Origin of the sequence: Frigidibacter oleivorans (assembly GCF_003993775.1) — a bacterium.
In the GTDB taxonomy this organism is placed as follows: Bacteria; Pseudomonadota; Alphaproteobacteria; order Rhodobacterales; family Rhodobacteraceae; genus Frigidibacter; species Frigidibacter oleivorans.
Map to the genome: position 1 here is coordinate 1 of NZ_RJRZ01000017.1, position 55342 is coordinate 55342.

The following is a 55342-nucleotide window of genomic DNA, read 5'->3' on the forward strand; positions in this document are numbered from 1 at the left end:
ATGAAGATCCTCGTACCCGTGAAGCGGGTGATCGACTACAACGTGAAGGTCCGGGTGAAGTCGGACGGTTCGGGCGTCGATCTTGCGAATGTGAAGATGTCGATGAACCCCTTCGACGAGATCGCGGTGGAAGAGGCGATCCGGCTGAAGGAGAAGGGCGCGGCGGAAGAGGTCGTGGTGGTGTCGGTCGGCGTGAGGCAGGCGTCCGAGACGCTGCGCACGGCGCTGGCGATGGGCGCGGACCGGGCGATCCTGGTCGAGGCGGCCTCGGACGTGCATCAGGACATCGAGCCGCTGGCGGTGGCGAAGATCCTCGCCCGGGTGATCGAGGCGGAACAGCCCGGGCTGGTCATCGCCGGCAAGCAGGCGATCGACAACGACATGAACGCGACCGGGCAGATGCTGTCGGCGCTCCTGGGCTGGAGCCTCGCCACCTTCGCCTCGAAGGTCGAGATCGCGGGCGACAGCGCCACGGTCACGCGCGAGGTGGATGGCGGGCTGCAGACGATCAGGGTGACGCTGCCCGCGATCGTGACCGCCGACCTGCGCCTGAACGAGCCGCGCTATGCCTCGCTGCCGAACATCATGAAGGCCAAGAAGAAACCGCTGGAGGAGAAGACCGCCGCCGATCTGGGCGTCGACGTGACCCCGCGGCTGAGCGTGGTGACGACGGCCGAGCCGGCGGGCCGCAAGGCCGGGGTCAAGGTCGGCTCGGTGGACGAGCTGCTGGGCAAGCTGAAAGAGGCGGGGGTGATCTGATGACGGTTCTGCTGCTGGGAGAGACGGTCGAGGGCAAGCTGGCCACCGACGCGGTGGCCAAGGCGCTGACCGCGGTCGCGCCGCTGGGCGAGGTGCATCTGCTGATCGCGGGCGCGGGCGGCGAGGCGGCGGCGGCCGAGGCCGCGACGCTGCAGGGCGTGACCAGGGTGCTGTTCGCGGACGACCATGCCTATTGCCACGGGCTGGCCGAGCCGAACGCGGCGCTGGTCGCGGAACTGGCGCAGGGCCACAGCCATGTCGCCGCCGCCTCCACCGCCTTCGCCAAGGCGGTGCTGCCGCGGGTGGCGGCGCTGCTGGACGTGATGGTGATCCCCGAGGTGACGGCGGTGGTCGATGCCGAGACCTTCGAACGGCCGGTCTATGCCGGCAACGCGATCCAGACGGTGAAATCCTCGGATCCGGTGAAGGTCATCACCCTGCGCACCGCGGGCTTCGCCGCGGCGGGCACCGGCAATTCCGCCCCGGTGGAGCCGGTCTCGGGCGCGACCGGCGCGGGCCAGTCGGAATGGGTGGAGGACAGGGTGGCGGCCTCCGACCGTCCGGACCTGACCTCGGCGAAGATCGTCGTCTCCGGCGGGCGCGGCGTCGGGTCGGAGGAGAACTTCGCCATCGTCACCGCGCTCGCCGACAAGCTGGGCGGGGCGGTCGGCGCCTCGCGCGCGGCGGTCGATTCGGGCTATGCGCCGAACGACTGGCAGGTGGGCCAGACCGGCAAGGTGGTGGCGCCCGACCTCTATGTCGCGGTCGGCATCTCCGGCGCGATCCAGCACCTCGCCGGCATGAAGGACTCGAAGGTCATCGTCGCGATCAACAAGGACGAGGAGGCGCCGATCTTCCAGGTCGCCGATTACGGCCTCGTCGGCGACCTCTTCACCCTGGTCCCCGAACTGACCGAAAAACTCTGACGGCGGGGCCGGCCGGGCGAACCCCGGCCGGGCACCCTTCTGTCGTGAAAAATTCGCAGGCGCTTCACAGGCTGTCGGCTTGTCGCGTGACATGCCATTTGCCATGGTCGCGGGCAGTCAGCGAGGGATCTGCGATGGACATCAAGACGGTGAGCGACATCAGGTCGGTGGGCGTCGTCGGGGCGGGGCAGATGGGCAACGGCATCGCCCATGTCTTCGCGCTGGCGGGATACGAGGTCGTGCTGAACGACATCTCTGCCGACGCGCTCGACAAGGCGGTCGCGTTGATCGAGAAGAACCTCGACCGGCAGGTGAGCCGCGAGAAGATCACCGCCGATGCCCGGTCCGAGGCGCTGGCCCGCATCCGCACCACCACCACCCTGACCGATCTGGGAACCACCGATCTGGTGATCGAGGCCGCGACCGAGCGCGAGACGGTCAAGCAGGCGATCTTCCAAGAGCTTCAGCCGCACCTGAAGCCGACCACGATCCTGACCTCCAACACCTCCTCGATCTCGATCACCCGTCTGGCCAGCCGCACCGACCGCCCGGAACGGTTCATGGGCTTCCATTTCATGAATCCGGTTCCGGTGATGCAGCTGGTGGAACTGATCCGCGGCATCGCCACCGATCAGGCCACCTACGAGACGCTGCTGGCCGTGGTGCGGTCGCTGGGCAAGACCGCGGCCAGCGCCGAGGACTTCCCCGCCTTCATCGTCAACCGCATCCTGATGCCGATGATCAACGAGGCGGTCTACACCCTGTTCGAGGGCGTGGGCGACGTGACCTCGATCGACGAATCGATGAAGCTGGGCGCCAACCATCCGATGGGGCCGCTGGAACTGGCGGATTTCATCGGTCTGGACACCTGCCTTGCGATCATGAACGTGCTGCATGACGGGCTGGCCGATACCAAGTACCGCCCCTGCCCGCTGCTGACGAAGTATGTCGAGGCCGGCTGGCTGGGTCGCAAGACCGGCCGTGGCTTCTACGACTATCGCGGCGAGGTGCCGAAGCCCACCCGCTAGGGGTTTCGTCCCGGGGTTCGATGGAAGTCGGCCCCGGGGCAACGGCAGGTCCGGCTGGCAGAGCGGCAGGCGCATCGCTTCGCGCTCATGTCGGAGCGTCCCGGCAGGCCGGCCGCGCGCCGTCCGGCGGACCATGCGGATGGCCGCCGCCCCCGTCCGACGCATCCTCTTTCGGAGACAGACCGAAGGCACGCCGGAACGCCTGGCTGAAGGCGCTCTGCGACTGGTAGCCGACGGCGTTCGCTATGTCGGCCACGGTCGCGATGTCCTGTCTGAGAGCCGTCCGCGCCTTGGTCAGACGCCAGGCGCGAAGGTAGGACAGGGGCGGCTGACCGACGCGGCGGGCGAACTCGGCAGAAAAGGCAGCGCGCGACATGCCGGCGACGCCCGCCAGTTCGGCCACGGTCCAGGGATGAGCGACATTCCCGTGCAGGGCGGCGAGGGCCCGGCCGATGCGTGCGTCAAGAAGGGCGCCGAGCCAACCCATATCGCCGGTTTCGACATCTGCGGCATGAGTCCGGATCGCCTCGACCAGAAGGACATCGGCAAGGCGGGCGCTGACGATCGCGCGTCCGGGCATGTCTCGCCCCACCTCTTCCGACAAGAGGGTGAGAAGGACGGTGATCGTCCCCGACGCCGATGAGCCCCGGGGGACGAAGATGAAATCCGGCATCATGTCGAGAAGAAAGTCCGCGTTCGCCCCGTCGAAGGTGACCGTTCCGCCGATGGCGATCGTGTCGTCGCCGTTGAGGCGCGCCACATCGCGCTGCGGGCCGTCATAGAGGTCGCGACCATCCACCGGCCTCAGCGCGGGGTCGCTGGCAATGGCATAGTCGGTGCGACCGATCAGGCAGACGTCCCCCGCCTGCAGGAACTGCGGAGACCCACCCGGAACCAGCATCCACGACTGCCCCCTCAGGAGCGCCACGAACTTGAGCCGGTCGAGGCCGGGGAAGGCCAGCGCCCAGTTCCCCGCCGCTTCGATCCGCGTACAGCGCGTCACCCTTGCGCCGAGCACATCGAGTACGTCCGAGAGAGGATCGAGTGCGGAATTGGACGCCTGCGACAACTTCATGGACCTTCTGGCATCGTTCATCTTGCCATCCTCTCATAGATCCCTTCCGACAGGAACCAATCCGCCGAGAAGGAGCCCCCCATGAGTATCGAAGGCAAGGTCGTCGCCATCACCGGCGCGAGCAGCGGAATAGGTCGCGCCACGGCGAAACTGCTGGCCGGGCGCGGCGCCCGCGTCGTGCTGGGCGCCCGCAGGGAAAGCATGCTTCAGGCCCTTGAGGACGAAATCACCGCAGCCGGCGGCGCTGCTGCCGTCCGGACAATCGATGTCCGCAATCGCGGCGACCTCGAGGCGCTCGTCGCGACGGCGACCGATGTGTTCGGGCGGCTCGATGTCATCGTCAATTGTGCGGGGATCGGCCCGATCTCGCGCTTCGATGCCCTCAAGGTCGAGGACTGGGACGCGATGATCGACGTGAACCTGCGCGGCACGCTCTACGGGATCGCGGCCGCATTGCCGGTCTTCCAGCGCCAGAACTCGGGCCATGTGGTGAACGTCATCTCGACGGCCGGCATCGCGATCACCCCGACGATGGGCGTCTATGCGGCAACGAAGAACGCGGTGCGAACCGCGACCGAGGCGCTGCGGCAGGAAGCGGGGCCGAACCTGCGGGTGACCGAGGTTTCGCCCGGCATGATCTCGACCGATTTCATCGAGGGGATCACAGACGCCTCGGCGAAACAGAGGATCGCGACGCTTGTAAACGAGATCGCGATCCCGCCCGAGGCGATCGCGCGCGGGATTGCCTATGCCCTTGAACAGCCGTCCGACGTGGACGTGGGCAGTGTCGTGATCCGTCCCACCGCCCAGGCATGACCGCGCAAGGCGCGCATGGCCGGGCGGCTCGGCGGCGAGCGAAGGCCTAGGCCCCCCGCTCCAGCGCCAGCACATGCGCGCGGAGCCATGCCATGAATCCCCGCGGGTCCGCCCGCCACGACGCCAGCTCGGCCGCGGGGATCGGCTTGCCGATCACCGGGGCCTGCGGACGGTGCAGCGCGGCCTTGATCTCGTGCAGCAGCAGGCCCTGCCGCAGCGTGGCCGACAGCCGGTTCGCGATTTGGTAGGCCCGGCTGTTCTGTCCGGTGAAGCGGACGGGCAGGACCGCCGCCCCCGACCGCAGGATCATCTTGGCGGTGAAGACGTTCCATTCGGCCTCCACCGCCGGGCCGAACAGGCTGTCCGACGCCGCCACCCGGCCCGAGGGGAACAGCGCCACCGCCCCGCCCTGGGCCAGCTGCGTCATCGCCCGCGCCCGCATGTCGAGGTTGCGTTCATGGGCCTCGGCCTCGTGCGGGAAGGGCACAGGGATCATGAAGCGATCCACCTCGGGCACGCCGGTCAGCAGCGAGCGGGTCAGGATGCGATAGTCGGTGCGCACCCGGCCCAGCAGATCGGCCAGCACCATCCCGTCCACCAGCCCGTGCGGATGGTTCGCCACCACCACCAGCGGCCCCGTGGGGGGAATATGCGCGACCTCGGCCAGCGGGGTCCGGACCTCGATACCCATCTGTGCCAGCGCCTTGGGCCAAAAGGCCTGGCCATCGGGCACGCCCGAGGCCTCGAAGGCGCGGATATGGCGCAGCAGCGTCAGCTTGCCCGTCATCCATTCGACGGCGCGGATTGTGCCGGCCTGCCAGGGGTCGGGGAAGGTGCCGGCATAGGACAGGCGGCGCCGGTCATAGGGCCCGGAATCGTCGGGGGCGACTGCGGGCGGCGTCTCTGCAGGCGCGGCCGCTACGACCGGGGACACCGCCGTTGACACCGCCCCCGGCACCGCGCCGCTCAGAACGGCTCGCCGAAGCGGTCGGCCACCAGCGTTTCCAGCGCGGTGGCCAGAGGGGCCGACTCCGCGCCCGACGTCTCGATCTCGATGGTCGAGCCCTTCGATGCACCCAGCATCAACAGGCCCATGATGGAATCGCCCGACACCGTCATCCCGTCGCGGCTGACCTGCACCCGCGCGTCGAACCGTTCGACCACTTCCACGAACTTCGCCGACGCGCGGGCATGCAGGCCCTTCTCGTTGACGATCTTCAGCGTCTTCTGCACCCGTTCCGCCCGATCACCGCCCAGCCCGGCCCAGATCGCCGGTCTGGTAACAGTTGATGTATTTCCGCCCGGCGTCCAGTGCCGAGGCCACCGCCTCGCCCACCGTCAGTTGCCGGGACTTGGCCAACTTGATCAGCATCGGAAGATTGGCGCCGTAGAGGATCTGGCGGTCCTGCGGCGCGCAGGCCAGCAGCGACAGGTTGGAGGGCGAGCCGCCGAACATGTCGGTCACCACCACAACCCCCGCCCCTTCGTCGACGGCATCGGCGGCGGCCGAAATCTCGGATTGCTTCTGTGCGCGGTCGTGATCTTCCTCGATCGCGATGGCACGGATGCCGCTTTGCTTGCCCACCACATGTTCGACCGCTGCGAGATACTCGCGCGCCAGTCCGCCATGTGCGACGATCACGATCCCGATCACGCCTTGCCTACCCCTACGGTCGGTTGCGGTGCTGCACCAGCCCCACGACGTTCCAGTTCCCTGTGTCTCTTAGACACCTGCCACCCGTCCCGTGCAAGCGCAGCAGAAAGTTTTTCTGCAACTGCCACGGATCTGTGTTGCCCCCCGGTACAGCCCAGCCCGATCGTCAGATGGGCCTTGCCTTCGTCCACATGGGCCGGAAGAACCAGAGTCAGATAGTCAACAAGCGCGCGAAAGAAAGGGGCGAAGCGCGGATCGCCCTCGACATGGGCCGCGACCTCGGGCGCACGACCGTCCAAGGGGCGCAGCGCCTCGACCCAGTGCGGGTTGCTGAGAAAGCGGCAGTCGAACATCATGTCGAGCCCGCGGGGCACGCCGCGCTTGTAGCTGAAGCTGTGGATCGCCACCGCCAGCCCGCCGCCCTGCCCCGTCTGGAACCAGCGCAGCAATTCCGCCTTCAGGTCGTGCGGCGACAGGTCCGAGGTGTCGATCAGCACGTCGGCCCGCGCCCGGACCGGCGCCAGCAGGTCGATCTCGCGCGCGATCCCGAGGTCCGGCTCGGCATCGGGGGTCAGCGGGTGGCGGCGCCGCGTCTCGCCATAGCGGCGCAGCAGTTCCTCGGGCCGGCAATCGAGGTAGAGCAGTTCCAGATGCACGTCGGGCATCCGGGTCAGCCGGTCGATCCCCTCGATCAGCGCGGCGGCCGAGAATTCGCGGTTGCGGATGTCGATGCCAAGGGCGATGGGCCGCCCATAGGCCGGCCCGTCCAGCAGCCGCGGCACCAGGCTCAGGGGCAGGTTGTCGATCGCCTCATAGCCCAGATCCTCCAGCACCCGAATCGCCGTGGTCCGCCCGGCGCCCGAGGGTCCGGTGACCAGCACCAGCCGCTGGCCCTCTTGCGGAGCCGGATCGGCCGCTTCTGCGCCCCGTCCTTGCCATTGATCCCCGACGGCCATGCCCTTCCCGTTCCGCGCCCATCCGGCGGGCCACCGGCCGGGACCGCCGCCTTGGCCGGCTGGCGCGCCCGAACTCAGTCGACCCGGCAACCCCTCAGATATTGCAGGATCGCGCCGGGAAAATGCGCGCTCTCCACCTTATGAACAAGCGCGATCGGCAGGCCGAGCAGCATGAGCTGACGTCGGGGCGGCAAGCGTTCCGTTTCTGCAACGCCCAGATCCACCGCCAGCACAACCGGGGCGGGTCCGTACGCCTCTGCGGCGAGCAGGCCCACGCCCCGCGCCTCGATCCGGCCACGCAGCGGTTCGGGGCAACTGGCGATCAGCCTGTCGCCCTCCCGGTGCAGATCGACTCGGTCATCCGCGACCAGCCGCGCCCCCGCCGCCATCAGCGTCAGCGCCAGCCCCGACTTGCCCGCGCCGGAAGGTCCGAGGATCAGCAGCCCCCGCCCGCCCTCGGCCACGCAGGTCGCATGCAGGTTCAGCGCGGGCGTGCTGCCGCCCGTCTCCGTCACACCGGCAGGCCCACGACGAAGCGCGCGCCGAGCGGTGGCAGCATCGGGTCGGGATCGGCGGGGCGGATGTTTTCCGCCCAGATCACCCCGCCATGCGCCTCGACGATCTGTTTCGAGATGGCGAGACCCAGCCCCGAATGTTCGCCGAACTGGCCGGCGGGGCGTTCCGAATAGAAGCGCTTGAAGATCTTGGTCAGCGCGGTTTCCGGGATGCCCGGCCCGGTATCCTCGACCACCACCAGCACCCGGTTCTCGCGCTGGCGGGCCCAGACCCGCACCGCGTCGCCCGCCTCGCAGAAGGAAATGGCATTGGTGATCAGGTTGACGAAGACCTGTGCCAGCCGCTCTTCCAGCCCCAGCAGGACGATCGGTTCCGACGGCAGGTCGGTGATGTAGTCGATGCCCTTCTCGGCGGCCTGCTGGCCCAGATACTGGTTGATGTTGCCCAGCGTCTTCAGCAGGTCGAAGGATTCCTCCTCCTCCTTCACCAGCTCGCTGTCCAGCCGGCTGGCGTTGGAGATGTCGCTGACCAGCCGGTCGAGCCGGCGCACGTCATGTTCGATCACGTCCAGCAGCGTCGCGCGCTGATCGTCGCGCTTGGCGACCCGCAGAGTGCCCACCGCCGACCGCAGGCTGGCGAGCGGATTCTTGATCTCGTGCGCGACGTCGGCGGCGAACTGTTCGTTCGCGTCGATCCGGTCATAAAGCGCCGCGACCATGCCCCGCATCGCCCCGGACAGCCGCCCGATCTCGTCCGGGCGCGCGGTCAGGTCGGGGATGCGCACGCGTGCGGGGCTCATCTTCCGCGCATTGCGGTCGCGGCCCAGTTCGGCGGCCACGGCAAGGTCGGACAACGGGTTGGCGATGGTCGAGGCCAGGACCAGCGACAGCCCGATCGACACCAGGATGGCGATGATGAACATCTGCAGCACCTGTTCGCGCTCGGCCCGCACCAGATCGCCGATCTCGCCCGCGACCGAGCTGAGCGCCACCACCCCCACCACCTGTCCGTCATGGCGGATCGGCGTCGTCACGGCGAAGACGGCATCGCCCGGCCGCGCATGATCGGTCGCCACGCCGGTGCCGCCCTCTGCGGCGCGCGGCAGCAGCCCGCGCAGCATCGCCTCGGGGTCGGCGGCCGCCGCGGGTTCCACCTCGGGCCCGATGACCGAGGACAGGCCGCGCCAGACCGCGTTCAGGAAGTCGGTGATCGTGGTCGACCGCGGCGCGCGTTCCAGTTCCGGCACCGGATCCGGCGCGGTGCGGGGCAGGCCGCGCGTGGTGGCCAGCAATTGGCCCGCCGGATCATAGACGAACAACTCTACCTCGGGGGCGAGCGCGATACGCGACAGAAGCTGGTTCGCGCGGCCCAGATCCGCCGGCGCGCCGGGGACCATCCCCGCCTCGAACACATCGGCGACCAGCCGCGCCTCGGCCACCAGCCCGCGTTCGCGCTGCTGGACAAGGCTTTCGCGGAACGGGTTCAGGAACAGCACGCCCGCGACCATGATCAGCATGGCCAGCAGGTTGAAGGTGATGATCTTGCGCGCCAGCGGCGAACGGTTGACGGACAGGAACCCGCGCTTGGCGCGGCCCTCGCTGAGTTCGCTGTCGCCCATCGCCTCGGGCGAGACCCAGTCTTCGCCGAGGACGACGCCGGCGGTGCGGCTGGGTCTGGCCATGCGCAGATCCGGTTCCGAAACGAGGGTCATTCTTCGTTGTAGCGATAACCGATACCGTACAGGGTTTCGATCGCGGTAAAATCGTCATCGACGCTGCGCATCTTCTTGCGCAGCCGCTTGATGTGGCTGTCGATGGTGCGGTCGTCGACATAGACCTGGTCGTCATAGGCCACGTCCATCAGCTGGTCGCGGCTCTTGACGAAGCCCGGGCGCTGCGCCAGCGCCTGCAGCAGCAGGAATTCCGTCACCGTCAGCGCCACGTCGCGACCCTTCCACGACACCGAATGGCGCAGCGGGTCCATCGTCAGATGGCCCCGCACCATCACCTTGTTCTCTTCGGTGGTCGCGACCTCGCCGGAATTCACCGCCTCCTGGCGCCGCAGCAGGGCGCGGATGCGCTCGACCAGCAGCCGCTGCGAGAAGGGCTTCTTGACGTAGTCGTCCGCCCCCATGCGCAGGCCCAAAACCTCGTCGATCTCGTCATCCTTCGAGGTCAGGAAGATCACCGGCATCGAGGTGCGCTGCCGCAGCCGCTGCAGCAGGTCCATTCCGTCCATGCGCGGCATCTTGATGTCCAGCACCGCCATGTCCGGCAGACGTTTGGTAAAGGCCTCCAGCGCGGATTGCCCGTCGTTGTAGGTTTCGACCTCGAACCCCTCGGCCTCCAGCGTCATCGACACCGAGGTCAGGATGTTCCTGTCGTCATCGACCAGTGCAATCCTCGACATCGTCCAGCCCCATCCAGTTTATTTGCCTGATTTTTGACAGATAGTCCCTTGCCACGCGCGCAGAATCAATCGGTATCTGCGAATCGGCTGGTCTTGATCGCCGGAAGGGTGCAGTAAAATGCGCATGCTGGCTTTCTTGCCGCACCCTCGCGGGCCTTCCGCGGGCGGGCGGCGCCGCCCCGACGGACTGGTTGCGCTAAACCGACCTTGGTTGCGCTAACTCCGTCAATTCCCCCGTTTCTTCATGCTATCGTCATGTTATAGCGGCTGCGACGGCACGTTCCATCGTGGCTGTCCGGTGTTCTTCTGGCCCGGAATGCCGATCCTCAATGGAAGCCGACCTATCGGCTATGGGAGCTTGCACATGACCATCGGACGCGTGAATCCGGCGCATCGCCTGGAAGATCAGGGTATCAACGGTCTCGGGAACGTCTATTACAACCTGATCGAACCGGCCCTGGTCGAGGCGGCGGTGCAGCGCGAGGAAGGCCGTCTCGGGCTGGGCGGCACCTTCCTCGTCTCGACCGGCGTCTATACGGGCCGCTCGCCCAAGGACAAGTTCGTGGTCCGCAGCCCGGCGACCGAAGGCACGATCTGGTGGGAAAACAACGGCCCGATGGCACCCGAGGCCTTCGACCGGCTGTACGAGGACATGCTGGCCCACATGAAGGGCCGCGACTATTTCGTGCAGGACCTGTTCGCCGGCGCCGATCCGGAACACCGGCTGGACGTGCGGGTGGTGACGGAACTGGCCTGGCACGGGCTGTTCATCCGCCACCTGCTGCGCCGCCCCGACCGCGCGGAACTGGACGCCTTCGTCCCCGAGTTCACGATCATCAACTGCCCCAGCTTCAAGGCCGATCCGGCCCGCCACGGCTGCCGGACGGAAACCGTGATCGCGCTGAACTTCGACCGCAAGCTGATCCTGATCGGCAATACCGAATATGCGGGCGAGAACAAGAAGTCGGTCTTCACCCTGCTGAACTACATCCTGCCCGGCAAGGGCGTGATGCCGATGCACTGTTCGGCCAACCATGCCATCGGCGACACCGGCGAGACGGCGGTGTTCTTCGGCCTGTCGGGCACCGGCAAGACCACCCTGTCGGCCGATGCCTCGCGCACGCTGATCGGCGATGACGAACATGGCTGGTCGGAGAAGGGCACCTTCAACTTCGAGGGCGGCTGCTACGCCAAGACCATCAACCTGTCGCCCGAGGCCGAGCCGGAAATCTACGCCACGACCCGCCGCTTCGGCACCGTGATCGAGAACATGGTCTACGATCCCGAGACGCTGGAACTGGACTTCGCCGATGCGAGCCTGACCGAGAACACCCGCTGCGCCTATCCGCTCGACTACATCTCGAACGCGTCGGAGAGCGGCCTTGGCGGGCATCCGAAGAACGTGATCATGCTGACCTGCGATGCCTATGGCGTGCTGCCGCCGATCGCGCGGCTGACCCCGGCGCAGGCGATGTATCACTTCCTGTCGGGCTTCACCTCGAAGACGCCGGGCACGGAACGGGGCGTGACCGAACCGACGCCGACCTTCTCGACCTGCTTCGGCCAGCCCTTCATGCCCCGCCGCCCCGAGGCCTATGGCAAGCTGCTGCAGGAAAAGATCGCGCAGACCGGCGCCGAATGCTGGCTGGTCAATACCGGCTGGACCGGCGGCAAGTTCGGCGCGGGCAAGCGGATGCCGATCAAGGCCACCCGCGCGCTGCTGACCGCGGCGCTGGACGGCTCGCTGGCCAGGGCCGAGTTCCGCAAGGACCCGAACTTCGGCTTCGAGGTGCCGGTGTCGGTGCCGGGCGTGGACGACGCGCTGCTGAACCCGCGCGACACCTGGGCCGACAAGGCCGCCTATGACGCGCAGGCCCGCAAGCTGGTCGAGATGTTCTCGCAGAACTTCGCGCAATACGTCCCCTTCATCGACGCCGACGTGAAGGCCGCCGCCATCGGCTGAGCGAAGCGCAGGGGCAGGAACTGACGGGCGCCCCCTCGGGCGCCCGTTTCACATCAGGCCATCGCGGATCAGGTTCAGCCCGGTCAGCACCAGGAGGATCTGCGTGCCCTTGCGGAAGGTCTGCTGGTCCAGCCGGTCGTGCAGCCTGTAGCCCAGCCATGTCCCCGCCAGCGCCGGCACGGCCAATGCCACCGACAGCGGCATCCGGTCGGCCGTCAGCACGCCGCTGGTCAGGTGCCCGGCCATCAGCATGATCGAGCCGAGGAAGAAGAACACGCCCTGCACGCGCATCGCCTCGACCTTCGGCACCCTCAGCGACAGCAGGTAGACGATCAGCGGCGGCCCCCAGATCGCGGCGATCCCGCCATAGATGCCGCCGACCGCGCCCAGCACCACCTCGGCCCGGCGGCGATGCGTCAGGTTCAGCACCAGCGGCAGCCCGGCCAGCTGCGCCCCCGCATAAGCGGTGATCGGCAGCCCGAGCGCCAGCAGCAGCGCCCGGTCCGGGATCGACTCGACGAACTGGGCCGAGATCAGGATGAAGCCCATCGTGACGGCCAGCATCAGCCGATAGTCCCAGGCGGTGCGCAGCGCGCTGCGCCAGCCGTCGCGCAGGCATTGCATCAGGTTGCTGAACAGCAGCGGCAACATGATCGCGGTCAGCACGATCTCGTGCGGCAGGAACGAGCCGAGCGCCGACACCATGATCAGCGGCATGGCGAAACCGATCGCCCCCTTGACGAACCCGGCCCCCAGAGTGATGGCCATGGCCAGCCAGAAGGCCCAGATCTCGATCCCGAACATGCGTGGTTCTCCTTCCGTCCGGCCTGCCTAGCGGATGCGGCCGGTCGAGGCCAGCCGCCGCCGTCCTGGCCGCCGCGCGCCGCCGCGGATCAGTGGCGCTCGCCCAGCCGGGGATGCAACCGTCCGGCCAGCGCGAAGGTTGCGGCCATGCCCGCGCCGCAGGCGGCGAAGATGCCGGGGATCGGCGCCACCAGCAGCACGATCCAGGCCACCCCCGGCGTCACGATCCCCGACACGTCGCGAAAGCTGGAATAGACCGCCGCCATCTCGGCCCGTTCCGAGGGCTTGACCGCCATCAGGAAGGGCAGGCCGCCGCTCATGTCCAGCAGCACCAGGAAGAAGGTTGCCGCGAACAGGGCTGCCACCGCCACCGGCGGCCATGCCCCCATCAGGCCGGCGAGCCCCGCCAGCCCGAAGGCCAGCGCCGCCCCCGCGAACCCCACCCGGACCGTGCCGCGCACCCCCGCATGCTGCATCCCGCGCAGCATCAGCGGGGTCAGGAAGGCCAGCGCGTTGGAGAAGGAAAAGATGATGCCGCCCAGCCGGTCGCCCAGCCCCGCCTCGATGCAGAAGATCGGCAGGTAGACGACATAGACCCACCAGCCGCAGGACCGCACCACGGCGAAGATCCAGCCGGTGACCAGACGCGGCTGGTGCAGGAAGCGCGACAGATAGGCCAGCGGGTTGGGCGCGGGCCTGCGCGCGCGGCTGATCTGCTTGCCGTTCCCCAGCCGCAGCCGCCAGAACACCGCCAGCAGCACCAGCGCGAAGACCTGCGCCAGCAGGAAGGGCAGCGGCGGCCAGATGTTCAGCAGCGTCACCCCCAGCACCGGTCCCCCCGACCAGGCAAAGGCGGAATAGAACATCTTCATCTGCTCGCCCCGCCCCAGTTCGGGGCGCGAGATGTAGTCCATCACATAGGCGTTGAGGTTGATGAAGATGGTGACCGTGGCCGCGCAATTGACGAGATAGGCGAAAGGCACCAGCGCCGGCACGCCCGACATCGCCAGCAGCGGCCCGGCGAGGTAGAGGCAGCCGCCGAGCGTATACAGCCAGCGGCGCGGGATGAACCGCCCGGCCCAGGGCACCATCAACCCGATGACCAGCGCCCCCAGCCCCACGAGGAAATAGGCGCGGCTGACCGCCGCCGCATCCTGCAGCGCGCGATACATGACGATCGGCCAGACCGAGACGAGCGTGGCACGCACGGCAGCATCGACCGCGGCCAGAATGGCGAAGGCCCGAACGCCCGGCATCGGCACGTGCCGCAGCACGACGGGGATATAACGGGCGGCCATGATACTCCTCGCCCGCAGGGAACGCCGGGACAGGCGATCTGGCTAGGCCGGATGCGACAGGACGTGTCGCTGACGAACCCTTTCGCTAGCCTGCCCGGGCCAGCAGATCGACCAGCCGGCGCCGCGCCTCGGGCAGCGGCCGGTCGCCCAGATCGCCCGCCATCCGGTCGAGGAAATGGCCGGTCAGCCGCAACGCCGCCGCGACATCGCCGGCAAGCGGGTCGGCGCCGGGCTCCTGCCCCAGCAGCACGGGGGGCAGCGGCAGCAGCCGGTCCGCCCAGTCGCCCGCCCCGGCCCGGCTGACCGCGCGTCCGCTGCGCGGGCTGACGAAGGCCAGATCGCCTGCCTGCCCGGTTACCGCGCAGCGCGACAGGTCCAGCGCATAACCCAGTTCCTCCAGCAGCAGCAATTCCCACCGCAGATAGGCCGCGGTCCAGCCCGGCCCGGCCGCCAGCGCCTCGGCCAGGACCTGCGTCACGCCGTAGAGCCGCGGATGCGGCTCACGCTCCGGCAGGCCAAAGCGCAAGAGTGCACAGAGCGAATTGAGCGCAGCCAGCGCCGCCCGGTCCGACAGGATCGCGGCGCGGGATCGCAGGGGTTCGACCGTGAAGGCGCCGATATGGTCCTCCAGACGCGCGCGCCAGGACAGATCGACCAGCGCGCCCGGCTGCAGCATCGGCGCGATCCGGCGCGACACCCCGCCCCGCACCACACCCGCATGGCGGCCGCGTCCGGGGGTGAAGGCCTCGATGATCGCCGAGGTCTCGCCATGCGGGCGGACCGAGATCAGCATCCCTTCGTCCCGCCAGTCCATCGCGGACCGCCGGTCAGGCCGGTTCGCGCAGGACGCGGGGCACCTTGAACTCCACCGTCTCGACCGCCGTCTCGACAATCTCCACCGTGGTGTCGAAGCGGGCGCGGAAGGCGTCGAGCACCTCGTTGACCAGCACCTCGGGGGCAGAGGCGCCGGCCGTGACCCCCACCGCCCGCAGGTCGCCGAGCGCCCGCCAGTCGATATCGGCCGCCCGCTGCACCAGCTGCGCATAGCCGCACCCCGCCGCCCGGCCGACCTCGACCAGCCGCCGCGAATTCGAGGAGTTCGGCGCGCCGATCACCAGCAGCGCGTCGATCTTCGGCGCGATCGACTTCACCGCAGCCTGCCGGTTGGTCGTGGCATAGCAGATGTCCTCGCGCGCGGGTCCGACGATTGCCGGAAACCGCGCCTTCAGCGCCGCGACGATCTCGGCGGTATCGTCCACCGACAGCGTGGTCTGGGTGATGAAGGCGAGTTTTTCCGGATCGCGCGGGACCAGCCCCGCGACATCGGCCACGGTTTCCACCAGCAGCACCTCGCCCGGGGGCAGCTGGCCCATCGTGCCCAGCGTCTCGGGATGGCCGGCATGGCCGATCATCACCATCTGCAGCCCGTTCTCGTGATGGCGCGCAGCCTCGCTATGCACCTTGGTCACCAGCGGGCAGGTTGCGTCCACATGCACGAGGTTGCGGCGCTGCGCCTCGGCCGGGATCGCCTTGGGCACGCCATGGGCCGAAAACACCACCGGGCGGTCATCGGGGCAGTCGTCCAGTTCCTCGACAAAGACCGCGCCCTTGGCGCGCAGCCCGTCCACCACGAAGCGGTTGTGCACGATCTCGTGCCGGACATAGACCGGCGCGCCCCATTTCTCCAGCGCCAGCTCGACGATGCGGATCGCGCGGTCCACGCCGGCGCAGAACCCCCGCGGCGCGGCGAGGTACAGCGTCAGCGGCGGGCGGCCGTCCTGCGGCATGCCGGGGGCGGGGTTGGTCTGGGTCATCGCGGGCCAGTCCTGCAAGAGCGTCGCTGCCACAGGTAAGGCGGCGGCGCCGACGCGTCCAGTGCCGGGCGCGGGCGGTGGCGGTTACTTGACCTCGACCGCGGCGCTTTCGTCCCGCTCCTGCGCGCGGGTTTCGCGCGGCGGACGGCCGATCACCTCGCGCAGCTCGTCAAGCTCGATGAAGTTGTCGGCCTGGCGGCGCAGCTCGTCGGCGATCATCGGCGGCTGGCTGCGGATGGTCGACACGACCGAGACCCGCACCCCCTGCCGCTGCAGGCTTTCCACCAGCGGACGGAAATCGCCGTCGCCCGAGAACAGCACGATATGGTCGACCCGCGGCGCCAGCTCCATGGCATCGACCGTCAGCTCGATATCCATGTTGCCCTTGACCTTCCGGCGGCCCTGGCTGTCGGTGTATTCCTTGGCAGGCTTCGTCACCATGGCGAAGCCGTTGTAGTGCAGCCAGTCGACCAGCGGCCGGATCGGCGAATAATCGTCGTTCTCCAGCAGCGCGGTATAGTAGAACGCACGCACCAGCTTGCCCCGGCGCATGAATTCCTGTCTCAGCAGCTTGTAGTCTATATCGAAGCCAAGAGCTTTCGCCGCCGCGTAAAGGTTCGAGCCATCAATGAACAGCGCAAGCCGTTCGTCCTTGTAAAACATATAATCTGTTCCTTTCGAATCGCCGCGCCCCGGATCATCCGTGAGTGGTGGTCGAGAAGCTGATACGGGGTAGGCGGAGTATTCCGGCGGCGAGACATTTGAAGGATGATGTGCCCCGCGTCCATCCGCAAGATAGGTGACGTCACGAAATGGTCACTTTCCCATACCTGGCCCTAGGCGCGAACTTGCCGACGGGGATGCAATCTGCAGATGAAACGCTGCGGCGTGCAATTGCGCAACTGGAAACAGAGCGTTTTCATATCCGCGACATAGGCCGCTTCTTTCACACCCCCGCCTTTCCGCAGGGCAGCGGGCCGGACTATGTCAATGCCGCCGCGCGGGCGGAGACGGACCTGCCGGCAGAGGCGGTCCTTGCGCATCTGCACGCGGTCGAGGCCCGGCTGGGGCGCGAAAGGACGGGACGTTGGGCGGCGCGCACCGTGGATATCGACCTGCTGGCCATCGGTGATTCGATCCTGCCCGACGGCGCGGAGCAGGCCCGCTGGCGCACCCTGCCGCCCGGCCGGCAGCACATCGAGACGCCTGACCGGCTGATCCTGCCGCATCCGCGGATCACGGAACGCGCCTTCGTGCTGGTGCCGCTGGCCGATATCGCCCCGCTCTGGCAGGATCCCGTGACGGGGCGCCGCCTGCCGGACCTGCTGGCGGCGCTCGACCCGGCCGAGGTGGCGGCGGTGCGGCCGATCTGACGACGCCCGCTTCGCGCGACCCGGTCGTTCCCGGTGCCCAACCCTTCCCGCTTGTCAATACCGGACGGACCGCCTATGTAGCGCACTCATCTTCCATGCAGGATGGAGTTGCCGATGGCCCGCGTGACGGTCGAAGACTGCGTTGACAAGGTTCCGAACCGTTTCGAGCTGGTGATGCTCGCCTCCCACCGCGCGCGAGAGATCGCGGCGGGGTCGCCGATCACCATCGACCGCGACAACGACAAGAACCCCGTCGTAAGCCTGCGCGAGATCGCGGAAGAGACGCAGGGCGCCGAAGACCTGCGCGAGCGGCTGATCGCCAGCCAGCAGACGCAGATCGAGATCGACGAACCGGAAGAAGACAGCATGTCGCTGCTGATGGGTTCGGGCGAGGCCGACCGCCCGGCGCAGGACGACATGGACGAAGAGCGCCTGTTGCGGCAGCTCATGGAAGCCCAGAACCAGGGCTGACGCGGGATCGGGGCTGGCGGAGCGGAATGATCGACGTCGAAGACCTGATCGCGCTGATCCGCAACTACAATCCCCGCACCAATGGCGATCTGATCCGGGCGGCCTATGACTATGGCCGCCTGATGCATGAAGGGCAGATGCGCCAGTCGGGCGAGCCCTATTTCTCGCACCCCGTCGCCGTCGCCGCCATCCTGACCGAGATGCGGCTGGACGACGCGACGATCATCACCGCCCTTCTGCACGACACGATTGAGGACACCCGCGCCTCGTGGAAGGAAATCGCCAGCCGCTTCGGCGACGAGGTGGCGGACCTTGTTGACGGCGTGACGAAGCTGACCAACCTGCAGCTGTCCTCGACCGAGACGAAGCAGGCCGAAAACTTCCGCAAGCTGTTCATGGCGATGTCCCGCGACCTGCGGGTGATCCTCGTCAAGCTGGCCGACCGGCTGCACAACATGCGCACCATCAAGTCGATGCGCCCCGACAAGCAGGTGCAGAAGGCGCGCGAGACGATGGACATCTTTGCCCCGCTGGCGGGCCGGATGGGCATGCAGTGGATGCGCGAGGAACTGGAGGATCTGTCCTTCAAGGTCCTGAACCCCGAGGCCCGCAATTCGATCATCCGCCGCTTCCTGACGCTGCAGCGGGAATCGGGCGACGTGATCCCGAAGATCAGCTCGGACATCCGCAGCGAACTGGAAAAGGCCGATGTCGAGGCCGATGTCTTCGGCCGCGCCAAGAAGCCCTATTCGATCTGGCGCAAGATGCAGGAGAAAAGCCTTGCCTTTTCGCGCCTGTCCGACATCTACGGCTTTCGCATCATCACCCGGACCGAGGCCGACTGCTATCGCGTGCTCGGCGTCATCCATACCCGCTGGCGGGCGGTGCCGGGCCGGTTCAAGGACTATATCAGCCAGCCGAAATCGAACGGCTACCGCTCGATCCACACCACCGTGTCGGGACGCGACGGCAAGCGGGTCGAGGTGCAGATCCGCACCCGCCAGATGCACGAGGTGGCCGAGGCCGGCGTGGCCGCCCACTGGTCCTATCGCGACGGGGTCCGGGCGAAGAACCCCTTCGCCGTCGATCCCGGCCGCTGGATCGAGACGCTGACGAAAAGCTTCGACGAGGGCGACCACGACGAGTTCCTCGAGAACGTGAAGCTCGAGATGTACACCGACCAGGTGTTCTGCTTCACGCCCAAGGGCGATGTCGTGCAGCTGCCCAAGGGGGCGACGCCGCTCGACTACGCCTATGCCATCCACACGCGGATCGGCAATTCCTGCGTCGGCGCCAAGGTGGACGGCATCCGCGTGCCGCTGTGGACCCGGCTGCGCAACGGCCAGTCGGTCGAGATCATCACTGCCGCCGGGCAGCGGCCGCAGGCCACCTGGCTCGACATCGTGGTGACGGGCCGGGCCAAGGCCGCGATCCGCCGGTCGCTGCGCGAGGAGGACCGCGAACGCTTCGTCAAGCTGGGGCAGGAACTGGCGCGGGTGGCCTTCGAACATGTCGGCCGGAAATGCACCGACAAGGCGCTGCGCACCGCGGCGCGGACGCTGGGCCTGCCCGACGAGGTCGAGGTGCTGGCACGGCTCGGCAGCGCGGAACTGACCGCGCGCGAGGTGGTCGAGGCGATCTATCCCGAACTGGTCTCGACCCAGGCCGACGAGGTCGATGCCCGCCGGCCGGTCGTGGGGCTGGGCCCCGACCAGACCTTCCGCCGCGCCAGTTGCTGCCAGCCGCTGCCGGGCGAGCGGATCGTCGGCATCACCTATCGCGGCCAGGGCGTCATCGTCCACGCGATCGACTGCCCCGCCCTGGCGGAGTTCGAGGAACAGCCGGACCGCTGGATCGACCTGCACTGGCATTCCGGCCGCCACGGCGCGGTGCATACCGTCAGCCTGAACCTGACGATCGCCAATGACGCGGGGGTTCTGGGCCGGATCTGCACCTTGATCGGCCAGCAGCGGGCGAATATCTCCGACATGCATTTCGTCGACAGAAAACCCGACTTCTACCGGCTGATCGTCGAGGTCGATCTGCGGGATGTGGAACACCTGCACATGGTGCTGACGGCGCTGGAGGCCGAAAGCGACGTGGCGCAGGTGGAACGCCACCGCGATCTGGCCCGCCGGCCCGGAAACTGAAAGGTCGCCGGTGGTCTTCAAGCGCCGCATCCCCCGGTCCTACCTGCAGGTGGTGACGCAGTTCTTCTATCCGCGCGGCGGCTGGCTGCGGGCGGCGACCTATACTTGGCACCGGCTGCGGCGCCTGCCGGACGAACCGCACCGCATCGCGCGCGGGGTGGGCGCAGGCATCTTCATCTCGTTCACGCCGCTCTTCGGCATCCATTTCTTCGGCGGCGGCCTGCTGGCCTGGCTGATCCGCGGCAATATCTTCGCGGCGCTGATCGGCACCTTCGCCGGCAATCCCGTCACCATCCCCTTCATCGCCATCAGCTCGGTCACGCTCGGCCGCTGGATGCTGGGGGTGGAAGGCGACACCGCCTTCCACGCCATCGTCGGGGCCTTTTCCCGCGCGACGCAGGAGATGTGGTGGAACGTCACCGCGATGTTCACCGACCGCGTCGCGCATTGGAGCGGGCTGGACCTGTTCTTCGACACGATCTTCCTGCCTTATCTGGTCGGGGGGCTGGTGCCGGGGCTGGCGGCGGGGATCGCCGGGCATTACCTGACCCTGCCGCTGATCGCCGCCTATCAGAAGCGGCGCGGGCGCAAGCTGCGCGAACGGGCGGAAAAGCTGCGCGCCGCCGCGCGGTCCCGCGCCGAAGGCGGGCCGGGCTGAACGGCCCCTCCCCCCACCCTTTGCCCGTCCTTTGCCACGCATACAATTCGTCGATGGCCGTGCGGTTGCCGCCGCGCTAGGGTCCGGCCACCCCGGACCACAGCATGACGGCGCCGCACAGATGACCGCACCCACCGCCCCCCTTGGACGCCTTCGCCTCGGCGTCAACATCGACCATGTCGCCACCGTGCGGAACGCCCGCGGATCGGCCTATCCCGACCCGGTGCGCGCCGCGAAACTGGCCGAGGCCGCCGGCGCCGACGGCATTACCGCCCATCTGCGCGAGGATCGCCGCCATATCTCCGACGCGGATATCGAGGCGCTGATGGCGGCGCTGACCCTGCCCCTGAACTTCGAGATGGCGGCCACGGCCGAGATGCAGGCCATCGCCCTGCGCCACCGCCCCCACGCCGTCTGCATCGTTCCCGAAAAGCGCGAGGAGCGCACGACCGAAGGCGGGCTGGAAGTCGCGCGCGAGGAGAACCGGCTGGCGCATTTCATCGCCCCCCTGCGCGATGCCGGGTGCCGCGTGTCGATCTTCATCGCCGCCGATCCCCGCCAGATCGAGGCGGCCGCCCGCATCGGCGCGGCGGTGATCGAGCTGCACACCGGCGCCTATTGCGACCTGCATGCGGAGGGGCAGATCGACCAGCGCGATGCCGAGCTCGCCCGGCTGCGGGACATGGCGGCCTTCGCGCATTCGCTGGGGCTGGAGGTGCATGCCGGCCACGGGCTGACCTATGACACGGTGCAGCCGGTCGCGGCCTTTCCCGAGGTGATGGAGCTGAACATCGGTCATTTCCTGATCGGCGAGGCGATCTTCCGCGGGCTGGACCCGGCGATCCGGGAAATGCGGCGGCTGATGGACGCGGCGCGGGCCTGACCGGCCTCAGGCCATGAAGCCCGACCGCGCCAGTTCCGCCCGCAGCCACAGGGCGAAGGCGCGCGCGGCAGGCCCGGGGCGGCGCGTCCCGGAGGTGACCAGCCAGTAGTGCAGGTCGGTCCCGACGAATCCCGGCGGCAGCGCCACCAGCGTGCCCCGCTCCAGCGCATCGGCCGCCACCACCTCGAAGGCGAGAAACACCCCCGCGCCCGAGATCGCCGCGTCGAGGCAGAGCGAGGCGTCCGAGAAGACCGGCCCCTCGCCAAGCTGCAGATCGGCCAGGCCCTGCGGGGCGAGCCAGACCTCCCAGCCGAACATCGGCGCAGGCTCGCGGATCACCGGCAGCCGGGCCAGATCCGCCGGGCCCGCGAAGCGCGCCGCCAGGTCGGGGGCGCAGACCGCGGCCACGCGCTGGCGGAACAGCGGCTCGGCCCGCAGGCCGGGATAGGGCCCGCGGCCGACCCGGATGCAGAGATCGACATCCGATCGGTCGGGATCGGCCAGCGCCACATCGGCCTCGATCCGCACCTTCACCTCGGGATGGGCGCGCTGGAAGCCGGGCAGCCGCCAGATCAGCCAGCGCGAGGCCAGGATCGGCGCGACGGAGACGGTCAGCAGGTCGCCCCGCCCGGGATCGAGCCGGGCGACGGCGGCGGCGATCTGGCCGAAGCCCGCACGCAGAAGCGGCGCGACCTCGGCCCCGGCCTCCGTCAGTTGCATCCCCTCGGGCTGGCGCAGGAACAGCGCGCGGCCAAGCGCCGCCTCGGTCCGGGCCACCTGCTGGCTGACCGCGCCGGGGGTCACGCCCAGTTCCGCGGCGGCCGCGCGAAGCGAGCCGAGCCGGGCCACGGCCTCGACCGCGCGCAGGCCCGACAGGTGAAGGCGGTTCAGGGGCTGCATTCAGAAAACCTTAACTCCGGCGCAGAAGAACTGGCCTTTTCGCGGGGTGCGACCTGCCTCAGATATTAAGCAGATTTGAAGGTGAAAGTCATGATCTGGAAATTCCTGTTCCGCCGCCGCTTCCGCGGCTCTCCGGCTCCGGCCCCGCGACCGGGCGATGCGCTGCTGGATCACCCGGCGCTGGTCGGGCTCTGCCCCGCGCAGCTGGCCGACCTGCCGCTGCCCCGCCCCCGGCGGGGCTGACCGCGCGGGCGACCCGCCTCCCCAAGCGCTTGGGCCGCTTGCGCCGCGCCGCGGATGCGGGGATACCTGCCCGGCCAGCCAGCAGCCCGGAGCGCGCCGTGATCCTCGGCATCGGAACAGACCTTGCCAATATCGACCGGATCGCCGCGACGCTGGACCGCTTCGGCGACAGGTTCCGCAACCGCGTCTTCACGCCCACGGAACAGCGCCGCGCCGAACGCCGGGCCGATGTCGCGGGCACCTATGCCAAACGCTGGGCGGCGAAAGAGGCATGTTCCAAGGCGCTCGGCACCGGGCTGCGCATGGGCATCGCCTGGCGCGACATGGCGGTGACGAACCTGCCCACCGGCCAGCCGGTGATGGCGCTGACCGGCTGGGCCGCCGAACGGCTGGCCGCCATGACCCCGCCGGGGCATGAGGCGGTGGTGCATGTCAGCCTGACGGACGATCACCCCTGGGCGCAGGCTTTCGTGGTGATCGAGGCGCGTCCGCTGGCGGCAGCGGCAGCGGCAGAGCCGGCCCCCGGACCTCACGCCCCCGAAACTTGACTCCCCGCGCCCCCCGCCGCATGTAGCGCGGGACGCAGGGCGGCACAGGGCATCATGGCACTCGGATTTTCTAAGAAGGCAAAGAAGGACGAAGGCGGGATCGTCGAGACGGTCAAGACCGTCGTCTACGCGCTGCTGATCGCCGGCATCTTCCGCACGCTGTTCTTCCAGCCGTTCTGGATCCCCTCGGGCTCGATGAAGGACACGCTGCTGATCGGCGATTTCCTCTTCGTCAACAAGATGGCCTATGGCTATTCTCGCTATTCCTGCCCCTTCTCGATCTGCCCGATCTCGGGGCGCATCCTCGCCTCGGACCCCGAACGCGGCGACGTGGTGGTGTTCAAGCATCCCGCCAACGGCACCGACTTCATCAAGCGGCTGATCGGCCTGCCCGGCGATACGGTGCAGATGCGCGAGGGGCGGCTCTACCTCAACGGCCAGCCGGTCGAGGTCGCCGATGCCGGCACCTTCGAGGAGATCAAGGAACCGCAGGGCCCGCAGGGCATCCAGCCCCGCTGCGCCAACGACCCGGTCGGGCTGGGCGGCACCTGCATCAAGGAACGCCAGACCGAAACGCTGCCCAATGGGGTCAGCCATGACGTGCTGAACATCGGCGACGGCTGGGCGGACAACACGCCCGTCTTCACGGTTCCTCCGGGCCACTACTTCTTCATGGGCGACAACCGCGACAACAGCCAGGACAGCCGCTTTGCGCTGGCCGCCGACGGCGTCGGCATGGTGCCCGCGGAATTCCTCGTCGGCCGGGCCGACCGCATCATGTTCTCGGCCGCCGGCCGCAGCCTGTTCTTCTTCTGGACATGGCGCGGCGACCGTTTCTTCAAGGCGGTCGAGTGAAGCTGGCGGGCGATCTTCACGCCTTTCAGGCCCGGATCGGGCATGACTTCCGGCGGCCCGAGCTTCTGGTTCGGGCCGTCACGCATTCCTCGCTGTCTTCGGCGGTGCGGCCCTCGAACGAGCGGCTGGAGTTTCTGGGCGACCGGGTGCTGGGCCTCGCCATCGCCGAGGCGCTGTTCGCCGCCGACCGGGGCGCGGCCGAGGGCCAGCTTGCCCCCCGGTTCAACGCGCTGGTGCGGCTGGAAACCTGCGCCGCCGTGGCGCGCGAGGTGGGTCTGGGCGAGGTGCTGAAACTCGGCCGGTCCGAGATGATGACCGGCGGGCGACGCAAGGACGCCCTTCTGGGCGACGCGATGGAGGCGGTGATCGCCGCCGTCTATCTGGATGCGGGGTTCGAGCCGGCGCGGGATCTGGTGCTGCGCCTCTGGGGCAGCCGGATCGCCGAGGCCGCGGACCGCGCCCGCGACGCGAAATCGAGCCTGCAGGAATGGGCGCAGGCGCGCGGCATGAAGCTGCCCGTCTATACGGTGATCGACCGCGAGGGCGCCGATCACGACCCCCGCTTCACCGTCGAGGTGCGGGTGGATACAGGCGACGCGGCCACCGCCACCGCCGGATCGAAACGCGCGGCGGAACAGGCGGCGGCGCAGGCGCTGCTGGACCGGCTGGAGGGCGAGAATGACTGACCTGACCGAAGACGACACCCCCGCGTCCGGCCCCACCCGCGCGGGCTTCGTCGCGCTGATCGGCGAGCCGAATGCCGGCAAGTCGACGCTGCTGAACCGCATGGTCGGGGCCAAGGTCTCGATCGTCACCCACAAGGTGCAGACCACCCGCGCCCGCATCCGGGGTGTCTGCATGGCGGGGCAGTCGCAGATCGTCTTCGTCGACACGCCGGGCCTGTTCCGCCCGCGCCGCCGGCTCGACCGGGCGATGGTCGCCGCCGCCTGGGGCGGGGCCGCGGATGCCGATGCCATCGTCCTGCTGATCGAGGCGCATCGCGGCCTGACCGAGGGCGTGAAGACCATCCTCGACGCGCTGGTGCATCGCGCCGGCGGCCGGCCCGTCGCGCTGGCCATCAACAAGATCGACCGGGTGAAGGCCGAGACCCTGCTGGGCCTGTCGGAACGGATGAACGAGGCCTTCGCCTTCAACCGGACCTTCATGATCTCGGCCGAGAAGGGCTATGGCGTCGACGACCTGCGCGACTGGCTGGCAGGCGAGGTGCCCGAAGGCCCGTGGCTGTACCCCGAGGACCAGATCGCCGACCTGCCGATGCGGATGATCGCGGCCGAGATCACGCGCGAGAAGCTGACCCTGCGCCTGCACGAGGAAATCCCCTACCAGCTGACGGTCGAGACCGAGAAATGGGAAGAACGGCAGGACGGATCGGCCCGGGTGGACCAGATCGTCTATGTCGCCCGCGACGGCCACAAGGGCATCGTGCTGGGCAAGGGCGGCGAGACGATCAAGGGCATCTCCACCGCCGCCCGCGCCGAACTGGCCGAATTCATGGGTCGGCCGGTGCACCTGTTCCTGCAGGTCAAGGTCCGGCCCAACTGGCTGGAAGAGGCGGAACGCTATTCGGAAATGGGCCTCGATTTCCGCGACGGCGACTGATGGCGGCCGAGGCGCGGCTGGCCACCCATGTCTGGGTCGGGGCCTATCTGGCGCGGCTGCGGCTGGCCGACATCCCGGTCTATGTCACCGCGAAGGGCGATCCGGACGCGGGCACGGTGATCGTGAAATGCGCCACGCTGGACGGGCAGGCCCGCGCCTATCACCGCAGCTATGACCTCGCCGCGGGTGCCCGGGTCTGGGTCCTGCTGGCCGAGGGGCCGGAGCCCGAGGTGGATGCCGTCCTCGCCCGCCAGCGCGGCCGCGACCGCGACCTGTGGCTGATCGAGATCGAGAGCCGCGACGGGCGCACCCTGCTCGACGAACCCGGCCTCGCCGGCTGACGCCCCGCTGTTGACGCGCCCGCCCCGCCTGCCTAGACCGCGACGCGAAGGAGACGCGATGCCCGACCTGTTCGCCTATACCGACGGTGCCTGTTCCGGCAATCCCGGCCCCGGGGGCTGGGGCGTGCTGCTTCTGGCGCGCGAGGGCGAGGCGGTGGTGAAGGAACGCAGCCTGTCGGGCGGCGAGGCGCTGACCACCAACAACCGGATGGAACTGCTGGCGGCGATTTCCGCGCTGGAGGCGCTGTCGCGCGCCTCGGACGTGACCGTCGTCACCGACTCGGCCTATGTGAAGAACGGCGTCACCGGCTGGATCCACGGCTGGAAGCGGAACGGCTGGCGCACCTCGGACGGCAAGCCGGTGAAGAATGTCGACCTGTGGCAGCGGCTCGACGCGGCGCAGGCCCGGCACCGGGTGACGTGGCGCTGGATCAAGGGCCATGCGGGGCACGCGGAAAACGAACGCGCCGACGAACTGGCCCGCGCCGGCATGGCGCCCTTCAAGCCGGCGAAGGCGAAGGCCGCGCGGGGATGAGCCCGCAGGCGCTGGCCATGACGCTGGACCATGCCGCGGTGCTGGTCTTCGCGCTGACCGGCGCGCTGGTGGCGAGCCGGTCGCAGCTCGACCTCGTGGGCTTCGTGTTCATGGCGGCGCTGACGGCGGTGGGTGGCGGCACGCTGCGCGACCTGATCCTCGGCCGCGATCCGGTGTTCTGGGTGGCCGCGCCGCAATTCGTGCTGATCGCGGCGGCGGCTGCGGTGCTGGTGTTCTTTACCGCGCATCTGCTGGAAAGCCGCTACCGGGTGCTCCTGTGGCTCGATGCCTGCGCGCTGGCGGTGGCGGTGCCGGCCGGGGTGGCGGTGGCGGCGGATCTGGGCCACGGGCCGGTGATCGTGGCGCTGTGCGGCGTCGTCACCGGCAGCTTCGGCGGGCTGATGCGCGACGTGGTCGCGAACGAGGTGCCGCTGGTGCTGAAACAGGGCGAGCTCTATCTGTCCGCCGCGCTCGGCGGGGCGCTGGCGGCGCTGGCGCTTGCCGCGCTCGGCCTGCCGCAGATCGCGGCATTGTCGGCCTGCGGGATCGTCACCTTCGGCCTGCGCGCGGGAAGCCTGCGCTTCGGCTGGCGGCTGCCGGTCTACCGCCCGCGCCCGCCGCGCCACAAGCCGGGCGCCTGACCCGCCCCGTGCCTCTACCAGCTTCTTGTCGGCGCAAATATCCTCCGCGGGTGCGGGGGTGGAAAACCCCCGCTGCGCCGGCGCCGCTATCGCGCCGCCACGGGCGTGCCCCAATGCTGCGCCGCCAGCAGCGCGGCGCAGGCCAGCACGATCCAGCCGCCGGGCCGGGTGATCAGCCAGAAGCCCGCCCGGACCAGCCGCCAGAACAGGAAGGCTGCGAGCATCGCGGCCAGACCCCACAGCAGGGTTCGGATCAGGCTCACCGCCGGCGGCCCCGGCCCTGCCACAGCCAGATCAGCAGCAGCGCGCCCGCCACCGCGCCCAGAAGGACCGCGATCCAGCCCAGCACCGCAGCCACCACCCGCAGCAGCAGCCCGCCCAGCACGGCGCCGACGATCCCCAGCCCGACGGTCAGTAGCGGATCCTCGCCGATGCGCAGCATCCGCGCCGCCAGATAGCCGGCCGCCGCGCCGATGATGATGAGGGTCAGAATGCCCAAGCCAGACCTCCTGCAAGAATTGCCGCGATCATGCGCCGAAGCGGGCGGGAAGGGAATCCCTCAGCCCAGCCTCCCGGGCAGCACCAGCCCGCGCAGCACCTCGGCCGCCGGCATCGGCCGCTTGCCCTCGCGCTGCGCCTCGGTCACCTCGACGGCGCCGGTGCCGCAGGCGATGGTGAAGCCGTCCAGTACCTGACCCGGCGCGCCCTGCCCCGCGGCGACGCGGGACCGCAGCAGCTTCACCCGCTCGCCGGCCACCTCGCACCAGGCGCCGGGAAAGGGCGACAGGCCGCGGATCAGCCGGTCCACCCGGTCTGCCGGCTGCGTCCAGTCGATCCGCGCCTCGGCCTTGTCGATCTTCGCGGCATAGGTCACGCCGTCCTCGGGCTGCGGCTCGGCCCGCAGGTCGGCCAGCCGGTCCAGCGCCGTCACGATCAGCCGCGCCCCCGTGGCCGCCAGCCGGTCATGCAGGTCGCCGGTCGTGTCCCCGGCCGCGATCGGCATCGCCTCGCGCAGCAGCACCGGCCCGGTATCCAGCCCTGCCTCCATCCGCATGATGCAGATGCCGGTCTCCGCGTCCCCCGCCATGATCGCCCGGTGGATCGGCGCGGCCCCGCGCCAGCGCGGCAGTAGCGAGGCATGGATGTTGAGGCACCCCTGCCGCGGCGCGTCCAGCACCGGCTGCGGCAGGATCAGCCCGTAGGCCACCACCACCGCCACATCGGCATCCAGCGCGGCAAAGTCGGCCTGCGCCTCGGCCCCCTTCAGCGACAGGGGGTGGCGCACCGGCAGGCCCATCGCCTCGGCCGCCGCCTGCACCGGCGAGGGGCGGTCCTTCTTGCCCCGCCCCGCCGGGCGCGGCGGCTGGCAATAGACGCAGGCGATCTCGTGCCCCGCCGCGGCCAGCGCCTGCAGTACCGGCACCGAGAAGGCGGGCGTGCCCATGAACACCACCCGCATCAGCGCCGTCCCAGCTTCTGCGCCTTGGCGACCAGCATCTTGCGGCGCAGCGGCGTCAGGTGATCGACATAGAGCCGGCCGTTCAGATGGTCGATCTGGTGCTGGACGCTGGTGGCCCACAGTCCGACGAAATCGCGGTCCTCGACCTCGCCCGCCTCGTTCAGGTATCGCACCGTCACCGCGCGGGGCCGTTCGATCACCGCCGACACGCCCGGCAGGTTGGGCGAGGCTTCCTCGTGCCGGCGCAGCTGCACCGAGGCGTGCAGCACCTCGGGATTGGCCATCCGCACCGCCTGCCCGCGCTTGTCCGAGGCATCGACCACGGCCAGCCGCATCAGGATGCCGATCTGCGGCGCGGCCAGGCCCACCCCCGGCATCGCGTCCATCGTCTCGACCATGTCGTCCCAGATCATCCGGACGGTTTCGGTCACCGCGGCCACCGGTTCGGCGGGCTGGTGCAGCCGACGGTCGGCATAGGGCAGGAAGGGCCGGACGGTCATGCGCGCGCCCTCATGCGCCATGCGCCGCCCGCGCCGCCAGCTCCTTCAGCTGCGGGGCGAGGATCGTGCGGATCTCGTCGGTGGTGCGGTCGATATGCAGGATGCCGTCCAGATGGTCGAGTTCGTGCTGCACGCAGGTCGCCTCGAACCCCTCGAACTCCGCTACCGTCCAGGCCTCGTCGAGGCCCTGCCAGCGCAGCTTCACCCGGTCGGGCCGCGTCACCGGCACCATCAGGCCCGGCACCGACAGGCAGCCCTCCTCGCGCGTGGCCTCGCCTTCGGCGAACACGATCTGCGGGTTGACGATCACGCGCGGGTCGGGCGTGCCGTCCTTCCAGCCGCAATCCATCACGAACAGCCGCAGCATCGCCCCCACCTGCGGCCCGGCCAGCCCCCGGCCCGGCGCGGCATACATCGTTTCCAGCATGTCTTCGGCCAGATGGCGCAGCGCCGCGTCGAAGACCGCGACCTCGCCCGCGCGTTCGGCCAGCCGCCGGTCGGGCCATTGGACGATGGGCAGCACCGCCATCAGGCCCGCGCCATCCCGCGCTTCAGCTTTTCCATCTTGCGGGTGATCATCTGCCGCTTCAGCGGGCCCAGATAGTCGATGAACAGCTTGCCGTTCAGATGGTCGATCTCGTGCTGCACGCAGGTGGCCCACAATCCGTCGAACTGCTCTTCCTTGGTGCTGCCGTCCAGCGCGGTCCAGCGCACCCGCACCTCGGCCGGGCGCGTCACGTCGCCATATTGTTCGGGGATCGACAGGCAGCCTTCCTCATAGGTGTTCACCGCCTCCGAGGTCCAGGTGATCTCGGGGTTGACCAGCACCATCGGCTGCGGCGCGGCCCGGCTGTCCTTGACGCAATCCATCACCAGCATCCGCCGGGTCACGCCCACCTGCGGCGCGGCCAGCCCGATGCCCGGCGCGTCATACATCGTGGCCAGCATGTCGTCGGCCAGCCGGCGCAGCGTGTCGTCCACGGCGGGCACGGGGTCGCAGACCTTCTTGAGGCGCGGGTCGGGATGGATCAGGATGGGGCGCAGCGTCATGGGCCGGATGTAGGCGATGGCCCGCCTCCGCGCAACGGCCATGAAACAAGGCCGCACCCGGGCGCCGGACCCGCGCCGGCCGGCCGCGCGCACAGCAACGAAAGGCAAGACCACCTTCATGAGCTTCGACGAGATCATCGAGCGGCGCGGCACCCACTGCGCCAAATGGGACATGATGCAGCCGGTCTATGGCGTGCCGCGCGACGAGGGCATCGCGATGTGGGTGGCGGACATGGACTTCCGCCCGCCGCAGGCGGTGCAGCGGGCCGTCGAGTCGATGGCGGCGCATGGCGTCTACGGCTATTTCGGCGATGACAGCGACTATCGCGCCGCGATCTGCTGGTGGATGCAGCACCGCCACGGCTGGCAGGTCGATCCCGGCTGGATCCTGACCACGCACGGGCTGGTCAACGGCACCGGCATCTGCGTCGATGCCCTCACCGAACCGGGCGATGCGGTGATCCTGACGACGCCGGTCTACCATGCCTTCGCCCGGGTCATCCGCGCCGGCGGCCGCAGCGTCACCGAATGCCCGCTGCCGCAGGTCGACGGGCGCTATGTCCTCGATCCCTCGGGCTGGGAGCCGCTGCTGACCGGGCGGGAACGGATGCTGATCCTCTGTTCGCCGCACAATCCCGGCGGCCGGGTCTGGACCGAGGCAGAGCTGCGCGCGGTGGGCGGGTTCTGCCGGCGGCACGACCTGATCCTGGTGTCGGACGAGATCCATCACGATCTGGTCCTGCCGGGCCAGCGCCATCACGTGATGGCCAATGTCATGCCCGAGATTGCCGACCGGCTGGTGATGATGACGGCGGCGACCAAGACCTTCAACATCGCCGGCTGCCATACCGGCAACGTCATCGTGTCCGACCCCGCGCTGCGCGGACGGATCGAGGCGCGGATGGGCGCGCTCGGCATCTCGCCCAACAGCTTCGGCCTGAACATGGTGACGGCCGCCTATTCGCCCGAAGGCGCCGACTGGGTGGATGACCTGGTCGCCTATCTGGACGGCAACCGGCAGATCTTCGACGGGGGGGTGAACGCGATCCCGGGCCTGCGGTCGATGCCGCTGGAGGCGACCTATCTGGCCTGGGTGGATTTCGGCGGCACCGGCATGGCGCCGGCGGAATTCATCGAGAGGGTGCAGGGGCAGGCGCGGATCGCGGTGAACCACGGCGCGAGCTTCGGCGCGGGCGGCGACAGCTTCCTGCGGTTCAACCTCGCCACGCCCCGCCCGCTGGTCGAGGAGGCGGTCGCGCGGCTGCGCGCGGCCTTCGCCGATCTTCAGTAGGCTGTCTCGTCAGGACGCCGTCGCGGGCGGCGGCAGCAGCCCGCCCGGGGCCCGGTCGTCGCGGACGAAGTCCACCGGCGGCCGGTCTTCGGCCGGGGTCATGCTCTTGACGGTGCAGATCAGCTCGTCGCCCTCGACGGCGGTGGCAACGATCAGGCAGTTCATCAGGTGGCGCGGCCCGTCATAAAGATCGACGAAGCCGCGCAGATGCGCCGCCCCCCGCGCATCCAGCGCAAAGCCGCCCTCCCACCGGCGCAGCACCGGCCAGTGGTCGGCGCCCGCCTGGATGTGCAGCCGGCCCCGCCGGCGGCGGTCGCGGCGCCGGGCCTCTTCAAGCCAGGCCATCACATCCTTCGACAGATAGTCGCTCATCTCGCCCCCTCCCCCGTCCGCTGAGATGGGGCGCGGCGCGGAGGCTTTTCAAGCGGCGCCTTTCGCCGCAGCTGCGCGGCGTTGCCGGCGCGCCACGCCCCCCCCGCACCCCCGTGCCCGCCCGCAGGGGAACCTGCGATCCGGCCGCGATGTTCCCTCGGCACGGCCGCCTGCCTTGTGCGGCAGCGCATGGATCCTGCGCGCGGCTTCGGGTGCCGCTTCGGGCACGGATCGACCATATAGGCCACAGACACACAGGAACATGCACAGGAAACGCGGAGGCGGAGGTTCAGATGGGCCAACTCGTTCAGGGGCGCTGGTCGCCCGAATGGTACGACACCGACAGCACCGGCGGCGCCTTTCAGCGCACGACGACCACCTTCCGCAACTGGATCACCCCGGACGGCAGCCCCGGCCCCTCGGGCGAGGGCGGCTTCGCGGCCGAGGCGGGGCGCTATCACCTCTATGTCTCCTATGCCTGCCCCTGGGCGCATCGCACGCTGATCTTCCGGGCGCTGAAGGGACTGGAACCGCTGATCGACGTGTCGGTGGTCCATCCCGACATGCTGGCCGACGGCTGGACCTTCTCGACCGATTTCGACGGCGCGACCGGCGACCGGCTGTTCGGACTGCCCTTCCTGCGCGACATCTACACCCGCGCCGACCCGCAGATCTCGGGCCGGGTCACGGTGCCGGTGCTGTGGGACAAGGCGCGGGGCACCATCGTGTCGAACGAAAGCGCCGAGATCATCCGCATGTTCAACTCGGCCTTCGACGGGCTGACGGGCAACAGCGCCGATTTCCGGCCCGCCGACCTGCGGGACGAGATCGACGCGCTGAACACCCGCATCTACGACAGCGTCAACAACGGCGTCTACAAGGCGGGCTTCGCCACCCGGCAGGAACCCTATGACCGCGCGGTCCATGCCCTGTTCGACAGTCTCGACTCGCTGGAAGACCGGCTGGCCACCCGCCGCTACCTGACCGGCGACAGGGTCACCGAGGCCGACTGGCGGCTGTTCACCACGCTCGTCCGCTTCGATCCGGTCTATCACCTGCATTTCAAATGCAACCGGCGCCGGCTGATCGACTATCCGAACCTCTGGGCCTATACCCGCGACCTTTATCAGGTGCCGGGCGTGGCCGGGACGGTGCGCTTCGACCATTTCGTGCGGCACTATCATTTCAGCCACGACACGATCAATCCGAACCGGATCATCCCGATCAACCCGGTGCTGGACTTCGACGCGCCGCACGGGCGCGAGCGGCTGGCAACCTGACCCGGCCGCCTCGCGCGGCGCCGCCGGAACCCGCGGGGCCGGCGGCGAGTTGCTCTGCGGTTGTCCGGAGCATTTCATGACCCTGCCGCAGGCGCTGTCCTTCTCGATCCTCGGCGCCATGATGTTGCTCTTCATCTGGGGACGGCTCCGCTATGATCTGGTGGCGATGCTGGCGCTGCTGGCCTCGCTCGCGGCGGGAACGGTGACGCCGGAACAGGCCTTCACCGGCTTCAGCGACGACATCGTCATCATCGTCGGCAGCGCGCTGGTCGTCAGCGCGACCGTCGCCCGGTCCGGCCTGATCGAGGCGACGATCCGCTGGCTGTCGCGCAAGGTCACCCATGTGCGCTGGCAGATGGCGGTGCTGGTCGCCTCGGTCACCTTCATGTCAGCGCTGGTCAAGAATATCGGCGCGCTGGCCATGCTGATGCCCGCTGCCTTCCGCATGGCCAAACGGTCGGGCGTCTCGCCCTCGGTCTTCCTGATGCCCATGGCCTTCGGCTCGCTGCTCGGCGGGCTGATCACGATGATCGGCACCTCGCCCAACATCATCGTGTCGCGGGTGCGGGCGGACCTGACGGGCCAGCCCTTCACCATGTTCGACTACGCGCCGGTCGGGCTGGTCCTGTCGGTGCTGGGCATCCTGTTCCTGATGCTGGGCTACCGGCTGATCCCGCGCGACCGCCGCGCCGCGCCCAGCCTCGAAGAGGCGGTGGGGATCAGCGACTACAACACCGAGGCGCGGGTGCCCGAGGGCGCGAAGGCGGCGGGCGACACGGTGGGCCATCTGCTCAGCCGGGTGGATGGCGGGCTGGCCGTCACCGGCATCCTGCGCAACGACCAGCGGCGGACCGTCACCCTGCCGGAAACCGTCATCGAACCGGGCGACACGCTGCTGCTGCGCGGGGGGCCCGATGCGCTGGAACGGGCGGTCAGCGTCGGCGGCCTGGAACTCGCCCGGCAGGAGGAAGAGCCGGGCAGCAGCCGCGAGAAGGTCGGCATCATCGAGACGGTGGTGACGCCCGCCTCGCTGCTGGTCGGCCGCAGCGCCAGCACCGTCAACCTGTATCAGCGGTACGGCGTCAACGTCATCGCCATCTCGCGCGCCGGGCACCGGATGACCGAACGGCTGGGCGAGACGCGGCTGGCCGCGGGCGACGTGCTGCTGCTGCAGGGGCCGGCCGCGATCCTGCCCGAACGGATGCAGGGGCTGGGCCTGCTGCCGCTGGCCGAACGCAGCATCGGGCTGGGCAGCGTGCGCAAGGAACTGCTGCCGCTGGCGATCCTCGCTGCCGCGATGACGCTGACCGCGCTCAGCATCGTGCCGGTGGCCATCGCCTTCTTCGGCGCGGCGGTGCTGATGATGGCGACCGGCGCGATCAGCCCGCGCGACGCTTATGAAAGCGTGGAATGGCCGATCCTGGTGATGCTGGGCGCGCTGATCCCGGTCAGCCAGTCGCTGCAATCGACCGGCGGCACCGACCTGATCGGGGCATGGCTGTCGGCGGCGGCGACCGGCCTGCCGGTCTGGGGGGCGCTGGCGATGATCATGGTCGCGGCGATGGCAGTGACGCCGTTCCTGAACAACGCGGCGACCGTGCTGGTGATGGCGCCCATTGCCGCCACCTTCGCGGGCCAGCTGGGCTTCGGTGCCGATGCCTTCCTGATGGCGGTGGCGGTGGGCGCGGGCTGCGACTTCCTGACGCCCATCGGGCATCAGTGCAACACGCTGGTCATGGGGCCCGGCGGCTATCGCTTCGGCGACTACGCCCGGCTCGGCGCGCCGCTGTCGCTGCTGGTGGTGGTGGTCGGCGTGCCGCTGATCCTTGCCGTCTGGGGATAGGACGCGGCCCCATCCTCCGGCCCGCCGCCGGTCAGCATTCCGGCAGGTTGACGGCGATGCCGCCCTGCGAGGTTTCCTTGTACTTCTCGTTCATATCCCGGCCCGTGTCGCGCATCACCCGGATGCAGTTGTCCAGCGGCAGGAAATGGCTGCCATCGCCGCGCAGCGCCAGGCTGGCCGCGCTGACCGCCTTGATCGAGCCAAGCGCATTGCGCTCGATGCAGGGGACCTGCACCAGACCGGCGGCCGGATCGCAGGTCATGCCCAGGTGATGCTCGAGCGCGATCTCGGCCGCATTCTCGATCTGCGCATTCGACCCGCCCAGCACGGCGCACAGCCCCGCCGCCGCCATCGCCGAGGCCGAGCCGACCTCGCCCTGGCAGCCGACCTCGGCGCCCGAGATCGAGGCGTTGTGCTTGATGAGCCCGCCGATCGCCGCCGCGACCAGCAGATAGTCGCGGATCCCGGTCGCCGTCGCGCCGATGCAATGGTCGAGATAATAGCGCCCCACCGCCGGCACGACGCCCGCCGCCCCGTTCGTGGGCGAGGTCACGACGCGCCCGCCGGCGGCGTTTTCCTCGTTCACGGCCATGGCATAGACGCTCAGCCAGTCATTCGCCTGATGCGGCTGGTTGATGTTGCGCCCCCGCTCGCGTTCCAGCTGCTCGTGGATGGCGCGGGCGCGGCGGCGGACCTTCAGCCCGCCGGGCAGGATGCCGTCCTGCAGCAGCCCGCGCGAGATGCATCCATCCATCGCGGCCCAGATCGCGTCGAGCCGGTCGTTCAGCCGGTCGCCCAGCACTGCCTCTTCGTTGGCGCGCTTCATCTCGGCAATGCTGCGCCCCGAGGCGATGCCCATCTGCAGCATCTGCTCGGCCGTCTCGAAGGGGAACGGCACGCGGGCAGCCTGCTGGACGGGGGCGCGGCCGGCCCGGCTCGCCTCCAGCTCGGGTTTGGTGACGACGAAGCCGCCGCCGACGGAGTAGTAGGTCTGCTGGTGATAGGGTCGGCCCTCGGGGTCGAAGGCCTTCAGGATCATGCCATTCGGATGGCCCGGCAGCGCGGGGCCATAGTCGAAGACCAGATCGCGGTCCGGTCGGAAGACCAGCGTGCCCAGCCCCGCGGGGCGCACGACGCCCTGTTCGCGCACCTCGGCCTCGATCCGTGCGGCATCGTCGGGGTCCATGCGGTCCGGGGTCAGGCCGCAGAGGCCGAGGATCACCGCCCGGTCGGTCGCATGGCCCTTGCCGGTGAAGGCGAGGCTGCCGTGCAGGCTGGCAAACAGCCGGTGCGGGGTGCTGGCGCCGGGGATTTTCTCGGCCCCGCCGCGCAGATCGTCCAGAAACCGCGCGGCGGCGACCATTGGCCCCATCGTATGCGACGATGAAGGGCCGATGCCGATCTTGAAGATGTCGAAGACCGAGAGGAACATTCACGCCCCGTAGATCGGGAAGCGGTCGCAGATCGCCTTGACCTCGGCGCGGACCTCGGCCTCCAGCGCGGCATCGCCCTCGGGGGTCTGACCGAGCGCGCGCAGCACGCGCAGGATCATCTCGCCGATCTGGCGGAACTCGGCCTCGCCGAAGCCGCGGGTGGTGCCGGCCGAACTGCCGAGGCGGATGCCCGAGGTCACGAAGGGCTTTTCCGGGTCGAAGGGGATCGCGTTCTTGTTGCAGGTCAGGCCTGCACGCTCCAGCGCGATCTCGGCGGACTTGCCGGTCACGCCCAGCGGGCGCAGGTCGCACAGGACCATGTGGCAATCGGTCCCGCCCGAGACGATGCCCATGCCGCCCTGCCTCAGCGTGTCGGCAAGCGCGCGGGCATTGGCGACGACGGCCCGGGCGTAGTCCCTGAACGACGGCTGCAGCGCCTCGCCGAAGGCCACGGCCTTGGCGGCGATGACATGCATCAGCGGGCCGCCCTGGTTGCCGGGGAACACCGCCGAGTTGATCTTCTTCGCCAGATCCTCGTCATTGGTCAGGATGACGCCGCCGCGCGGGCCGCGCAGGGTCTTGTGCGTGGTCGAGGTGACGATATGGGCATGGGGCACCGGGTTGGGGTATTCGCCCGCCGCGACAAGACCGGCATAGTGGGCCATGTCCACCATCAGCCAGGCGCCCACCTCGTCGGCGATGGCGCGGAACGCCGCGAAGTCCATGTGGCGCGGATAGGCCGAGGCGCCCGCGACGATCAGCCTGGGCCGTTCCGCCAGCGCCTTCTCGCGCACCTTGTCCATGTCGATGAGATGCGTGTCCTCCTCGACCTCGTAGCTGGCGACCTCGAACCATTTGCCCGACATGGTCACCGGGGAGCCGTGGGTCAGGTGGCCGCCATGCGCCAGCGACAGGCCCATGATCTTGTCGCCCGGTTGCAGCAGCGCCAGGAACACCGCCTGGTTCGCCTGCGCGCCGGAATGGGGCTGGACGTTCGCATGGGCCGCGCCGAACAGCTGTTTCAGGCGGTCGCGGGCGATGTCCTCGACCTCGTCCACGAATTCGCAGCCGCCATAGTAACGCTTGCCGGGATAGCCCTCGGCATATTTGTTCGTCAGGACCGAGCCCTGGGCGGCCAGCACGTCGGACGAGACGATGTTTTCGGAGGCGATCAGTTCGATCTGGTCCTGCTGGCGGCCCAGTTCGCGGGCGATGGCGCCGGCGATGGCGCTGTCCGAGATCGCGTGGAGCTTGGAATCGAGCATGGGAAACCCTTTCGGTGTGGCGGGATCATCCGCGGCCGCGGGGCCGCAGCAGGAACGTTCGGCGATGTCGGCGTCGGGCAGGACCGCGGCGTCACAGCCCGGATTTCAGTTCCGCCGCGACCTTGTCGAGGATGGCGCGGACATGCGGCAGGAAGCTGCGCCAGACATCCATGCGGAAGCTGTCCGCGCCGTCGCGCCACAGGATCACGGTCGCGCTGTCGAACAGCGTCCGGGCGGCGCGGCCGGTCTGCAGCGCCTCCACATCGCGGGGGCAGCCGGCCGTCAGCGCGGTCAGCGCCTGCGGGCCGGACAGGCGCAGCGTGATCTCGCGGTCGCTGATCTCGACCAGGCTGTGGGGGGTCTGGGCATAGATGCGGGCGCCGGCATCGACCAGCGCGTCACGGCCCGACTCGGGCACCAGGACGGTCCATTCGTCCGGGCCGAGGCACAGGACCTCGGTCCCGCCCGTCATGCTGCGCTCGCCGATGCGGGCGGGCAGGGTCAGGCCCAGGGCGCCTTCCAGTGCCGCGCGGTTCTGCGGGCGCACCCGCAGCGAGAAGCGGGGCGACCAGGGCAGCTCTTCCAGCCGGAAGGGCGCGGCGTCGAAGTCGTGGCGTTGTGCGGTCATCTCGCGCTCCTCAGGCCTTCAGCCGTTCGCCGGCGGGATCGTAGAAGTTGGTCGAGGTGATCGTGGCGCGCACCGTGCCGTTCGGCATCGGGATATGCACCGTCTCGCCCATCCGGCCATGACCGCCGGCGATCACCGCCATCGCGATGGGCCGGCCGAGCGCGACCGAGTCGTAGGACGAGGTGACATGCCCCGCCATCGTCATCGGCAGCGTCTGGTTCGGGTCCAGGACGATCTGCGCGCCCTCTTGCAGCCGGGTTCCGTCCTCGGTCAGCAGGCCGACCAGCTGCTTGCGGTTCGGCGCGACGATGTCGGGACGCTGCAGCGAGCGTTTGCCGACGAAGTCCTTCTTGGCCTTGCCGATGGCCCAGTCGAGCCCCGCATCCTGCGGCGTGACCGTCCCGTCGGTATCCTGCCCGACGATGATGTAGCCCTTTTCGGCCCGCAGGACGTGCATCGTTTCCGTGCCGTAGGGGCAGATGTCATAGGGCTGGCCGGCCGCGTGGATCGCCGTCCACAGCGCGAGGCCGTGACGGGCGGGCACGTTGATCTCGAAGCCCAGCTCGCCGGTGAAGCTGATGCGGAACAGCCGTGCGGGGAAGCCCGCGACCGTGCATTGCGCGACCGACATATGCGGGAAGGCCTCGTCCGAGAGGTCCTGCCCCTCGACCAGCGGCGCCAGCACCTTGCGTGCGTTGGGGCCGTTGACGGCGACGGTCGCCCATTGCTCGGTGGTCGAGGTCAGCCAGACGTCCAGGTCGGGCCATTCCGTCTGCAGGTAATCCTCCATCATGTTCAGGACCCGCGCCGCGCCGCCGGTGGTGGTGGTGACGTGGAACAGGTCCTGCGCCAGCCGCCCGATCACGCCGTCATCGCGGATGAAACCGTCCTCGCCCAGCAGAAGGCCATAGCGGCACCGGCCCGGCGCCAGTTTCGTCCAGGGGTTGGTGTACATGCGGTTCATGAACTCGGTGGCATCCGGGCCCGCGACCTCGATCTTGCCGAGGGTCGAGGCGTCGAACATGCCGGCCGAGGCCCGCGTCATCCGGCATTCGCGCGCCACGGCGGCGTGCATGTCCTCGCCCGCCCGCGGGAAATACCACGCCCGGCGCCACAGCGAGACCGGCTCGAAAGCCGCGCCCTGCGCCTCGGCCCAGGGGTCGATGGGCGTCCTGCGCGTCAGCTCGAAGGTGGCGCCCTTGTGATAGCCCACGAAGGCGCCGAAGCTGGTGGGCGTGTAGGGCGGGCGGAAGGTGGTCAGCCCCACCTGCGGCGGTTCCTTGGCCAGCGCGTCGGCGGCGATCATCAGCCCGTTGATGTTCGACATCTTGCCCTGATCGGTCGCCATGCCGTTGGTGGTGTAGCGCTTCACATGCTCGATCGAGCGCATGCCTTCGCGCACCGCCAGGCGGATGTCCTTGGCGGTCACGTCGTTCTGGTAGTCGACGAAGGCCTTGGCCTTGCCCGCGCTGCGGTCGGTCGGCAGCTCTTTCTGGGTGACGCCGGTGCCGGGGCGGTCGCCCTCGACCCCTGCGCCGGCCGGCGTGCCGGTGCGGCCGAGCGCCTCGGCCGCGGCAAGACCGGCGCGCATGCCGTCTTCCAGCACCGGGCCATAGCCCCACAGACCGCGGCCCGCGCCGGCGATCTGGCAGGCCTCGGTCGTGCGATCGGGCAGGAAGGTGCGGTTGTCCGCATCCCAGGCCAGCGAGCCCTTGGTGTGCGAGAAGAGATGCAGCGACGGGGTCCAGCCGCCACAGATCAGCAGCACGTCGCAGGCGATCTCGCGGCCGGGGCCGACCTTGCCGTCCCGGACCGGGTTCACCCGGACGGACCTGACGCGCAGCCGGCCGGAGGTGGCGGTGGCGGTATGGCCGGCCAGCACCTCGATCCCGCGGCGGCGCGCGGCATCGACCAGATCCTGGCGCACCCGGTCGCGGGTGTCGGCGATGGCCGCGACGCGGGCGCCGGCATCGGCCAGGTCGAAGGCGGCATACCAGGCGCTGTCATGGCTGGTCACCACGGCCGCAATGTCGCCCACCTTGACGCCATAGCGGTTCAGGTAGGTCTGGGCCGCGCCGGCCAGCATGACGCCGGGACGGTCGTTGCCGTCGAAGACCAGCGGTTTTTCCAGCGCGCCCTGCGCCAGAACGACCTGCCTGGCCCGTACATGCCACATCCGCTCGCGCGGGGCGCCCTGCGGGGGCCGGTCCAGATGGTCGGCCACCCGCTCGACAAGGCCGACGAAGTTCTGGTGATAATAGCCGATCGCGGTCGTGCGGGTCATCAGCGTGACGCCGGCCGCGCGCAGCTGCGCCACCCGGTCGGCCAGCCATGCCCAGGCCCCCTGCCCGTCGATGCGGACGGAGGGATCGGACAGCAGCGAACCGCCCATCTCGGGGTTCTCGTCGACCAATACCACGCGCGCGCCGGATTTCGCCGCCACCAGCGCCGCCTGCAGGCCGGCCGCCCCGCCGCCGATCACCAGCACGTCGGTATGCAGGTTGCGGCTGGCATAGCTGTCGGGGTCGGCCTCGGTCGGGGATTTTCCCAGACCGGCAGCGGCGCGGATAAAGGGTTCGTAGACCCTGTCCCAGAAGCTGCGGGGCCACATGAAGGTCTTGTAGTAGAACCCGGCCGAGAACAGCATGTAGGCGCGGTCGTTCACCGCCCCGATGTCGAACTTCAGGGACGGCCACTTGTTCTGGCTTTCCGCCACCAGCCCCTCGCGCAGTTCCTGCACGGTGGCGCGGGTATTCGGCTCGAACCGGCCGGGGCCGCGCGAGGTGCCGATCAGGGCGTTCGGTTCCTCGGACCCGGCGGTGACCGGGCCGCGCGGGCGGTGATACTTGAACGACCGGCCCATCAGGTGGACGCCATGCGCCAGCAGCGCCGAGGCGACGGTGTCGCCGCGAAGGCCGGTATAGCTGCGGCCGTCGAAGGTGAAGCGGACGGTCCGGGCGGGATCGACCCGGCCCATGCCCGGGATGCGGTAACGGCTCATTCCGCGGCCTCCAGCGTGGCGTGTGCCGGGCGCTCTTCGCCGGCCTTGTAGGTCATCAGGAACCGGTCGCTGACGGTGTCGCGGCAGGCGTTGAAGAAGCGGCCGCAGCCATGGATATGGCGCCAGCGTTCATAATGGGGCCCGCGCGCATTGGTGCGGATGAAGAGGAAATCGCGCCATTCCTCGTCCGTCAGGGCCGAGGGATCGGCCGGGCGCGCGATATGCGCCTCGCCGGCATAGGCGAATTCGGCCTCGGGCAGGGTCTCGTCGCAATAGGGGCAATGGATCAGAAGCATGGCGGGGTCCTCAATGCGCGACGGCGGCGGCGGCGGCTTCGTCGATCAGCCGGCCGGTGGTGAAGCGTTCCAGCGTGAAGGGCGCGTTGATCGGATGCGGCTCGTCCTTGGCCACCGTCCAGGCCAGCGTATGCGCGGCCCCCGGCGTCGCCTTGAAGCCGCCGGTGCCCCAGCCGCAGTTGACATAGAGACCCTTGACCGGGGTCTTGCCGAGGATGGCGCTGCGGTCCGGGGTCACGTCCACGATGCCGCCCCATTTGCGCAGCATCCGCATGCGGTTGAAGATCGGGAACACCTCGCAGATGGCCGCGACGGTATGTTCGATCAGGGGCAGCCCGCCGCGCTGGCTGTAGCTGGTATACTGGTCGGTGCCCGAACCGATGACCAGCTCGCCCTTGTCGGACTGGCTGATATAGGCATGGACCGAATTCGACATGACGACGCAGGGGAAGATCGGCTTCACCGGCTCGCTGACCAGGGCCTGCAGCGGGAAGCTTTCCAGCGGCATCCGCACGCCCGCGCTGTCCATCACCACGCTGGTGTGACCCGCGGCCGAGACGGCGACCTTCTTCGCCTTGATGAAGCCCCTGGCGGTATCGACGCCCTGCACGGCCCCGTCGGGCCCGCGCCGGATCGCGATGACCGGGCAGTTCTGGATGATGTCCACGCCCCGCGCGGCGGCGGCGCGGGCATAGCCCCAGGCCACCGCGTCGTGCCGCGCCGTCCCCGCCCGCATCTGCAGCGCCGCGCCCATCACCGGATAGCGGGCGTCGGGGCTGATGTTCAGCGGCGGGCAGAAGGCCTTGGCCTCATCCCGGGTCAGCCAGCGGTTGTCGACGCCGTTCAGGCGATTCGAATGGACATGGCGCTGGAAGGACTGCACGTCATGGACGTTGTGCGCCAGCATCATCACGCCGCGCTTGGAATACATGACGTTGTAGTTCAGCTCCTGGCTCAGGTTCTCCCACAGGTCGAGCGCATGATCGTAAAGCCGCGCGCTTTCGTCATAGAGATAGTTCGAGCGGATGATGGTCGTGTTCCGGCCGGTATTGCCGCCGCCCAGCCAGCCCTTGTCGATCACGGCGACATTGGTGATGCCGTGTTCCTTGGCCAGATAATAGGCGGCGCCCAGGCCGTGGCCGCCCGCGCCCACGATGACCACGTCGTATTCGGCCTTGGGCTGGCTGTCGGGCCACTGCTCGCGCCAGTTCTTGTGGCCCGTCAGCGCGTTCCTGAGCAGGGACATGGCAGAGAAACGTTGCATGGCGGGGGCCCTCTCCATCGAAGCTGACGGGCAGATTAAGTTTTCATGACGCCCGCCGTTTGTAGATTTGCGCCAGTCACCGTGTAGGATCGCGTCATGACCTCCGTGCCGTCCAAACCGATTCCCGCCACCCGCCTGCGCGTCGCCTTCCTGCTGGCCGATCAGTTCACCCTGTCGGCCTTTGCCAGTTTCGTGGACGTCCTGCGGCTGGCGGCGGACGATGCGGACAAGTCGCGCCCGATCCTGTGCGACTGGACCGTGCTGGCCGAGAAGATGGACCCGATCCGGTCCAGCTGCGGTGTGCGCGTGCAGCCCGACACCCCGCTGCGCCGGGCCGGGCCCTTCGACTATCTGGTGGTGGTAGGCGGCCTCATCAGCGACCGGGCCGCCTTCGGACCGCAGGCGCTGGACTTCATCACGCAGACGGCTGCGCGCGGGGTGCCGCTGGTGGGGCTTTGTACCGGGGTCTTCACCCTGCAGGCGGCGGGGCTGCTGCAGGGCTATCGCTGCTGCGTCAGCTGGTTCCACCATCAGGATTTCATCGACCGGTTCGAGCATGAGACGCCGGTGTCGGACCAGATCTTCGTGGTCGACCGCGACCGGCTGACCTGTTCGGGCGGACACGGGGCGGCGCATCTGGCGGCCTTTCTGGTGCAGCGCCATGTCGGGCAGTCGGCGGCCATCAAGAGCCTGAACATCCTGATGATCGAGGATGCGCTTGGCGGCCGGCGCGCGCAGCCCGGGCAGATGCTGGCCCGGCAGGCGCGGGACGAGATGGTCAAGCGCGCCGTCCTGAAGATGCAGCAGAACATCGAGCAGCCGCTGAACGTGGACGAGATCGCAGCCGCCCTCGGCACCGCGCGCCGCACGCTGGAACGGCGGTTCCAGGCCGATCTGGGCCAGTCGCCCCGGCGGATCTACCTCGAGATCCGGCTGGACCGCGCCGCGGCCCGGCTGCACCGGACCCGGCAATCGGTGACCGAGATCGCGCTGGCGTGCGGCTTTTGCGACGCGCCGCATCTGGCGCGCGTGCTCAAGTCCGAGCGCGGGGTCAGCCCGGGCGAGATCCGCGGCGCCCCGTCCGAGCCGGCCGAGGCTATGCCTCGACCGTGACGGTGCCGCGCGGGTTCGAGCAGCAGGCGAGGATGTAGCCCTCCTCGACCTCGTCCTCGCTGATCCCGCCGTTATGGACCATATGCACCTCGCCCGACAGCTTGCGGACGCGGCAGGTGCCGCAGACGCCCATGCTGCAGCCGAAGGGGATGGCGACCCCGGCCGCGCGGGCCGCGTTCAGCACCGTGTCGGCGGCGCTGCACTCATGCGTGACGCCGCTGTCGGCGAAGACCAGCTGCGCGGTCTCGACCGGCGCCTCGTCGGTGCTGCCGCTTTCCACCACGGGCACCTGCCCCGGCTCCGGCGCGCCGAAACTTTCCTGATGGTAATGGGCCATGTCGAAGCCCAGGCCCGCCAGCGCCTCGCGGACGGCCTGCATGAAGCCTTCGGGGCCGCAACAGAACACCTCGCGTTCCAGGTAGTCGGGCGCCATCAGGCCCAGCATCAGCTGGTTGAAGCGGCCCTTGTAGCCGGTCCAGGGCTGATAGATGTCGGCCTCCTGCACGACCCATTTCAGGTCCAGCCCCTCGATCCGGGTGGCCATCTGTTCCAGCCGGCGCTTGAAGATAATCTCGGAGGGACGTTCGGCGCAGTTCACGAAGACGATATCGCAGCTGCGGCCCAGATCGTAGATCTCGGTCGTCATCGACATCATCGGGGTGATGCCCGACCCGGCCGAGATGAACAGGTACTTCTTCGCCGGGAAATGGGTCGAGGTGAAACGCCCGCCCGGCCCTCTGACCTTCAGCCGGGTGCCGGGCCGCACGTTCTCCATGATCCAGCGCGTGCCGATGCTGTCGGGCTGCGCCTTGATCGTGATCGTCAGCGATTTCGGCCGGCTCGGCGAGGACGAGATCGTGTAGGTCCGGTGCAGCGGGCCGCCCGGCACCGGCAGTTCCAGCGTCAGGAACTGGCCGGCGAGGAAGTCGAAGGCGCGGCCGGACGGCGCCTGAAAGCAGACCGTCACGACATTGGGCGCTTCCGGCAGGATCGAGACGCATTCCAGCGGCTCGTCATCCGTCCATTTCGCCCCGGCGGAATGCTGGGAATCGAGCATCGGCCTACTCCGCCGCCATCGCCATGCCGCCCCGACGCTGGCGCAGGCCGTCGAGATACCAGTTCACGAACTGGATGACGCCGTCCTCGTGCTTCGGCGAATAGGGACCCGGGCGGTAGGCGGGCGAGCAGATGCCCTGCTGGTTGTGCTCGACCACGCGGCGATCCTCGTCGTTGGTGTGTTCCCAGACGGTGGTCAGGTTCTTCAGATCGTAGTCCACGCCCTCGACCGCGTCCTTGTGGACCAGCCATGTGGTCTGGACCTCGGTTTCCATCGCGCTGATCGGGGTCACGCGGAAGGTGATCGAGTGATCGGTCAGGAAGTGGTTCCAGGTCGTCGGGTAGTGGAACATCAGCAGCGTGCCGGCATCGAGGAACGGCACATGGCCAAGCCGCTTCTGCACCGCGATCTGGCCGTTGACCGTATAGCTTTCAGCCCCGTCCAGCAGCGGCATCCGCGCCACGCGGAACTGCCCGTCCGCGCCCATGCGAAAGCGCGAGGGGGCGCCGGCGCCTTCCAGCCGGTTGAAGTGGGCCTCGACCTTTTCGGGGAAGGTGCCGTCCGGGCTGACGCCCGTGATCGAGGGATCCTCGGGATAGGTACGGCACAGGTCGGGATGGTTGCCCGTGCAGTGATAGCACTCGCGGTTGTTTTCCCAGACCAGCTTCCAGTTGCCGTTCTCCACGATGGTGGACTGGAAGGCGACCTTGGCATCGCCGAGGTCGTGCACGCCCAGATAGGGCGCGACGGTGCCGGCGAAGCTGTCGAAATCGGGGGCGCTGTCCGCGAGGCAGATATAGACGAGCCCCGCCACCGTGCGGCAATGCACGGGCTTCAGGCTGTGCTGCGACGGGTCGAACCCTTCGCCCATGTCGCGGGCCCAGACCAGCTGGCCGTCGAGCCCGTAGGTCCACTGGTGATAGGGGCAGGTCAGTTTCGCGACCTTGCCCTGGGCGGCCGTGCAGATGACCGATCCGCGATGCCGGCACGAGTTGTGGAAGGCCCGCACCTCGCCCTTGGCATCGCGCAGCACGACGATGTCGTAGGCGCCGATCTTCAGGCGGCGGAAGCTGCCGTTCTTCTCCAGCGCGCAGGCGGGGGTCGCGAACAGCCAGTCGCGATAGAAGAAGGTTTCCATGTCGAGGGCGAAGACCTCGTCCGAGGTATAGAACGCCTGCGGCAGCCCGTGGCCGGGCCGGTGCTGCGACAGAAGATCGGACAGGGACTGGGCGGGCAAAGGCTGGGCGTGTCCTGGCATGGCGGGCTCCTGGGGGCCGGATATCTGCGCGCACGAAGCCAGTCTGACAGTTTCTTGACAATGCCCAAAAAACTCAAGCTAGATTACCTTGGCTAAACTCATTCCGCCAAATGACGGCTGCGACATCTTATAGCGCGGATGCGACATCATGCCCAAGCCCTACAACCTGCCTCCGCTCGGCGATCTGGCCTGTTTCGAGGTCGCCGCCCGGCACCTGAGCTTCAAGCGCGCCTCGGGCGAACTGAACGTGACCTCGGCCGCCGTCAGCCACCGCATCAAGGCGCTGGAAGAGCATCTGGGCCAGCCCCTGTTCATCCGCCGCTATCGCGGAGTTGAACTGACCGAGGCGGGTGCCCTGCTGTTCGTGGCCCTGCAACGCGGGCTTGAGGGAATCGCCGAAAGCGTAAGCCGCATCCGCAGCCGCTCGGTCCGCTCGGGCGTGTCGATCGCGGCGACGACGGCGGTCAGCGCGCTGTGGCTGATGCCCCGTCTGGCGGGCTTCCTGTCCGCCCATCCCGAGGTGGCGCTGTCGCAGGCGGTTCACGACGGCGCCGCCCCCGAGGGGGTGGATCTGAGCATCCATTACGGCGATCCGGCCGAGGTGCAGGACGAGACGGCGATCCTGATGCAGGACCGCATCCTTGCGCTCGGGACCGACAGTTTCATGGAGAGGCATCGCATCGCCAGCCTCGCCGATCTGGCGGCGGTTCCGCTGATCCACACCCGCTCGGACGAACCGGAATGGACGACCTGGGCCGACTGGCTGCGCAAGGTGGCCTCGGTGGAGCCGCGCGGGCCGGGCTTCACGCTGAACAACTATCTGGTATCGCTGCAGGCGGCCGAAGACGGCATCGGCGCGGTGCTGGGGTGGGAGGCGCTGACCGGCCCCTATCTGGCCCGCGGCAGGCTGCGCGCCCTGGTGCCCGAGGTCCTGCCCTCGCCCTATCCGTTCTACCTGCGAATCCATGGCCGCGCCTCGGCCAATGCGCGGCTGCTGGCGGACTGGCTGGTCGCCCAGGGAAACGGCACGGGGCAGGTCGCGGCCGGATAGGCAGCCGCGACCGGGGGTTATCTCAGCTAATCCCTCTGCTACTCAGCTCCGGGGTTTGGCATTTTCGGGATCGTAGAGGGGGGCATAGCCGATGCCGGCAACCTCGACCGGGTAGATTTCGTCGAAATAGCTGACCGTCAGCTTGCGGCCCTTCTGGCAGTAGTCCCACGGCAGATAGGCCAGCGCGATGTTCCTGCCGATGCTCGGGCCATAGGCGATGGAGGTGGTGTAGGAGCGCCGGCCCAGGCTGTCGACCAGCACCGCGCCGCTGTCCGGGTCCATCACCGGCAGGGTGCCGACGGGGTAGCGGGCCTCACCCCGGCTGTCCACGTTGTCGGTCATCACCAGCGTGCACAGCATCGCGGGCTGGTGATCGCGGGCGCGGTATTCCAGATGCCGGGCCTTGCCGCAGAAATCCGCCTCCTTGACCTTGGGGCGGGCGAGGTCGGCCTCCAGCAGGTTGTACTGGGTTAGCAGATCGGCGTTCTGCAGACGCAGCGATTTCTCCAGCCGGCGCGAGTTGGCATAGGTCTCGACGCCGACCGCCATCACGCCCGCATCCCGCAGCGCGTCCCAGACGGCGAGGCCGTCGCCATAGGGCATGTGCAGTTCCCAGCCCTGCTCGCCGACATAGGAGATGCGGAAGGCCATCACGGTGCGGCCGGCGATCTCGATCTCGCGGATGGCGGCGAAGGGAAAGTTCGCCGCGTCCAGCGCGTCCGGGTCGGCCACGACCTTCTTGAGGTTCGCGCGCGCGTTCGGCCCCCAGATGCCGATCGTCGTGTAGTCCTCGGTCACGTCGGTGACGGTCACGTCGAGCCCGCGATCCTGCGCGACGCGGCGCAGGTGGATCAGGTCGCGCGGGCCGGCATCCGCCCCGTTCACCAGCCGGCAGCGATCCGCCATGCGGAAGACGGTGAAGTCGGCACGGACCATGCCTTCCTCGTCCAGCATATGGGTGTAGATGCCCTTGCCGATATTGCCCTCGCCGCCGATCTTCGCGGCGCACAGCCACTCCATCAGCGCCACATGGTCGGGGCCGGTGATGTCGGTCATGTGGAAATGCGACAGGTTGATGATGCCGCAATCCGCGCTCATCTCCAGTTGCTCGGCATTCGAGACGCGCCAGAAATGGCGGTTGTCCCATTCATTCTCGCGCAGGGGAACCTGATCCGCGTATTTTTCCAGCAGGTGCTCGTTGGCGGCATAGCCATGCGCGCGCTCCCAGCCCCCCAGTTCCATGAAATAGCCGCCCAGTTCGCGTTCCCGTTCGTGGAAGGGCGAGCGGCGGATGCCGCGGGCATTGGCGAAGGGTTCGCGCGGATGGACCGGCGGGTTGTAGATCTTGGCGGCGGTTTCGGCGCAGCGGCCCCAGATGTAGTCCTCGGACAGCTGGAAGTCGTTGAAGCGGGCATAGTCGATGCCGTGATGGTCGATTTCGGTCCGACCCTTGGTCATCCAGTCGGCGATCAGCTTGCCCATGCCGGGCCCATCCTTGACCCAGATCGCGACCGCATACCACAGGCCCCGCAGCTTGCGGCTTTCGCCCATCGAGGGCCCGCCATCGGTCGTCGTCTGCAGCAGGCCGTTGAAGGAATGGCCCTCGTTGAAGCCCAGCTCGGCCAGGATCGGCGTCAGCTCGATGGCGCGCTCCAGCGGCTCGATCACGTCGTCCAGCACCAGATCGCGCTGCGAGGGCGACAGCCGCGCCTCGTGCTTTTCCAGAAGCTCGCGCGGATGGACCATCCGCACGTCCTTTTCGTAGTAATAGCCCCACTCGATCTGGCCGCCCTCAGTGGTGTTGGGGTCTCCGGTGTCGCGCAGATAGGCCGAGTTGCCCTGGTCGCGCAGCAGCGGGCGGCCGATCTCGAGCCCGGTGCCCGCGAATTCGTCATAGGGGCCGAAGAAGGTCAGCGGGTGATCGACCGGCATCACCGGCAGATCCTCGCCCGCCATCTCGGCGATCAGGCGTCCCCACAGGCCCGCGCAGACCACGACATGGTCGGCCATGATCGTGCCGCGGCTGGTCTTGACGCCGGTGATGCGGCCGTTCTCGTGGATCAGTTCCAGCGCGGGGGTGTTGGCGAAGGCCTTCAGCTTGCCCGCGGCCTCGGCCATGTCGACCAGCTTGCCGGCCACCGTCTGCGAGCGCGGCACCACGAGTCCCGCATCGGGGTCCCACAGCGCGCCCTGGATCAGGTGCTCTTCCAGCAGCGGGAACTTCGCCTTGGCCTCGGCCGCCGAGATGATCGAGACATTGGTGCCGAAGGCCTTTCCGCTGTCGACGCGGCGCTTCAGTTCGGCCATGCGGGCGTCATCGCCGACCCGCGCGACCTCGAGCCCGCCGATGCGCCGGTAATGGCCCAGCTTCTCGTAGAAATTCATCGAATACATCGTCGTCCAGCAGGACAGCAGGTCGTGGCTGGTCGCGTAGCAGAAGTCCGAGGCATGCGCCGTCGAGCCGACATCCGTGGGGATCCCCGACTTGTCGATCCCGACGATGTCGTCCCACCCGTTCTCGATCAGGTGATGTGCGACGGACGCGCCGACAATCCCTCCAAGACCGACGATGACAACCCGGGCAGACGAGGGAAAAGCGGACATGAGAGGGTTCCTTGGTCGTTGACGCGGGCGCACCCGCAGATGGGAAAGGCCCGCCGCGGGGGGCGGCGGGCGGCGGGTCAGCCCAGATCGGGGGCCGGAAGGCCGGCGCGGCGGTGGGCCGCGATCAGCGTGTTGTGCATCAGGGTCATGATGGTCATCGGCCCGACCCCGCCCGGGACCGGCGTGATCGCGCGTGCACGCCGGCGGGCGCCGGCGAAGTCGACATCGCCGACAAGGCGCATCCTGCCGTCCCGTTCGACCCGGCTGGTGCCGACGTCGATCACCGTCGCGCCGGGCTTGATCCAGTCGCCGCGGATCATCTCGGCCGCGCCGACGGCGGCGACGACGATATCGGCCTGCCCCACCTTCGCCGCCAGACCCTTCGTGCGGGAATGGGCCATCGTCACCGTGCAGTTGGCCGCCAGCAGCAGCTGCGCCATCGGCTTGCCGACGAGGATCGAGCGGCCGACGACGATCGCGTCCAGCCCGGAAAGATCGCCGAGGCTGTCGCGCAGCAGCATCAGGCATCCGTAGGGCGTGCAGGAGACGAGCCCCGGCAGGCCCGAGGCCAGATAGCCCGCGTTGATCGGGTGCAGCCCGTCCACGTCCTTGCCCGGGTCGATCGCCTCGATCACCGCCAGACTGTCCAGCCCCCCGGGCAGCGGCAGCTGCACGAGGATCCCGTCCACCGTCTCGTCCGCGTTCAGCCGGCCGATCAGCGCCATCAGGTCGGACTGCGACACCGTCTCGGGCAGGACATGCTCGAAACTTTCCATGCCCAGCTTGCGGGCCATCCGGCCCTTGGAGCGGACATAGACCTCGCTGGCGGGATCGGTGCCGACCAGCACGACGGCAAGGCCCGGGGCCCGGCCGGTCCTGCCGGCGAAGTCCCGGGCCTGCGCCGCGATGCGGTCGCCCAGCGCATCGGCATGGGCGCGCCCGTCGATGATCGCGGCGTCCGCCCCGCGGGACCCGGCCTCGGTCGCGGCAGCCATGCTCACAATGCGCGCTCCAGTTCGGGGACAACGTCGAAGATGTCGCCGACAATGCCGTAATCGGCAACCTGGAAGATCGGCGCCTCGCCGTCGGTGTTGATGGCGACGATGATACGGCTGTCCTTCATGCCGGCCAGATGCTGGATCGCGCCCGAGATGCCGCAGGCGATATAGAGATCGGGCGCGACGACCTTGCCGGTCTGGCCGACCTGAAGGTCGTTGGCCGCATAGCCCGCATCGACCGCCGCGCGCGACGCGCCGACGGCGGCGCCCAGCTTGTCGGCCAGGGGGTTGATGACCGCATCGAAGCGGTCCTTCGAGCCGAGCGCGCGGCCGCCCGAGACGACGATCCGGGCCGACGACAGCTCTGGCCGGTCGCTGGCCGACAGCAGGTTCTCGCGGAAGGCGGACAGCGCGGGCACGGCGGGCGCGTCGATGGCGGTGACCGGCGCCGCGCCGCCGCCGGCGGCGGGGGCGAAGCTGGCGCCGCGGATGGTCAGGATGCGCAGCGGGCCGCCGGCCTGCACCACCTCGACCGCGTTGCCGGCATAGATCGGGCGCTTGAAGGTGTCGGGCGCGACGATCTCGATCACGTCCGACACCTGCATCGCGTCCAGCAGGGCGGCGACGCGCGGCAGGACGTTCTTGCCGCTGCTGGTCGCGGGGGCGAGGATGGTGTCGTATTTCCCGGCCAGCGAGACGATCAGCGCCGCGGTCGGCTCGGCCAGACGTTCGGCAAGGGCGTCGCCCTCGGCCAGAAGGACGCGGCGCACGCCCTGCAGGGTGCTGGCGGCGGCGGCTGCGGCGGCGGCGCCCTGACCGGCAATCAGGATGTCGACCTCGGCGCCGATCTGCAGCGCGGCCCCCAGGGCACGGGCGCTGTGTTCGGACAGGGAGGCGTTGTCGTGGTCGGCGAACAGAAGGATGGCCATGTCGGTATCTCCCCGGATCAGATGACGGCGGCTTCGGTCCGCAGCCTGTCCACAAGCTCGGCCACCGAGGCGACCTTGATGCCGGTGGCGCGGGAGGCGGGCTCTTCCACCCGGACGACGGTCAGCCGCGGGGCGATGTCGACGCCCAGCTCCCCGGCCGTCTGCTGGACCAGCGGTTTCTTCTTGGCCTTCATGATGTTCGGCAGCGAGGCATAGCGCGGCTCGTTCAGGCGCAGGTCGGCGGTGACGACGGCGGGCAGCGTCACCTCGATCCGCTGCAGGCCGCCGTCGATCTCGCGCGTGACCAGCGCCCGGCCGCCCGCCAGCTCGATCCGGCTGGCGAAGGTCGCCTGGCTCCAGCCCAGAAGCGCGGCCAGCATCTGGCCTGTCTGGTTGCAGTCGTCATCGATGGCCTGCTTGCCCAGAACGACCAGCCCGGCCTCTTCGGTCTGCGCGACGCACTGCAAGATCTTTGCGACAGCCAGCGGCTCCACGCGGCCCTCCGCCTCGACCAGGATGGCGCGGTCGGCGCCCATCGCCAGCGCGGTGCGCAGCACGTCCTGCGCCTGCGCCGGCCCCACCGAGACGACGATCACCTCCGAAGCGTCGCCTGCCTCCTTCATGCGGATCGCCTGTTCGACGGCGATCTCGTCGAACGGGTTCATCGACATCTTGGCGTTGGACAGGTCGACGCCCGAGCCATCGGCCTTCACGCGGATCTTGACGTTGTGGTCGACCACCCGCTTGACCGGGACAAGGATCTTCATGGCGCTTCCTTTCTGTCGCGTCCCCGCGCCGGGGCAGCCGTGGTTGCCGCATCGGTCCTGCCGCCGCCCCCATCTCCGCGCGAATACCCGGGCGGGACAAGGGCAGATCGACGGGTCCGCCTGACCCTGACCTTGCCGCAGGCCCGGGCCGCGCGACAGGACATTTGCGTCATCGCGGGATTAGAGCTACGACATGAAACCGACACATTGCCCGCGAGCCGCCGCCATGAGCGCTGCCCCCGCCCCGACCGTCACCTCGCCCCGCGCCGCGCCGCCGCGCCCCATGCGCCGCCAGCAGGGCGATGTGCGCCTCTCCGTCGGCTTCATCCTGGCCCGGCGGTTCACGCTGTGCGCCTTTGCCAATTTCGTGGATGTGCTGCGGCTTGCCGCCGATGAGGGCGATCGCAGCCGGCAGATCCTGTGCAACTGGACGGTCCTGTCCGACACGCTCGAACCGGTGATGTCCAGCTGCGGGATCAGCGTGCAGCCGAAAGAGCGCCTCGGCGATCCGACCCGATTCGACTATGTCGTCGTCATCGGCGGCCTGATGGAGGACGAGGCGATCCTGCCGCCGGGCTATCACCGCTTCCTGCACGATGCGGCGGCGGCGGGCGTGCCGCTGGTCGGCGTCTGCACCGGCGCGTTCCTGCTGCACCAGGCGGGGCTGCTGGACGGCTATCGCTGCTGCGTCAGCTGGTTCCACCATGCCGATTTCCTGGAACAGTTCGAGGGGCTGAACCCCGTGACCGACCAGATCTTCGTGGTGGACCGCGACCGGCTGACCTGTTCCGGCGGGGCAAGTTCCGCGCATCTGGCGGCCTATCTGGTGGACAAGCATGTCGGCCGGGCGCAGGCCAGCAAGAGCCTGCACATCATGATCATCGACGAGGCGCTGCAGGCCGACAAGCCGCAGCCCGGCATCACGATGGAGTTCAAGACCCGCGATCCAATGGTCCTGCGCGCCCTCCTGATGATGCAGCAGAACATCGAGCAACCCTTCACCGTGGCCGAGATCGCGCGACGGATCGGCCACAGCAAGCGCCAGCTGGAACGGCATTTCCAGGCCGCGCTCGGCACCTCGCCCCAGGCTGCGTTCCTCGACATGCGGCTGTCGCTGGCGCATCACCTGATCGTCTCGGGCGACAGGGCGATCTCGCAGATCGCGCTGGAATGCGGCTTTTGCGACAGTTCGCATCTCAGCCGCATGTTCCGCCGCCGCTATGGGCAGACGCCGCTGGCATTGCGGCAGGCGCGGTAGCGGGAAAGGCCCCCGCCGGGGCGGGGGCCGGAAACGGCGGCCTGAACGCAGGCGTGTCCCCCTAGCGCGGCTCGCTGGCGAGTCCCTTCCAGACCGCCACGCACATCATCAGCAGCAGCACCGTGAAGGGCAGCCCCGTCGAGATGACCATGGATTGCAGCGCCGTCAGGCCGCCGGCGGACAGCAGCAGCACCACCGCGATCACGCCCGAGAAGGTGCACCAGAACACGCGCTGCAGGGTCGGCGCATCCGTTTTGCCGCCCGAGGTGATCGTGTCGATCACCAGCGAGCCCGAATCCGATGAGGTCACGAAGAACACGATGACCAGCACGATGCCCACCAGACTGGTGATTTGCGTCATCGGCAGACCGTCCAGCATCGCGAACAGCTGCAGCGGCAGGTCGGCGTCGCGGGCGGCGACATAGCCGTCGTTCAGCAGCTGGTTGATGGCCTGACCGCCGAAGATCGACATCCAGCCGACGCAGACGAGCGAGGGGATCAGCAGCACGCAGATCAGGAACTCGCGCACCGTCCGGCCGCGGCTGACGCGGGCGATGAACATCCCGACGAAGGGCGACCAGCTGATCCACCACGCCCAGTAGAACGAGGTCCAGCCCTGCATGAAGTTCACGTCGTCGCGCCCGACCGGGTTCGACAGCGCGGGCAGGTATTGCAGATAGGCCAGCAGGAAATCCCCCGCCTGGGTCAGCAGCAGGACCGTCGGGCCGGCCAGCAGCACGAACATCAGCAGCCCGAAGGCCAGCACCATGTTGATCTCGGACATGCGCTTGACGCCCGCCTCGAGGCCGCGCACGACCGAGAAGAGGGTGATCAGCGTGATCCCGAGGATGATGACGATCTGCCATGTCTCGTCGACCGGCATCCCGAACAGCTTGTTGAAGCCGGCATTGGCCTGCGCGGCGCCAAGGCCGAGCGATGTGGCCAGCCCGAACAGCGTCGCGAAGACGGCAAGGATGTCGATGACATGGCCGGGCCAGCCCCAGACCCGTTCGCCGAAGATCGGATAGAAGACCGAGCGGATCGTCAGCGGCAGGCCCTTGTTGTAGCTGAACAGCGCAAGGCTGAGGCCCATGACCGCATAGATGGCCCAGGGGTGCAGCGACCAGTGGAAAATCGTCGCGGCCATGCCCAGGCGGACGGCCTCGGCCTCGGTTGCGGCGGCGCCGAGCGGCGCCCAGTCGGTGCGCAGCCCGTCGGCACCGGCCGCGATGCCGCCCGCGGATGAACTGAAATGGCTCAGGGGCTCGCTGACGCCATAGAACATCAGGCCGATGCCCATCCCGGCCGCGAACAGCATCGAGAACCAGCTGACATAGCCGAAGTCGGGTCTTGCCTGCGCGCCGCCAAGGCGGATCCGGCCGAAGGGAC

At 68.9% G+C, this 55342-nt stretch carries 58 protein-coding genes (1 of these 58 cut by a window edge); 24 read left to right on the forward strand and 34 right to left on the reverse strand.

Features of this window, described 5'->3' with window-relative positions:
- The 3 genes from EEY80_RS16545 to EEY80_RS16555 all read left to right on the forward strand — a co-directional run bounded on the left by EEY80_RS16545 (position 1) and on the right by EEY80_RS16555 (position 2713).
- Positions 1–759: an electron transfer flavoprotein subunit beta/FixA family protein gene (locus EEY80_RS16545; RefSeq protein ID WP_126978400.1), complete on the forward strand. Its 759-nt coding sequence runs from the start codon at positions 1–3 to the stop codon at positions 757–759.
- The gene (locus EEY80_RS16550) at positions 759–1685 is read left to right on the forward strand and encodes an electron transfer flavoprotein subunit alpha/FixB family protein (protein ID WP_126978402.1); all 927 of its coding nucleotides are present in this window, start codon (positions 759–761) and stop codon (positions 1683–1685) included. Before EEY80_RS16545 ends, EEY80_RS16550 begins: the two co-directional genes overlap by 1 nt.
- 134 nt (positions 1686–1819) lie before the next feature.
- Positions 1820–2713 (forward strand): 3-hydroxybutyryl-CoA dehydrogenase, encoded by an 894-nt coding sequence (locus EEY80_RS16555; RefSeq protein WP_126978404.1) that lies wholly within the window; start codon positions 1820–1822, stop codon positions 2711–2713.
- An 85-nt stretch (positions 2714–2798) separates the two neighbouring features.
- Here the strand turns inward: EEY80_RS16555 and EEY80_RS16560 are convergent, their stop codons facing one another.
- On the reverse strand, positions 2799–3809 hold the full coding sequence (locus EEY80_RS16560; RefSeq protein WP_205749146.1) for an AraC family transcriptional regulator: 1011 nt from the start codon (positions 3807–3809) through the stop codon (positions 2799–2801).
- 60 nt (positions 3810–3869) lie between these two features.
- Here EEY80_RS16560 and EEY80_RS16565 point away from each other — a divergent pair, with 60 nt between their 5' ends.
- Positions 3870–4604 carry an SDR family oxidoreductase gene (locus EEY80_RS16565; protein ID WP_126978406.1) on the forward strand — a complete coding sequence of 245 codons (735 nt, stop codon included), beginning with the start codon at positions 3870–3872 and terminating at the stop codon, positions 4602–4604.
- Between the two features lie 46 nt (positions 4605–4650).
- On the opposite strand, the gene EEY80_RS16570 is transcribed toward EEY80_RS16565, so the two are convergent.
- From EEY80_RS16570 to EEY80_RS16600, 7 genes are all read right to left on the reverse strand, one after another.
- A complete protein-coding gene (locus tag EEY80_RS16570) occupies positions 4651–5538 on the reverse strand; it encodes a lysophospholipid acyltransferase family protein (RefSeq protein ID WP_126978408.1) in 888 nt (295 codons plus the stop codon).
- Between the two features lie 32 nt (positions 5539–5570).
- Positions 5571–5837 (reverse strand): HPr family phosphocarrier protein, encoded by a 267-nt coding sequence (locus EEY80_RS16575; protein WP_126978410.1) that lies wholly within the window; start codon positions 5835–5837, stop codon positions 5571–5573.
- A gap of 13 nt (positions 5838–5850) precedes the next feature.
- The gene (locus tag EEY80_RS16580; RefSeq protein WP_126978412.1) at positions 5851–6258 is read right to left on the reverse strand and encodes a PTS sugar transporter subunit IIA; all 408 of its coding nucleotides are present in this window, start codon (positions 6256–6258) and stop codon (positions 5851–5853) included.
- Positions 6255–7214, reverse strand: a complete 960-nt coding sequence (rapZ, locus tag EEY80_RS16585; RefSeq protein ID WP_126978414.1) for an RNase adapter RapZ — start codon at positions 7212–7214, stop codon at positions 6255–6257. The genes EEY80_RS16580 and rapZ overlap by 4 nt, the downstream gene beginning before the upstream one ends.
- 74 nt (positions 7215–7288) lie before the next feature.
- Positions 7289–7729 (reverse strand): HPr kinase/phosphorylase, encoded by a 441-nt coding sequence (locus EEY80_RS16590; RefSeq protein WP_235829885.1) that lies wholly within the window; start codon positions 7727–7729, stop codon positions 7289–7291.
- Positions 7726–9441: a sensor histidine kinase gene (locus EEY80_RS16595; RefSeq protein WP_126978416.1), complete on the reverse strand. Its 1716-nt coding sequence runs from the start codon at positions 9439–9441 to the stop codon at positions 7726–7728. Before EEY80_RS16595 ends, EEY80_RS16590 begins: the two co-directional genes overlap by 4 nt.
- Positions 9438–10139 carry a response regulator transcription factor gene (locus EEY80_RS16600; RefSeq protein WP_126978418.1) on the reverse strand — a complete coding sequence of 234 codons (702 nt, stop codon included), beginning with the start codon at positions 10137–10139 and terminating at the stop codon, positions 9438–9440. The genes EEY80_RS16595 and EEY80_RS16600 overlap by 4 nt, the downstream gene beginning before the upstream one ends.
- Before the next feature lie 364 nt (positions 10140–10503).
- On the opposite strand from EEY80_RS16600, the gene EEY80_RS16605 reads away from it, so the two are divergent.
- Positions 10504–12102, forward strand: coding sequence for a phosphoenolpyruvate carboxykinase (locus EEY80_RS16605; protein WP_126978420.1), 1599 nt, complete (start codon positions 10504–10506; stop codon positions 12100–12102).
- A gap of 48 nt (positions 12103–12150) precedes the next feature.
- On the opposite strand, the gene EEY80_RS16610 is transcribed toward EEY80_RS16605, so the two are convergent.
- The 5 genes from EEY80_RS16610 to EEY80_RS16630 form a co-directional block, all read right to left on the reverse strand.
- The gene (locus EEY80_RS16610; RefSeq protein ID WP_126978422.1) at positions 12151–12906 is read right to left on the reverse strand and encodes a sulfite exporter TauE/SafE family protein; all 756 of its coding nucleotides are present in this window, start codon (positions 12904–12906) and stop codon (positions 12151–12153) included.
- Positions 12907–12995: 89 nt separating this feature from the next.
- A complete protein-coding gene (locus EEY80_RS16615; protein ID WP_126978424.1) occupies positions 12996–14204 on the reverse strand; it encodes an MFS transporter in 1209 nt (402 codons plus the stop codon).
- Between the two features lie 85 nt (positions 14205–14289).
- Positions 14290–15018, reverse strand: coding sequence for a DNA repair protein RecO (recO, locus tag EEY80_RS16620; RefSeq protein ID WP_126978426.1), 729 nt, complete (start codon positions 15016–15018; stop codon positions 14290–14292).
- 13 nt (positions 15019–15031) lie between these two features.
- Entirely contained in the window at positions 15032–16018 is a 987-nt protein-coding gene (gene ispH / locus EEY80_RS16625; RefSeq protein WP_235829887.1) for a 4-hydroxy-3-methylbut-2-enyl diphosphate reductase, read from the reverse strand.
- A gap of 84 nt (positions 16019–16102) precedes the next feature.
- Complete coding sequence (locus tag EEY80_RS16630; RefSeq protein WP_126978428.1) at positions 16103–16681, reverse strand: LabA-like NYN domain-containing protein; 579 nt, start codon at positions 16679–16681, stop codon at positions 16103–16105.
- A gap of 149 nt (positions 16682–16830) precedes the next feature.
- Between EEY80_RS16630 and folK the strand changes: the two genes are divergently transcribed.
- From folK to EEY80_RS16655, 5 genes are all read left to right on the forward strand, one after another.
- The gene (gene folK / locus EEY80_RS16635) at positions 16831–17391 is read left to right on the forward strand and encodes a 2-amino-4-hydroxy-6-hydroxymethyldihydropteridine diphosphokinase (protein ID WP_126978430.1); all 561 of its coding nucleotides are present in this window, start codon (positions 16831–16833) and stop codon (positions 17389–17391) included.
- Positions 17392–17505: 114 nt separating this feature from the next.
- Positions 17506–17862 carry a DNA-directed RNA polymerase subunit omega gene (gene rpoZ / locus EEY80_RS16640; protein WP_126978432.1) on the forward strand — a complete coding sequence of 119 codons (357 nt, stop codon included), beginning with the start codon at positions 17506–17508 and terminating at the stop codon, positions 17860–17862.
- A 26-nt stretch (positions 17863–17888) separates the two neighbouring features.
- On the forward strand, positions 17889–20012 hold the full coding sequence (locus tag EEY80_RS16645) for a RelA/SpoT family protein (protein WP_126978434.1): 2124 nt from the start codon (positions 17889–17891) through the stop codon (positions 20010–20012).
- A gap of 10 nt (positions 20013–20022) precedes the next feature.
- Positions 20023–20670, forward strand: a complete 648-nt coding sequence (locus tag EEY80_RS16650; protein ID WP_126978436.1) for a DUF2062 domain-containing protein — start codon at positions 20023–20025, stop codon at positions 20668–20670.
- Between the two features lie 121 nt (positions 20671–20791).
- Positions 20792–21553, forward strand: coding sequence for a pyridoxine 5'-phosphate synthase (locus tag EEY80_RS16655; RefSeq protein ID WP_126978438.1), 762 nt, complete (start codon positions 20792–20794; stop codon positions 21551–21553).
- A 6-nt stretch (positions 21554–21559) separates the two neighbouring features.
- Here EEY80_RS16655 and EEY80_RS16660 read toward each other — a convergent pair whose 3' ends face one another.
- Positions 21560–22453, reverse strand: a complete 894-nt coding sequence (locus EEY80_RS16660; RefSeq protein WP_126978440.1) for a LysR substrate-binding domain-containing protein — start codon at positions 22451–22453, stop codon at positions 21560–21562.
- 90 nt (positions 22454–22543) lie between these two features.
- Here EEY80_RS16660 and EEY80_RS20165 point away from each other — a divergent pair, with 90 nt between their 5' ends.
- From EEY80_RS20165 to EEY80_RS16695, 8 genes are all read left to right on the forward strand, one after another.
- Positions 22544–22696, forward strand: a complete 153-nt coding sequence (locus EEY80_RS20165; RefSeq protein ID WP_164738286.1) for a hypothetical protein — start codon at positions 22544–22546, stop codon at positions 22694–22696.
- 98 nt (positions 22697–22794) lie between these two features.
- Complete coding sequence (acpS, locus tag EEY80_RS16665) at positions 22795–23244, forward strand: holo-ACP synthase (RefSeq protein WP_126978442.1); 450 nt, start codon at positions 22795–22797, stop codon at positions 23242–23244.
- A gap of 54 nt (positions 23245–23298) precedes the next feature.
- Positions 23299–24099 (forward strand): signal peptidase I, encoded by an 801-nt coding sequence (gene lepB / locus EEY80_RS16670; RefSeq protein ID WP_126978444.1) that lies wholly within the window; start codon positions 23299–23301, stop codon positions 24097–24099.
- Complete coding sequence (gene rnc / locus EEY80_RS16675) at positions 24096–24785, forward strand: ribonuclease III (RefSeq protein ID WP_126978446.1); 690 nt, start codon at positions 24096–24098, stop codon at positions 24783–24785. Before lepB ends, rnc begins: the two co-directional genes overlap by 4 nt.
- Positions 24778–25719 (forward strand): GTPase Era, encoded by a 942-nt coding sequence (gene era / locus EEY80_RS16680; protein ID WP_126978448.1) that lies wholly within the window; start codon positions 24778–24780, stop codon positions 25717–25719. The genes rnc and era overlap by 8 nt, the downstream gene beginning before the upstream one ends.
- A complete protein-coding gene (locus EEY80_RS16685; protein WP_126978450.1) occupies positions 25719–26060 on the forward strand; it encodes a DUF1491 family protein in 342 nt (113 codons plus the stop codon). Before era ends, EEY80_RS16685 begins: the two co-directional genes overlap by 1 nt.
- 58 nt (positions 26061–26118) lie before the next feature.
- Complete coding sequence (gene rnhA / locus EEY80_RS16690; RefSeq protein ID WP_126978452.1) at positions 26119–26595, forward strand: ribonuclease HI; 477 nt, start codon at positions 26119–26121, stop codon at positions 26593–26595.
- Positions 26592–27236: a trimeric intracellular cation channel family protein gene (locus EEY80_RS16695; protein ID WP_126978454.1), complete on the forward strand. Its 645-nt coding sequence runs from the start codon at positions 26592–26594 to the stop codon at positions 27234–27236. The genes rnhA and EEY80_RS16695 overlap by 4 nt, the downstream gene beginning before the upstream one ends.
- Before the next feature lie 86 nt (positions 27237–27322).
- On the opposite strand, the gene EEY80_RS20170 is transcribed toward EEY80_RS16695, so the two are convergent.
- From EEY80_RS20170 to def (EEY80_RS16720), 6 genes are read right to left on the reverse strand one after another with little or no spacing between them, the layout of a single operon-like run.
- The gene (locus EEY80_RS20170; protein ID WP_164738287.1) at positions 27323–27499 is read right to left on the reverse strand and encodes a hypothetical protein; all 177 of its coding nucleotides are present in this window, start codon (positions 27497–27499) and stop codon (positions 27323–27325) included.
- Entirely contained in the window at positions 27496–27735 is a 240-nt protein-coding gene (locus EEY80_RS16700) for a GlsB/YeaQ/YmgE family stress response membrane protein (protein ID WP_126978456.1), read from the reverse strand. Before EEY80_RS16700 ends, EEY80_RS20170 begins: the two co-directional genes overlap by 4 nt.
- 60 nt (positions 27736–27795) lie before the next feature.
- A complete protein-coding gene (fmt, locus tag EEY80_RS16705) occupies positions 27796–28695 on the reverse strand; it encodes a methionyl-tRNA formyltransferase (protein WP_126978458.1) in 900 nt (299 codons plus the stop codon).
- Positions 28695–29195 carry a peptide deformylase gene (def, locus tag EEY80_RS16710; RefSeq protein ID WP_126978460.1) on the reverse strand — a complete coding sequence of 167 codons (501 nt, stop codon included), beginning with the start codon at positions 29193–29195 and terminating at the stop codon, positions 28695–28697. Before def (EEY80_RS16710) ends, fmt begins: the two co-directional genes overlap by 1 nt.
- 10 nt (positions 29196–29205) lie before the next feature.
- Entirely contained in the window at positions 29206–29724 is a 519-nt protein-coding gene (gene def, locus EEY80_RS16715) for a peptide deformylase (protein WP_126978462.1), read from the reverse strand.
- Positions 29724–30245 (reverse strand): peptide deformylase, encoded by a 522-nt coding sequence (def, locus tag EEY80_RS16720; RefSeq protein ID WP_126978464.1) that lies wholly within the window; start codon positions 30243–30245, stop codon positions 29724–29726. Before def (EEY80_RS16720) ends, def (EEY80_RS16715) begins: the two co-directional genes overlap by 1 nt.
- Positions 30246–30363: 118 nt before the next feature.
- Here def (EEY80_RS16720) and EEY80_RS16725 point away from each other — a divergent pair, with 118 nt between their 5' ends.
- On the forward strand, positions 30364–31536 hold the full coding sequence (locus EEY80_RS16725; RefSeq protein ID WP_126978466.1) for a MalY/PatB family protein: 1173 nt from the start codon (positions 30364–30366) through the stop codon (positions 31534–31536).
- A gap of 9 nt (positions 31537–31545) precedes the next feature.
- On the opposite strand, the gene EEY80_RS16730 is transcribed toward EEY80_RS16725, so the two are convergent.
- Positions 31546–31908, reverse strand: coding sequence for a hypothetical protein (locus tag EEY80_RS16730; protein WP_126978468.1), 363 nt, complete (start codon positions 31906–31908; stop codon positions 31546–31548).
- Positions 31909–32201: 293 nt separating this feature from the next.
- Between EEY80_RS16730 and EEY80_RS16735 the strand changes: the two genes are divergently transcribed.
- Together EEY80_RS16735 and EEY80_RS16740 are read left to right on the forward strand one after the other, a co-directional pair.
- Positions 32202–33188 carry a glutathione S-transferase family protein gene (locus EEY80_RS16735; RefSeq protein ID WP_126978470.1) on the forward strand — a complete coding sequence of 329 codons (987 nt, stop codon included), beginning with the start codon at positions 32202–32204 and terminating at the stop codon, positions 33186–33188.
- A 76-nt stretch (positions 33189–33264) separates the two neighbouring features.
- The gene (locus tag EEY80_RS16740) at positions 33265–35031 is read left to right on the forward strand and encodes an SLC13 family permease (protein WP_126978472.1); all 1767 of its coding nucleotides are present in this window, start codon (positions 33265–33267) and stop codon (positions 35029–35031) included.
- A gap of 31 nt (positions 35032–35062) precedes the next feature.
- Here the strand turns inward: EEY80_RS16740 and EEY80_RS16745 are convergent, their stop codons facing one another.
- From EEY80_RS16745 to EEY80_RS16770, 6 genes are all read right to left on the reverse strand, one after another.
- Positions 35063–36463 carry an L-serine ammonia-lyase gene (locus EEY80_RS16745; RefSeq protein WP_126978474.1) on the reverse strand — a complete coding sequence of 467 codons (1401 nt, stop codon included), beginning with the start codon at positions 36461–36463 and terminating at the stop codon, positions 35063–35065.
- Positions 36464–37729 (reverse strand): serine hydroxymethyltransferase, encoded by a 1266-nt coding sequence (gene glyA / locus EEY80_RS16750; RefSeq protein WP_126978476.1) that lies wholly within the window; start codon positions 37727–37729, stop codon positions 36464–36466. It abuts the gene before it with no gap.
- Between the two features lie 91 nt (positions 37730–37820).
- Positions 37821–38357, reverse strand: a complete 537-nt coding sequence (locus tag EEY80_RS16755) for a sarcosine oxidase subunit gamma (RefSeq protein WP_126978478.1) — start codon at positions 38355–38357, stop codon at positions 37821–37823.
- Between the two features lie 10 nt (positions 38358–38367).
- On the reverse strand, positions 38368–41358 hold the full coding sequence (locus EEY80_RS16760) for a sarcosine oxidase subunit alpha (RefSeq protein ID WP_126978480.1): 2991 nt from the start codon (positions 41356–41358) through the stop codon (positions 38368–38370).
- A complete protein-coding gene (locus tag EEY80_RS16765; protein WP_126978482.1) occupies positions 41355–41654 on the reverse strand; it encodes a sarcosine oxidase subunit delta in 300 nt (99 codons plus the stop codon). The genes EEY80_RS16760 and EEY80_RS16765 overlap by 4 nt, the downstream gene beginning before the upstream one ends.
- Before the next feature lie 10 nt (positions 41655–41664).
- Positions 41665–42918, reverse strand: a complete 1254-nt coding sequence (locus EEY80_RS16770; RefSeq protein WP_126978484.1) for a sarcosine oxidase subunit beta family protein — start codon at positions 42916–42918, stop codon at positions 41665–41667.
- A 96-nt stretch (positions 42919–43014) separates the two neighbouring features.
- On the opposite strand from EEY80_RS16770, the gene EEY80_RS16775 reads away from it, so the two are divergent.
- On the forward strand, positions 43015–44031 hold the full coding sequence (locus EEY80_RS16775) for a GlxA family transcriptional regulator (RefSeq protein WP_126978486.1): 1017 nt from the start codon (positions 43015–43017) through the stop codon (positions 44029–44031).
- Here the strand turns inward: EEY80_RS16775 and EEY80_RS16780 are convergent.
- Both EEY80_RS16780 and EEY80_RS16785 read right to left on the reverse strand, forming a co-directional pair.
- Positions 44015–45088 (reverse strand): hybrid-cluster NAD(P)-dependent oxidoreductase, encoded by a 1074-nt coding sequence (locus EEY80_RS16780; RefSeq protein WP_126978488.1) that lies wholly within the window; start codon positions 45086–45088, stop codon positions 44015–44017. The two genes, EEY80_RS16775 and EEY80_RS16780, sit on opposite strands and share 17 nt — an antisense overlap.
- Before the next feature lie 4 nt (positions 45089–45092).
- Positions 45093–46346 carry an aromatic ring-hydroxylating oxygenase subunit alpha gene (locus tag EEY80_RS16785; protein ID WP_126978490.1) on the reverse strand — a complete coding sequence of 418 codons (1254 nt, stop codon included), beginning with the start codon at positions 46344–46346 and terminating at the stop codon, positions 45093–45095.
- 148 nt (positions 46347–46494) lie between these two features.
- Here EEY80_RS16785 and EEY80_RS16790 point away from each other — a divergent pair, with 148 nt between their 5' ends.
- On the forward strand, positions 46495–47397 hold the full coding sequence (locus EEY80_RS16790) for a LysR substrate-binding domain-containing protein (protein ID WP_126978492.1): 903 nt from the start codon (positions 46495–46497) through the stop codon (positions 47395–47397).
- Between the two features lie 42 nt (positions 47398–47439).
- Here the strand turns inward: EEY80_RS16790 and EEY80_RS16795 are convergent, their stop codons facing one another.
- The 4 genes from EEY80_RS16795 to EEY80_RS16810 form a co-directional block, all read right to left on the reverse strand.
- Positions 47440–50001, reverse strand: coding sequence for a GcvT family protein (locus tag EEY80_RS16795; protein ID WP_126978494.1), 2562 nt, complete (start codon positions 49999–50001; stop codon positions 47440–47442).
- 77 nt (positions 50002–50078) lie between these two features.
- Entirely contained in the window at positions 50079–50996 is a 918-nt protein-coding gene (folD, locus tag EEY80_RS16800) for a bifunctional methylenetetrahydrofolate dehydrogenase/methenyltetrahydrofolate cyclohydrolase FolD (RefSeq protein ID WP_126978496.1), read from the reverse strand.
- A gap of 2 nt (positions 50997–50998) precedes the next feature.
- Entirely contained in the window at positions 50999–51928 is a 930-nt protein-coding gene (locus tag EEY80_RS16805) for an electron transfer flavoprotein subunit alpha/FixB family protein (protein WP_126978498.1), read from the reverse strand.
- Positions 51929–51945: 17 nt separating this feature from the next.
- On the reverse strand, positions 51946–52695 hold the full coding sequence (locus tag EEY80_RS16810) for an electron transfer flavoprotein subunit beta/FixA family protein (RefSeq protein WP_126978500.1): 750 nt from the start codon (positions 52693–52695) through the stop codon (positions 51946–51948).
- Positions 52696–52921: 226 nt separating this feature from the next.
- Between EEY80_RS16810 and EEY80_RS16815 the strand changes: the two genes are divergently transcribed.
- Entirely contained in the window at positions 52922–53953 is a 1032-nt protein-coding gene (locus EEY80_RS16815; RefSeq protein WP_164738288.1) for a GlxA family transcriptional regulator, read from the forward strand.
- Positions 53954–54014: 61 nt separating this feature from the next.
- On the opposite strand, the gene EEY80_RS16820 is transcribed toward EEY80_RS16815, so the two are convergent.
- Positions 54015–55342 carry the 3' portion of a BCCT family transporter gene (locus EEY80_RS16820; protein WP_407920741.1) on the reverse strand. The gene runs 280 nt beyond the window's last position, so 1328 of the gene's 1608 nt are visible here — the last part of the coding sequence; its start codon lies off the right edge, out of view; the stop codon is at positions 54015–54017.

Coding starts and splice junctions, on each gene's coding strand:
- EEY80_RS16545 (WP_126978400.1), top strand. CDS start 1: ATGAAGATCCTCGTACCCGTGAAGCGGGTGATCGACTACAACGTGAAG.
- EEY80_RS16550 (WP_126978402.1), top strand. CDS start 759: ATGACGGTTCTGCTGCTGGGAGAGACGGTCGAGGGCAAGCTGGCCACC.
- EEY80_RS16555 (WP_126978404.1), top strand. CDS start 1,820: ATGGACATCAAGACGGTGAGCGACATCAGGTCGGTGGGCGTCGTCGGG.
- EEY80_RS16560 (WP_205749146.1), bottom strand. CDS start 3,809: ATGAACGATGCCAGAAGGTCCATGAAGTTGTCGCAGGCGTCCAATTCC.
- EEY80_RS16565 (WP_126978406.1), top strand. CDS start 3,870: ATGAGTATCGAAGGCAAGGTCGTCGCCATCACCGGCGCGAGCAGCGGA.
- rapZ (WP_126978414.1), bottom strand. CDS start 7,214: ATGGCCGTCGGGGATCAATGGCAAGGACGGGGCGCAGAAGCGGCCGAT.
- EEY80_RS16595 (WP_126978416.1), bottom strand. CDS start 9,441: ATGACCCTCGTTTCGGAACCGGATCTGCGCATGGCCAGACCCAGCCGC.
- EEY80_RS16600 (WP_126978418.1), bottom strand. CDS start 10,139: ATGTCGAGGATTGCACTGGTCGATGACGACAGGAACATCCTGACCTCG.
- EEY80_RS16605 (WP_126978420.1), top strand. CDS start 10,504: ATGACCATCGGACGCGTGAATCCGGCGCATCGCCTGGAAGATCAGGGT.
- EEY80_RS16610 (WP_126978422.1), bottom strand. CDS start 12,906: ATGTTCGGGATCGAGATCTGGGCCTTCTGGCTGGCCATGGCCATCACT.
- EEY80_RS16615 (WP_126978424.1), bottom strand. CDS start 14,204: ATGGCCGCCCGTTATATCCCCGTCGTGCTGCGGCACGTGCCGATGCCG.
- recO (WP_126978426.1), bottom strand. CDS start 15,018: ATGGACTGGCGGGACGAAGGGATGCTGATCTCGGTCCGCCCGCATGGC.
- ispH (WP_235829887.1), bottom strand. CDS start 16,018: ATGACCCAGACCAACCCCGCCCCCGGCATGCCGCAGGACGGCCGCCCG.
- EEY80_RS16630 (WP_126978428.1), bottom strand. CDS start 16,681: ATGTTTTACAAGGACGAACGGCTTGCGCTGTTCATTGATGGCTCGAAC.
- folK (WP_126978430.1), top strand. CDS start 16,831: ATGGTCACTTTCCCATACCTGGCCCTAGGCGCGAACTTGCCGACGGGG.
- rpoZ (WP_126978432.1), top strand. CDS start 17,506: ATGGCCCGCGTGACGGTCGAAGACTGCGTTGACAAGGTTCCGAACCGT.
- EEY80_RS16645 (WP_126978434.1), top strand. CDS start 17,889: ATGATCGACGTCGAAGACCTGATCGCGCTGATCCGCAACTACAATCCC.
- EEY80_RS16655 (WP_126978438.1), top strand. CDS start 20,792: ATGACCGCACCCACCGCCCCCCTTGGACGCCTTCGCCTCGGCGTCAAC.
- EEY80_RS16660 (WP_126978440.1), bottom strand. CDS start 22,453: ATGCAGCCCCTGAACCGCCTTCACCTGTCGGGCCTGCGCGCGGTCGAG.
- EEY80_RS20165 (WP_164738286.1), top strand. CDS start 22,544: ATGATCTGGAAATTCCTGTTCCGCCGCCGCTTCCGCGGCTCTCCGGCT.
- lepB (WP_126978444.1), top strand. CDS start 23,299: ATGGCACTCGGATTTTCTAAGAAGGCAAAGAAGGACGAAGGCGGGATC.
- era (WP_126978448.1), top strand. CDS start 24,778: ATGACTGACCTGACCGAAGACGACACCCCCGCGTCCGGCCCCACCCGC.
- EEY80_RS16685 (WP_126978450.1), top strand. CDS start 25,719: ATGGCGGCCGAGGCGCGGCTGGCCACCCATGTCTGGGTCGGGGCCTAT.
- rnhA (WP_126978452.1), top strand. CDS start 26,119: ATGCCCGACCTGTTCGCCTATACCGACGGTGCCTGTTCCGGCAATCCC.
- EEY80_RS16695 (WP_126978454.1), top strand. CDS start 26,592: ATGAGCCCGCAGGCGCTGGCCATGACGCTGGACCATGCCGCGGTGCTG.
- fmt (WP_126978458.1), bottom strand. CDS start 28,695: ATGCGGGTGGTGTTCATGGGCACGCCCGCCTTCTCGGTGCCGGTACTG.
- def (WP_126978460.1), bottom strand. CDS start 29,195: ATGACCGTCCGGCCCTTCCTGCCCTATGCCGACCGTCGGCTGCACCAG.
- def (WP_126978462.1), bottom strand. CDS start 29,724: ATGGCGGTGCTGCCCATCGTCCAATGGCCCGACCGGCGGCTGGCCGAA.
- def (WP_126978464.1), bottom strand. CDS start 30,245: ATGACGCTGCGCCCCATCCTGATCCATCCCGACCCGCGCCTCAAGAAG.
- EEY80_RS16725 (WP_126978466.1), top strand. CDS start 30,364: ATGAGCTTCGACGAGATCATCGAGCGGCGCGGCACCCACTGCGCCAAA.
- EEY80_RS16730 (WP_126978468.1), bottom strand. CDS start 31,908: ATGAGCGACTATCTGTCGAAGGATGTGATGGCCTGGCTTGAAGAGGCC.
- EEY80_RS16735 (WP_126978470.1), top strand. CDS start 32,202: ATGGGCCAACTCGTTCAGGGGCGCTGGTCGCCCGAATGGTACGACACC.
- EEY80_RS16740 (WP_126978472.1), top strand. CDS start 33,265: ATGACCCTGCCGCAGGCGCTGTCCTTCTCGATCCTCGGCGCCATGATG.
- EEY80_RS16745 (WP_126978474.1), bottom strand. CDS start 36,463: ATGTTCCTCTCGGTCTTCGACATCTTCAAGATCGGCATCGGCCCTTCA.
- glyA (WP_126978476.1), bottom strand. CDS start 37,729: ATGCTCGATTCCAAGCTCCACGCGATCTCGGACAGCGCCATCGCCGGC.
- EEY80_RS16755 (WP_126978478.1), bottom strand. CDS start 38,357: ATGACCGCACAACGCCACGACTTCGACGCCGCGCCCTTCCGGCTGGAA.
- EEY80_RS16760 (WP_126978480.1), bottom strand. CDS start 41,358: ATGAGCCGTTACCGCATCCCGGGCATGGGCCGGGTCGATCCCGCCCGG.
- EEY80_RS16765 (WP_126978482.1), bottom strand. CDS start 41,654: ATGCTTCTGATCCATTGCCCCTATTGCGACGAGACCCTGCCCGAGGCC.
- EEY80_RS16770 (WP_126978484.1), bottom strand. CDS start 42,918: ATGCAACGTTTCTCTGCCATGTCCCTGCTCAGGAACGCGCTGACGGGC.
- EEY80_RS16775 (WP_126978486.1), top strand. CDS start 43,015: ATGACCTCCGTGCCGTCCAAACCGATTCCCGCCACCCGCCTGCGCGTC.
- EEY80_RS16780 (WP_126978488.1), bottom strand. CDS start 45,088: ATGCTCGATTCCCAGCATTCCGCCGGGGCGAAATGGACGGATGACGAG.
- EEY80_RS16785 (WP_126978490.1), bottom strand. CDS start 46,346: ATGCCAGGACACGCCCAGCCTTTGCCCGCCCAGTCCCTGTCCGATCTT.
- EEY80_RS16790 (WP_126978492.1), top strand. CDS start 46,495: ATGCCCAAGCCCTACAACCTGCCTCCGCTCGGCGATCTGGCCTGTTTC.
- EEY80_RS16795 (WP_126978494.1), bottom strand. CDS start 50,001: ATGTCCGCTTTTCCCTCGTCTGCCCGGGTTGTCATCGTCGGTCTTGGA.
- folD (WP_126978496.1), bottom strand. CDS start 50,996: ATGGCTGCCGCGACCGAGGCCGGGTCCCGCGGGGCGGACGCCGCGATC.
- EEY80_RS16805 (WP_126978498.1), bottom strand. CDS start 51,928: ATGGCCATCCTTCTGTTCGCCGACCACGACAACGCCTCCCTGTCCGAA.
- EEY80_RS16810 (WP_126978500.1), bottom strand. CDS start 52,695: ATGAAGATCCTTGTCCCGGTCAAGCGGGTGGTCGACCACAACGTCAAG.
- EEY80_RS16815 (WP_164738288.1), top strand. CDS start 52,922: ATGAGCGCTGCCCCCGCCCCGACCGTCACCTCGCCCCGCGCCGCGCCG.